This window comes from Phaeovulum sp. (genome assembly GCF_047638075.1).
Lineage (GTDB): Bacteria > Pseudomonadota > Alphaproteobacteria > Rhodobacterales > Rhodobacteraceae > UBA6197.
This window is the reverse complement of sequence record NZ_JBLJBV010000023.1, coordinates 1-56,414: the sequence shown is the minus strand read 5'-3', so window position 1 is coordinate 56,414 and position 56,414 is coordinate 1. Positions and strand designations below refer to the sequence as shown.

Here is a 56,414-nt window from a genome sequence, read left to right as displayed (position 1 = left end):
ATCCGAAGAATCGATCTGTGAAAACTCCTCGAAAACCTTATCCTTTCCTCCCTCGGGAATGCCGCGGCCGCAATCCCGCACCGAGATGCGGGCGCTCTCGTCCACTTTATCTAGGGCAACTTCAACAACGCCACCTTTATGCGAGAACTTGATCGCGTTCGAGAGAACGTTGGCCATGACCTGCATCAGCCTTTTCTCGTCACCCTGAACTATGATCGAATGTTCGAGGCCGACCTCCACCAAGGAAATCTCCTTGTCTCTAAGATAGCCACCAGTTGCCTCGATCGCGTCTCGAAGAAGCGTGGAGAGGTCGACATGTTCAAAATTCATTGCCAATTTTCCGGCGTCTAGCGCCTGAAGATCAAGCAGATCATCGATTAGGGTGGCAAGCCTGTTACTGTTCTTGTTCGCGACTAAAAGCATGCGTTGAATGTCGTCAGTCACCGTGCCGAGCACACCGCCACATATGAGATTAAGGGGCCCTTTGATTGACGTTATCGGCGTTCGCAGTTCATGGCTTACCACCGACAGGAACTCCGACTTAGCCCTATAAGCCGCCGTGGCGCGATCGCGTTCTTGACGGAGATTCTCGATCTGCGTGAGGTTTCGCTGATACATTTTAAGAAAAACCAACGAGCAATCTACGATAAAGTACATTACGAAAATTACCGTAAAAAAATGTAACCAATGGACCGAAGTCAACGGGGGCCTTGTTTCCATAATGTTTACAGTAGCTACGAACAGAAACAGGGCAGCAAAGATTACCAAACGCAAGATCAACACCTGAAAAACCTGGTGAGTGTTCATTGCCGCAAAAAGTGCCGCCGCAAAAAGGAAAAGCAAGGGCGTGAAGTGGGCTGAATTACCTTCCTTAATTGTTACAGCGACTACGAAAAGACCTATAGCGGAGCTGTTGAAAACGGTTCCGGCTGCTATCAGACGATAGAACTTTCTAGCCGATTTCGGATTATGGTTGCTCCATTTGGCGATTCGGTTGGCGACCCAGTGGTCGAACAACTCCGAAAGCAATATGACCCAATAGCAGACCAGTCCAATTGTGAAACTGTAGTAGGAGACGGCAAGTACGAAAGCACCGAAATACATTGCTTGACGATGCCAGAACAGGCGCAGGCTGCCCTCTATATAATCCTTTAGCCGCTGCTCCAGGTGGCTAATCGACCTGGGAGCGTATGTAGCGGAAATGCCCGATTTCCTAGCTAGCCACGACGTCGCAGTGGACCACATCATCAGGAGATTTCAAACCTCGATTGCTCCCAGATCAAATTCAACTTATTCGACAGCTCTATCGGATCAAACGGTTTAGCGATGACCCCCGCGGCGCCGATGGCATGGAGTTGTTGCACTGATTCTGCGTGAACTTTGGCTGTCGCAAAGACGATTGGTAGGGATGCCAAGGCTTCAACTTCCTTAAGCCTGTGAAAGGTCTGCACGCCATCGAGACCTGGCATCATGACATCAAGAAGTATGAGATCCGGCGCGAAGGATTCCGCCTGCTCGATCGCTTCCTGGCCAGATGCACACTGAAAAACCGTAAAGCCTCCGACTAGCTCAAGTGCTAGCCTTGTGACCGCTCGTATGTCGTCGTCGTCATCGACATGAAGTATTTTCTTGAGCACTCTCAACTCCCGCTTAGTCCTGTGCTCCGGCGCAGGTTGTTCTTATCTTCAGCACGAGCGCATCGAGAAGTCTGACGACTTCAGACGGATCGCTAACGCGTGGATGCAACTCGAGCGAGGCTATTGCCACTTCCAGGCTCTCTGCAGCGTCGCCCAAGCTCTGGAAGCCGAGTGTCTTCGCAAGTCCATTAATCTTATGCGCAATAAACTCGAGTTCTCTAAGGTCGTCATCGCAACCAGGTGTCACAATTTGTGCGCGGATCGACTGCAGTTGTCTGAGCTGGATTTTCAGACGTTGAACAAAATCGATCCTGACCTGCTCTAGCACTGCGTGCAGATCACGCCGACCAGACAACGAGACACTGTTGTCAGGCATGACCGAACCCCAATAGACGTTGCAAGACCGAAAGAAAGGTACCAGCCCGTCTTCTACCGTTGGGCCTTCCGTGCGTGACATTGCTGCCAGAAGTTGTGTTTTCCATATCCGAAATTGCTCTCAGCAAAAGACCAACCCTGCGGTCGAGGGTGAAAACGCCATTGGTTTGTCTCCGGCCAAACTCTACGGAGATGGCCTGTCGCCGGTCTGAGCCTCCTACCATTTCGATCTCAAAAATTTGGCTTTGCACTTCGTCGGCAATCTCTTCGAGCGGTAGATCACATGTCCATTGAGCCGCACAGACAAATACGCCTGAACCTGCATAGGCGACAAAGAAGCCCCGGCCGATCAGTTGTCTGGAAAGCGCCTTGGCCACCAACGTAAGCACTTCATAGATGGCCCCAGGCTCCAACTCGAGTGAGAGATGTAGCTTCTCAAATTCACGTATTTTTACAGCGAATGACGTCGCAGAGAATGTTCTCGAGAATGGAATTTGAAGCATAAAATTGCTTAGCACCATGTAGTCGATGACGTTTGGGACCCCAAATATCGTAGCCGGCGCGCCCGAAGTCGATCCGGCGATTTCGTACACCTGCCGCTGTAGCGCACTGAATGCCTTTTTTCTTCGATCGGCCTCATGTTTCGCCGAGGCAACCTGGCGGGCCACATTGATCCTTGTAAGCAGCTCTATCTTATCAAATGGCTTAGTGACGTAATCTACGGCGCCTGCTTCGAACGCGCGGTCCATGTGAGAACGTTCGGTCAGCGCGGTAATCATAATGACTGCTGCGTCCTCATAGCCTGGCATCGACCGAATTTGCTTGCACAGTTCAATTCCGTCCGTATTGGGCATCTTGATATCCAGAAGGAAAAGATCGAACGGCACCATCGACTCTTTGATTTCTTCAAGTGCGATTGCAGCCGAGGTTGCGATCCTTGCCGGCGGAAATCCCAGACTGCCCAGTGTTGCGGACAAAACGGTAAGCTGTAATTCATCGTCGTCGACAGCCAGGATATTCACGTAAATCTTCCTTAGTCAATTTCTCATGCCCGACGTGCCTTTGCGCCATAGATGCTCAACGGCGAATCAAGACATAAGCTGCTCGGTTCGGCGATGCACCTACTAATTGTGGAAATTGCGCGACCTTAACGCTAGGATAGATTGAGCCCAAAAGATTTTGGGGGGGATAATCCCAAACTCCGGGTTCAGCGCTCCAAACGGACCTTCGCGCCTCTCATCGTTTGAAAGCAAACGATTGTCGACCAATGGATCGCTGTATCGTTGCCCTGACTGCATGCGGGTCCTTGGCAATGCCATGACGGTTCGTGTCTCGAATCTGGTGGAAATTCTCTGGCGGCGTTCTCCGAGCCTGGGGCTTTGGGCCAGATCAGGCCGCGAGGTCAAGGCTGATTGGAGCGACGGGCTGAGCCAAGGTTTCCCTGCCGTCGACCTTTCGCATGTGGATCTGGCCTGATGCCATCAGCGCCCAAAGGAGCATCGGCACGGTTTCGGTGCAGGGCAGCACGGTCTGGATCTTGATGCGGCGGCGGAATTCCTCGTTCAGCCGCTCAATGGCGTTCGTCGTCCGTGCCGATTTGCACTGCGATGGGTCCAGCTGGGTGAAGGTAAATAGCCGGTCCCCGGCCTCCTCCAAGCTGTCCGCAACCGCGCGGCATTTCAGACACCATTTGCGCAGGAAGGCTTTCCGACGTTTTTCGACCTCAGCGGCCGTTTCGGCGCAAATCATGTCGCGATAATCGTTTCCCAGCTCGTCGAGCATATGTTTCGGCGCATGGGCCAGCAGAGTGCGGTGCTTATGAACGGTGCAGCGCTGGATCGGCAACTCGTCGCCCCAGATCGCGACGAGCGCCGCCTCCAGCCCGGGCGCGCCGTCAACGATGACAAATTCCGGCCGCTCAAGGCCGCGCGCATCGCGGTCTTCGAGAAACTGGCGCCAGGCTGCCGTGCGCTCGCCACCCATGTTTCTGATGGAAAGCAAGACCTTCTGCCCATCCCGACGTTTGCCACTGGCCGCCGGCACCGAGATGTTCGTCGCCTTTCCGTCGATCCGTGTCTTGATCACGGTGCCGTCGAGGATCAAGCGCACGATGTCCTCGTCAGCCAGGCTGCGGGCGCACCATGCTTCCCAATCCACCTTCACCTTGCGCCACGCCCGGCTGACCACGTCCTTACTCACCGCCCCCTTGAACAGGGCAAACAGCGCCCGCTTCACGCGCTGCGTGTTCGTGCCCGAGAGATAGACGGACGCGATCAGCGCCTCGGCCGTCTTTGTCAGCCGCTGATAGCGCGGCGAGGCCTGTGATCTCCACTCACCAATCTTGCCCTTGTCGTCTTCGGTCCGGGCGCGCGGAACGCTGATCGTCTCGGTGCCGAATGTTCCCGTGATCTGGCGATCCCGACCGCCGTGGCGATACCCCTTCACCGGTCCGGCCTCCCGGCCATAGTGCAAGCGACCGAGAAAGCCGTCCAGCTCTTCGTTGAAAACAGCCTCGATCATGCCGCGAACGTTTGCGCGAATCCAATCCTCGATCAGGTCGAAGCCTGCGTCAGAAGCCAATAGCGAAAGCGCGCTGGTGTCTGTAATCTGAGTCATGGCGTGATCTCCTGTGGCGGTACCAGCCGCCGGTTGGGTGGGTTTTGGTTCACCCGAAGATTACGCTACCTTCAAATTCCACCAATCTCGCGACACGACCCCATGACGAATTTATCCCACGGTGCTTCCTTCCATTCTGCCGGAATGAAGCACTCTCCAGCCACTGAATTAAGCACAAAACGGCTACTACCCTCCTACCGTCGCAGCATCGCACGAGTCGGAAAATACTCGCCACGGGTCTCAAAACTTCGCTCTGCAGCAGATTGAATTTTCCGCATCTTGTTCCGACCACAATCCGGCCTGAAACGTGCCAACCCAGTGGCATAGATCCGATCCTGCATCACAGAGAAGAAAGCCTAGGCAATGAATGTCAGCGCAGCATACGATCAGATTTTTGGGGCGTTACTCGACGCTGATATTGCTTTCGCTCGTCTCCGTGAAAAGGGGTTGGAGCGATCGGATCAGGATCTGTCACGAGACCAAGATTATCTTCGACTGCACAAATCGGGAATGCACATTGCCTTGATTGGCGGCCAAGCTGCGATTCACGGTGCGATCGTGTCGATCTGCAGGCTCGACGGTCCCGAGCCCGACTGCAGCCAAATAAAAATTGCGCTAGAGCGCTTTTGGGCCGGAATGGGGAATTGGAAACATTGATCAACCATCTAGAAGACCAGGCGCCTATCGCGTCTTGCACCCACCGGTTCACCCGTCACATCAAATAAGGATTTACAACCTCAGCGATCTTGAATACTGACATAGAACCGCCGTAGGCAGTATTTTTGAGCGCTTGGGGACGTAGGACGAGATATGATTCTGGGCATAGTGCTGAGTGCGGTATTTTTCGGATTGACATTCGCCGCCGGCGTGTTGATTGCGGGCTATCCGATTTGGCTGGCATTTCTGGTTTATACGGGAGTCGGCACGCTATGCGCATTTCTTCTCATTCTGTGGGTCGCGCTGAGACCAAGGTTGAGTGACGCTAGATCCGAAAGGTCAAGCCAGAGGCGCCCGCGTCGGACAGGAAATGATAATTGTTCACCCCGGCCAGCCAGATGCCCGGTCGAGCGGCTACCTGGACATCGCACATGATGATGACGCGTCAGCACCAAAGAACAGCAGACGCCGCAGGGAGCGCTTACGCATTTTTGTCAACGCGCTGAGGCATAGGCTGCCGCCCGTCGAAAGCATTCCGGGGAACAAGACCGCGCCAGCCGGCAAAGTCGTTTCCCCCGGCGGGGTCCCCAGCGGCCGCGCAAGAACCGCAATGGCCGTGGCGATCAGCGTCTTGGCAGTCGAGAATCGTGAGTGTAGCCGAAGTGCAGCAAGGCACCTTTTTGATTCGATCCGATCAGCTGCCCCGCCTATGGGGTTTGCACGGGCAGTTGGCACGCTCGCCCGCGCCCCTTCGGATCTCCGGCAAGAGGGCGACAATGAGAAAAGCGGATGGCCGGAAGTCGTGGCTCAGTCCATTGCCCGATCATCCTTGACCTCTCATGCTGATCGGGTCCAAATCCCTATGCTCGGCGCGCGACAGCGGAGAGCTTCGTCCAGGGCCGAGACGCAACCCAAAATTTGCTCGACGCCACTGCATGCAGCTTTGGGTTGTAACGCTCGAAGGCATTTACGGAGAAAATTACGATGAACGATTCGCCAATCATATATGCATTCAAGAACATGCAGGTCCCGCTGATGATTGTCGGATCAGAAGGCCAAATCTCACATTGCAATGGCGCGACCGGCGACCTGTTTGGCTATGGCAGCGAGGAATTGACCGGACGGCCTGTTTCTGACGTCTTGCCGATCGAGACATTGGCAGAGTTGAACGCGTTTATCGAACCTCCCGCGATCGATGCCATCGTGAAGGGAATGATTGGCCGCAGCAAAAGCGGCAGTCCGGTTGTGCTCGGGGTCCACATCACAGCCTGGACCGACCGAGAACAGGGCCTGCAACATGCGCTGGTCCTGCGCGACATTTCCGCTGAACTGGCTGCCGACCAGATCACAAAAAAAGAACTGAAGCTTGCGCATAATGCGATAAAAGGCGCCAGAATTGGTGTCTTCGAATATGATACCATTACCGATACGATGACAGTTTCCGAGATTTGGCGCGACTTGCTGGGGCTGGCGTCATCGGATAACGTGGATATTGCGTTGGAATGGCGCACACGCGTGCATCCCGACGACTTGGGCGCGGCGCTTGAACCGCTCCGGCTTTGCGTGGAAGGTCTCAGCGAACGTGCCAGTTGTGAATACCGTTTACAGTCCCGCAATAAATCGCGGTGGCACTGGATGCGCACGGATCTGGCCATCGCCAAAAAAGATACGGCCGGAAATGTGATCCGCTTGATCGGTTCACTGACCGACATTTCCGACCACAAAACGGTCGAGAACGCGCTTCGTATGAGTATGGATCAGTTCCGGTCCGCCTTCGAGAATGCGCCGATAGGAAAGGCGATCCTCAGTCTGGACGGATCTTGGCAGCGGGTAAACGCGGCGCTGTGCGATCTGCTCGGATACTCGGAAGGAGCGTTACTGGCGACCAATTTTCAATCGGTAACTTACCCGGAGGATCTGGATGCGGATCTGGAGCAATTTGGTCAATTGGCCAGCGGCCATATCCCATCCTATCAGATGGAGAAACGTTATGTCCGGGGAAATGGCGCCGTCATGTGGGGGCTGCTCACCGTTGGTATGGTAAAAGACGCTGAGAGTAATCAAGGCCACTTCATAGCGCAGATTGTCGATATTACAGAACAACGGCGCCTGGACGAACTGAAGGGGGAGTTCGTCGCAACCGTCAGCCACGAATTACGAACACCGTTGACATCGATACTCGGGTCGCTATCGCTTCTGTCGTCAATGGACACCCAGTCCCTGTCCGACGAGGCGCAGCGATTGATTTTCATCGCCCAGCAGAATGGAGAGCGCCTTAGCGCCCTCATTAATGACATTCTGGATTTTGAGAAGTTTTCAGCCCGGCAGATGCGGCTTGCGCCATCGCAACAGCCCATCGCGGCGTTGATCGAACAGGCGATTTTGACCAATTTGGCGTTCGCAGACAACTTCGGCGTTCACTTTAAAGCTGACGTTCAGGACCGGGATCTGAGCGGAACGGTCGATCCGAAGCGATTTCAACAAGTGATGGCCAATCTGCTGTCCAACGCCGCAAAATTTGCCGACGAAGGCAGCACAATAGACATCGTTGCCGAAAAGCAAAAGAACGCAGTCCGGATCTCTGTGAGCAATCAGGGTGGCGGGATACCGGACTCTTTTCGCGGGAAAGTTTTCCAGCCGTTCTCTCAAGCCGCCCCCACCGCGACCCGTAGTCGGGGGGGAACCGGTCTTGGCCTTAGCATCACCAAGCAAATCGTGGAACAGTCGGGTGGCAAGATCGGTTTTGACAGTGCTCCGGGCGATAAAACAACGTTCTGGTTTACCGTTCCGATTGACACACCACAGAAGGATCGGGCTGCCTAACTGTTCCATCCCGGATGATCACATAGACCCTCGGCGATCCGCTTTTTTCATGGCACGATCAGTTCTGAGGGACATTCGGGAGGGGATACGACTATGCTGATCCATCTTCACAAGCAGGCGACGACGACGCCGAAGGCAGCAACACACCCTTGCAAGCGATGAAAGGTTGGCACAAACTCAAGCCGGAGTTGTTCAAGAAACAGCCCTACTACCTTCTGGGATGTGACAGCTAACCACTGCTCAAAGGGGTAGGGAAATGCGGGAGATTAGGGAAAAGGGCGGGTCACCTTCCCTCACCGCTGTCAAAACGAAAACTTACCGGCCGCGGCTCGCTTTGCTTCTTGATCGCTCGCGTCTCCGCACGCGCGATGGCTCGCTCGAAGGTTTGGCGGTCACCCTGTGTCTCGCTGGAATTGGGTCTTATCGGGTTTCCGACGGAAACCTCTATATCAAGCGGATCGCCATTATCGTATTCAGAGCCTTTTTCATCGAGCAGGTTTTGAATCTCGATTTCCAGCCCAATTGACGGATCAACGCTTGGTTTGCCAGAAATAACCACGAACGCCCCGTTTCCTGCATAAGCCATCATGTAGCCGCTGGACCGGAGGACATCGCTAATAGCGTCGGCCACTTCGGTGAGCGCGTAAACAAATTCTTCAGCTGACGCCCGTGCGCCGATCGCTTCGATCTGGTCTATCTTGACCGCGATGACCTGCGACCCTGCCAACCCGGCGCGGGACAGTTGCATCAAATAGTTTCCCAAGGCCGTATAATCGATGATGTTCTTTATTCCATCGATCCGCACGTCATCAGACTGACCGGATTCTTGGCCGGGGTTAGCGGGCCCAGAAAGTTCTTTGCCCGCACCGCCCGTCACTGCCGCATCCCGTCGCGCATGGACCAGCTGCTGCGCCATCCGAAGGCGCGCGCCCAGTTCGACCATGTCGAAAGGTTTAGAGGCGTAATCGGTTGCGCCCGCCTTGAACGCACGGTCGATATAATCCTTTTCGGTCATCGCGGTCAGCATGATGATCGGTGTCTTGCGATAAGCTGATAACGCGCGGACGTGGCGACAAAGTTCAATACCGTCCATTCCTGGCATCTGAATGTCAACCAAGAGGCAGTCGAAAGCCACATCAGAGCTTTTCAATTCATCCAACGCCAGTTGTGCAGAACTTACGGCAGTGACGTCCGGAAACCCGACTTTCGCCGATATCATCGGTATCAACTCAAGAATGAAAGTGTCATCGTCGACAGCTAGGATCTTCATGGGCCCGATCTTCCAACACGCAGTGTAACGTGCAAATGTAGCAATAGGTTCCGTTGACCTTTATTCAGCTAGTACATGGCAATCTCTACTCTCACGCCCAAGAACGATCCCGCAGCAGATGCCGCTACTGGCCAGAGATCAAACAAATCAGTGGCCCATCTATCATGCAAGGTAATTTTGCCCGCGTATAGGTGGTCTGGAATCCAAATGAAATGACTTTTCCCGCCCCCGACAACTTTCAGCTCAAGTTCATCAGATCACAGCGAGAGCAAGCACCGCCCTGCATTCTATTGTTCGAGCTTTTTACAACTCTGAATCGAACGTGGCCGGTTTGACCCTAGCTTGGACTTTCGCCAGCTCATTAGCGAAAGCCGCCGGATCGACAAGATGAACCCACACCATAAAATCACCAGTCGATGGGTGGAAAAACACATTCAGGAACGGCCGGCAGCCACCCAAGTCGGCGTTCCGATTAAATGTGACTCGCGGCCACCTGTCTTGCGTATAGAATCGAAAACGTCCGCCTGCTCCTTGGCTGGCATACATCTCGGAATCTTTGAACGTGCGCGCGACGGCCTAGCTGTCCATTTCTTCGGATAGGAGATTGCCGGCGGCATTCGCGCCATACATCTCGATGAGATCGATACAAGCCGCGCCATCATCATTCTGGTTGCCGGCCAGCTCCCATCGCCAGTTCGCGCTGAAATTGCCTAGATCCTCGTCTGTAGCTGTCGGCTCGCCATAGGTACCGAAGAAAGCCTGGCGAATAGACTCGACGGGCACATTCTTAGCCACGGGAATATTGCGCGCGATGCCGATCACCGGCTTTTCCGGCCGATCCGCAACGTGCAGCGCGAAGGTCTCGCCGTTGTCCAGCGCGACCAGCGTATAACGTTGCTGGACGTTCTCGGGAGTTTCGGGCTCGATATCGGCACGGTAGATAATCTTGCCCTTGGTGACAACCCGGGCAATTGCGTCGTTCAGCGGCATCCCGAGTGTCACGCCGACGATGGCAAGCTTACTTGCATCCGCTTCGGGGACGGCCGGTTTCGGGTCGGGCGGCACAACCTGCTCGGGCTCGGTCTGTTCGGGGACCGCCAGCGGCAAATCCTCGGGCCGGATGGCCGCCAGTTGCACCCCCGTATCCGTCGTTAGAGCCATGCCAAGGAAAGTGCCCTCCATAACCACGCAGGCGAATTCGTCCGGTATCCTGCCAGTCGTCTTGTTTGACCGTCTCGTCCCACTTGGTCCAGTCGAGCGTGTTCAGGTGCAGGACGTTGGTTTCACCATCCCCTGCGATCAGGTTCAGGCAGCGCGAAACGCGAACGCTTTTCTCGTCGAAGTCGATGGCGAAGACGTTGTCGCGCACATAGTCGATGCAGCGCGGCGGCTTGGCCTCCATGGTGAAGAGGTGGCTCTCTTCCTTGCCCATCGCCCGCATGATCTGCCGCCAGACGTGGAACATGCTGTGCACGGTGAACCCTGCCGAGCCGCAAGCGGTGTCGATCACCGTCTCGCCCTCTTGCGGGTTCATCATCTTGACGCACATGTCGATCACCCACCGGGGGGTGAAATACTGGCCCTTTTCGCCCTTTGACGATTTCGAGACCAGGTATTCAAAGGCGTCGTCGATCACGTCGAGGTTGGAGTTGAACAGCTTCCATTCCTCCAGCGAGCCGACGCAGACTTGCAGGTGGTCGGGAGACAGGCGGATGCGTTCATCGTCAAGAAAGACGCCGGGCCATTTCTTTTTGGCCTCGTCGAACAGGTTCTGGATCGCCACCTTCAGTTGCGCCGCCGTGTTCTGGTTGCGGAACCTATTGCCCTGGCGGCCCACCGGACGAAAGATCGGGCCGTCATTGCTACCGCTTGTCTTACGCGACGTTGCAAGAGCGGCAGGCCTCATCGCGGTACCGCCTTGTCCGAGTTACTCGCCAAGGATGCGCCCGATTGGAGCGTCGCAACCAGAGGCTGGAGCAGGCCATGCCCTGAGAATTTCCGAAGCCAGTCGCAGCAGACGCAAACGCGACTCTGATCCAACCCAATATCAAAGGCGAAATTTTCTATATCTAAAACAGTGTACTACAGGAAATTCACCAGATCTGTGCAGTCATGAGGTCCGGAGAATATCGGCCATGAGAGACCGCTTTCGGGCCTCATGGCCGGGATGCCAGTGCTCAGCCCCTCTCACACAACCCCCGAAAACAACGGAAAAATCCGGCCGCAGCCGGATCGGGAGAATGCTTTCGTGAGGGCAATTGGCGGACAGAGAGGGATTCGAACCCTCGAGACGGTTCCCCGCCTACACACTTTCCAGGCGTGCGCCTTCGACCACTCGGCCACCTGTCCGTGGCGGGGGTTTAACCGCAAACCGGTTGTGCTTGCAAGAGGATGTGGACTGAAATCGTTATTCTGGATCGGGTACGCCTGGCTTGTGTTGTCGCGTTGCCCGCCTTACCCTTGATGTGGCATCAGTGCGGGGGCGGCAGGCCAAGACTTCGGATCACGGATGCAACCGGGCAAAGAGATGCGGGCAGAACACGACGGTATGGAACATCAGACGCAGCGACGTGACAGCACAAGATTGCAGACGGTTCTTTTGGGAATCATCGCCTTTGCCTTGGTGCTGTTCATGTTGGTGGCCGCGCGCTTTATTCTGATTTCGTTGGCAATTGCCATCATCCTTTTCTCTCTGACCTCCGAAGCGATCAACGCGATTGCACGTTTGCACATCGGGCCGATACGGGTGCCGAACTGGTTGGCCTCGATCGTTGCGCTGGCGCTGATTGCGTCGGGGTTGCTGACGTTGACTGCGGTGCTGGTGGCGCAGGCCAATGAGGTTGTCACGATGGCGATCAGCTATGCCGAGCCGGCCCAGAGTGCGATCGCCGAGCTTTTCGGCTGGATGGGCGCCGACGTCGAGGCGGCGGTGCTGAATTCAATGAGGACAATCGAGGTGCCGGGCTATCTGCGCGCGCTGGCTGGACAGGCGGGGAATTTGTTATCGGCTGTCGTGCTGATCATCCTGTTTGTCGGTTTTCTCTTTGCCGAGAGGGTGTGGTTTTCAGCAAAGTTGGAAAACCTGATCGGCAACCCGGCGCGCGCGGCACGGGCGGGCGATGTGATCGGATCAATCATGCGACGGGTCAATCACTATCTACTGGTCAAGACTGTCGTCAGTGCAACCACGGGGGCGGCGGTTTACGGCATCTTCAAACTGGCGGGGTTCGATTTGGCGTTGCCGGTGGCCATCATGACCTTCACGCTGAATTTCATTCCCAGCCTTGGGTCGATCATTGCAACGGGCCTCGCGGCGCTGGCGGTCTATGTACAGACTGGCGACCAGCAGGCGACGCTTGCCGTCTTTGTCGTGGTGGGGATGCTGCAGTTCGTTATCGGGAATGTCATAGATCCGATGCTCATGGGGCGGGCACTGCGGCTATCATCCTTTGGGATCATTATTTCTTTGGCGTTCTGGGGGGCGGTTTGGGGTTTGCCGGGGATGTTTCTGGCGGTTCCGATCATGGTGGCGGTGATGATCGTGTGCGCGCAATCACCAACGCTGCGCCCGTTAGCGGTGCTGTTGTCGCGCGAAGGACTGCCCGAAGCCGAGGATTGACGCCGTGCTCGGGGGCGCTGCCCCCATCCCTTCGGTCCCCCCCGGAGTATTTTCACCAAAAAAAGCCAAGCCAGCCAGAGGCGGAGGGTAACCGCGCCATTGCCGCCGGCTACCTGAATTTTGAGCGCGGGGTGGGCCGGTTTTCGCGGGCCCACCTAGCGGAATGACGACCGACAAACGGCACAGTGCAGTGTCGACGATGTTGTGGCGGTGGCGGCGATCCCTATCTGGTTGCGTGATGCCGCAGTTGGGGGAGTGGGGGCGGCGCGGTGGGGCGATCAGATCAGGCTCATAGGGGGGGCTTGGGGGTTTCCGTATCCTTTCCAGCAGTAGTTTGGTCGCGCTGCGGCGCGGCGCTTGGGGTGCGCAGGGTTTCGGGGTTGCGCAGCCAGATGTCTTGTTGCGGGAAGGGGATCTCGATCCCTTCTTCGGCAAAGCGGCGCGCGATTTCATGGTTCATTTCCGATAGGACCGACATGATGAAATTCACATCCGACAGGATCGCCCGAATTTCAAAGTTGACGCTGTTAGCCCCGAAACTGACCAGATAGGCCCGCGGCTCGGGGTTCATCATCACCAACGGATGGTCGTGGGCTATTTCAAGCAGGATTTTTTCCACCCGCTTTGTGTCCACGCCATACGCAACGCCGATTGGCACCGTCACCCGGCCCGTCAGGTTGCCCCGCGTCCAGTTTGTCACCACGCCCGACACAAGGTCGGCGTTGGGCACGATCACGTCGGTGCGGTTGAAGGTCTCGATCCGGGTTGAGCGCACCGAGATTGCGCGCACGATGCCCTGCTGCCCGCCAACCTCGATCCAGTCGCCTTCTGAAATCGGCCGCTCAATCAGCAAAATGATCCCCGAGACGAAGTTCGATACGATGTTTTGCAGGCCAAAGCCGATACCGACCGATAGCGCGCCTGCGACGATTGCCAGTGAACTGAGATCAATTCCCGCAGACGATATTGCCAGGACCGCGGCCAGAAAAATCCCGATATACCCCAGCCCCGATATGATGGCGTTCTGCCCACCCTTGTCGATCTTGGTCTTGGGCAGGATCGAGTTGCGCAGCGCGCCCTGCACCATCCGGGTAATCATGTAGCCGATAGCAAAAACCACCGCGAAGGTCAAAAACACCGCAGGCGAGATATGCACCCCGCCCCATGAAATTCCGTTGCGGAAGGTGGTCCACAGATCGGCCAGATCCTCGGTTCGCATACCCCAGATCAGCGCCAGAAACGGCAATGAGGCCAAGGACATCATCAGCCCCAGCAAGACTGGTATCAGCCCTTCACGCCGACTTTCGTCGCCGCGACATATCAAGACATAAAGATCGGTCACAAAATCCTGAACCACCGCCAGCAGCGCCAAAAGTCCCAGCGACAGCAGCGCCGGCCAGATCAGCGCATTGGCGGCACTGATATAGCCGATCACCCCCAGAACAGGGGTGATGACCGAGATAACGATGACGGCATTTCCAAGCCAGAACAGCAGGTTGTAACGGAAAGCTGCATCAGCGTCCTGCGTGTTGCCAAGCCGTTTTTGCCGGCGCAATATCTGCCCCATGCGAAATAAAACCAGCGCGGCAAAGATCTGTAACGGCACCTCCAGCACAGAGATTGCAGCATCGGCCCGCAAGGCAACCTCTTGCGCCTTTTCCGCGCCAACATTTCCCGACCCACCCAGATAGTCCTGCGCACGCGGAATGATCCATTCCGACATCAGATGCTGAAGCCCCAGGGCAAGCCCCATCATCAGCGCATGTAGTCGCCCTTCGGTGCGGCGGTCTACGACAAGGCCCAGCGCACTTTCCGCACCCGACCGCGGTGGAAATATACGCGTGCCCAGCCACCGCGCAGCAAGCGCCATGAATAAGACCCACGGTAACAGATCGAACAGTTTCATCAGGATCGGCCCGAAAAAGGCCGTACTGGCAAAGGCTTTGGCCAATAGCATCGCGCCCAGCACCGGCAGCATCACCTGCCCCAGCGAAACGATCCCCGAGATCAGCCCGCGCCCGCGCATCGCGGTTTTATCAAGCAGCCATTTGGTCAGCCGCTCCATCCAGTGTCCACCGCGCAGCAGCAGCAGCAGGGCAACCACAACCAGCCCCGCAATCAACGGTGCATTGTTGCGCAGCGTGTCATAGTTGATCGGTCGCGTGAAACGCCAGACGGTTTCCTCATAGATCCACGCGCCCATCCACCGAAACAGCGACACTGCCGCAGGCCAATTGATCGGGTTCGCCGCCGAGGGTGACAGCCGCAGCAGCTTGTCTGCCTGGCGGTCGCGCATGATCCGGTCGATGTTGCGGATCAGCCCGTCCGCGCGGCTGGCGGCCTCGTCTGCGGTAATGCCGGGCGCCTGCAACTTGGCCAGCCGAGCGTTCAGTTCGACGCGGCGGGCGGCAATGGTGGGGTCTTCGGTCTCGCCCTCGGCGGGGGCGGGCCCCAGCGCGGCGATCTGTTTTTTCAGGGTATCGATCTGGTCGTTATTGGCACTTTGTGCCTCGATGAACTGATTGCGCGCCTTGACGATGTCCGCGCGAAGCTGGGAAAGGCTCTCATCCGTGGCGGTGGCTTTGGTGACGACAGCCTCAGCCGCCTTGGCGTTGACATCCCAGCTTTTGTAGTCTGGGCCGGGTGCCTCTTGTGCCGCCACCGGCAGCGCCAGAACCATTGCAATCAGGCAAAAGCGAAGAAACCTGATCATCCTGCAAACACCTCAGGAACATCACGGCCCCGACCATCAAGCCATGTTGGCACCGGCAGGCCCTTGGCGTGCAGGAATTCAGGGTTGAACAGTTTGGATTGGTAGCGTGTGCCATAGTCACACAGAATGGTGACGATGGTATGGCCGGGCCCCATGTCACGCGCCATACGCATGGCGCCCGCAATGTTGATCCCCGAAGATCCCCCAAGGCAAAGACCCTCTTCAGAGAGCAGATCAAACACGATCGGCAGCGCCTCGCTATCTGCGATGCGGCAGCTGAAGTCAGGGGTTATGCCCTCAAGGTTGGCGGTGATGCGGCCCTGCCCGATGCCCTCGGTGATGGAGCTGCCTTCGGATTTCAGCACGCCTTCGGTGTAGAATGAATGCAGCGCCGCCCCCTCGGGGTCGGCCAGCCCGACCTTTACGCCCTTGGGCTGAAGCGCCATTGCCAGACCCGCCAGCGTGCCGCCCGATCCCACAGCGCAGATCACGCCGTCGACCTTGCCGCCGGTTTGTTCCCAAATTTCGGGGCCGGTGGTTTCCACATGGGCCTGCCGGTTGGCGGTATTGTCGAACTGGTTGGCCCAGACCACCCCGTTGGGGTCGGTCCTGGCCAGCGCCTCGGCCAGACGGCCCGAATAGCGGACATAGTTGTTGGGGTTGGAATAGGGGGCGGCGGGCACCTGCACCAGCTCGGCGCCGGCCAGCCGCAACATGTCTTTCTTTTCCTGACTTTGGGTTTCAGGGATCACAATCACCGTGCGAAAGCCCATGCTGGCCCCGACCAGCGCCAGCCCGATACCGGTATTGCCCGCGGTGCCCTCGACAATGGTGCCGCCGGGCTTCAGCTGCCCCTTCGCCACCGCGTCGCGGATGATGTATAGCGCGGCCCGGTCCTTGACCGATTGGCCGGGGTTCATGAATTCGGCTTTGCCCAGAATGTCGCACCCCGTAGCGGCGCTGGCCTTTTTCAGCCGGATCAACGGTGTATTGCCAATCGTCGCTGCCAGATCGGTGCAGATGCGCATGCCGTCTCTCCCCGGTGTTGCAATGTTTGTTGGCCCAGACCTAAGGCCAAGCCGGCCCGGCCTCAACCCCCGCCAATAGCTTGTGACACGGCCCCTGCCCGCAACTCGGCGCGCTTTCGTGCTAGCCACAGTGCCAAAACCAACAGTGGCCCATTGTCAGCCTCGCCGCTAGTGACAAGATCCATCAGCGCCTCGAACGAAATCAGATGCGAGCGGATATCCTCGCCCTCGTCAGCCAGCCCACCGGGCTTTGCCGCGCTATCAGGAAGGTCTGCCAAGGCGATGAAACAATAGATATATTCAGACTTTGCCCCCGGCGACGGGTAAAACGAAGGTGCAGCATACATGCGGCCCACGGTCAGCCCCGCCTCTTCCACGGCCTCGCGGCGGGCGGCGGCCTCGGGGGTTTCCAGCGGGTCGACGCGCCCGGCGATGGGTTCAATCAGCCAAGGGTTCAGATCGCCACGCGCAAAGGCGCCGACCCGGAACTGTTCGATTACCAACACCCGGTCGCGGACCGGGTCATAGGGCAGAACCACAGACGCATCGCACGACACAAAGGCCGCACGGTCCAGCACCGGGCTATACCCCCCGGCAAACAACCGGTGAGACAGGTCATATTCCTCGACCGTGAAGAAATGCGCGTAAGCGGGTTCCGTGCGCTGGACGGTCACATCCCTTGGCGCGGCGCGGCGGCGCAGGCGCGCCGGTTTCTCGGCCCGCGCCCGCAACCGCGAGGCGGCGCGTGCCAACACCATCGGATAGCGCCACCGCGCAACCTCGGGGGGGATCCGGCCAAACCCGGCCATGAAATCGACCGCGGCCTCGGTTGCGATATCCCCCCAATGCGCCACCCAATCGGGCAGACGCCACAAGGCGGCGGGTTGCCATGCCCCCGGATCGCCAAAATAAACGCGTGCCGGATGTGGCCCGTCAACGGTGTTGACCAGAACTTCGCGGATATGAAAGGCAAAACCGGCCTCGTAATAATCCAGCCGCGCAGCCTCCGCATCACTGACATCGGTGACCAGCAGCCCCATCGCGCCCGCGCCGCCGGGGCAAAGCAGCGGGAACGTGCCATCGTCGCCAACCGCGCGCACCTCATGGTCGGGCAGCGTTGCAGGGGTCAGGCGCGGCAGGCGCCCCAATACCTGCACCAACAGGGGTGCGTGGCGCAAGGTGCCGTAAAAGAAATAACTTTTCATCCTAGCGCCACCGACGACCGGCCCATTCTGCGGCCATACCCGATAGGGCCCCCCCGACAATCAGCACGCCCAACACATCAGCTTGCAACACCAGTTTTCCAAATTCCAACCCCTGCCCCACCACATCAACGAGCGCATCGGTCGGGGCGTCATAGCGTTTGCGCAGCGCAAGTTTGATCATCTGCGCAAACCCCGAAACAACCAGCACCCCGATCACCATGAACAAGGCTCCGCGCATGCCTGTCTGCATACTGATCATGTTCCCCTTGCCCGTGCGCATCCCCACCACGAACCAACCGGCAGAAAAGCCGATGATACCGCCCACAACCGGCAAAAAATCGGCCTTGGCACCATAGGGAATATCAGGCAGCACCAGTGCGGCGGCAAGCACCCCGGTCGCGGCTAGAACAAGGGCGGCAAATAATTTGGCGGCTGTTGGCATCTAAGTGTTGGGCCTCGAATAAATAAATTGTGTTACATCGCAGTTTTGCCCGTGAAACGCGCCCGCGCAAGAGGCCAGATAGAAATTCCACATTCGGCGGAATCGCTCATCAAACCCGAGCGCGCGGATTTCATCCCAGCGGGCGTTGAACTGGTCAGCCCAAATCCGCAGCGTATGCGCGTAACCGTCGCCAAAGGATCGCCCCCCCAAGGGCTGCAACCCAGCCAGTTGTGGCAATTCCTGCATTACCGAAGGCGCCGGAAGCATCCCGCCAGGAAAGATGTATTTCTGAATGAAATCAGGTGCTTTTCGATATATGTTAAAGCGCCTTTCCTGAACGGTGATCGCTTGGATACAGGCCCGTGCGCCAGGTTTCAGCGCATCTGCCAGCACCGCAAAGTAAGTGGGCCACCACGCCTCCCCGACGGCCTCGAACATCTCGATACTGGCAACGGCGTCAAACTGGCCGGAAAAATCACGGTAATCTTGCAACCGAATACTGACCCGATCTGACAGGCCGGCCGCGCTAATGCGGGCCAAGGCATAGTCATATTGCGCACGACTGAGGGTCAACCCGGTCACCAGCAGGCCCCGTTCTGCAGCTGCGTATTCAGCAAATCCGCCCCAGCCGCAGCCTATCTCAAGCACATGATCCCCCGGCCTTACCGCCAGCGCATCCACTATTGCCGCGTATTTGGCGCGCTGCGCCTCGGCCAGCGTTTCGCCTTTGAGAGTGAAAAGGGCGGCGGAATAGGTCATCGACGGGTCCAGCCAAAGCGCGTAGAAATCATTTCCCAGATCATAATGTGCGGCAATGTTGCGGCGGGCCTGGGTGCGGGTATTGCCGCGCAGCCAGTGGCGAAACTGCTCTGCCGCGCGCACCACAGCCATGCCCGGAAACCCGTCATAAAGCGCATCATTGCCCGCGTGGACCAGTTCCATGAAAGCCATCAGATCGGGGGTGGACCATCCTTCATCCAGATAGGCCTCGCAAAAACCCAGATCGCCTTCTCGGATCAGGCGGGCGAACAGGTCCGGGTCATGGATGTGGATCTCGGCTTTCGCGCCCGGCCCCCCCTCGGCCCGAAAGCGGCGCCCATCGGGCAGGACAAAGTCGAGACGCCCCCGGTTCAGCCCTTTGACCACCGCAAACACCCGCGCGAAATAGCGTGGAAGGCCGCCGTGGCCCTCGGTCCCGGTAAGGGGCGTTTGGGTGACATCCGCCATCGTTTTTCTCTTTGCCTTTGACCGCAGAGGATAGCAGCGCAAGGATCACTTTTCGCGCGCCTCATAGGCCAACAAAGCGCGCGCGCGCCCGTCTTCAAGGGTAATTCGCGGTTCGGGGTAGGGTTGGCGGGCGTTCATGCCCCAGCTTTCGGGGATGGCGGCAAAGAATTCAGAGGCCGTCTGTGGCGGATCGCGCTGCCCCTCTGCAATAAAGCGGTTGCGGTATGTGCCCTCACGGTCAAACTTTTCTGCCTGACCTGCCGGGTTGAAGACGCGAAAATAGGGGGAAGCATCTGGCCCTGATCCCGCCATCCATTGCCAGCCCATCGCATTGGCGGCCGGATCCCAGTCGATCAGGGTATCTTCGAACCATTTCAATCCGATACGCCAATCAGTTAAGAGGTGCTTGGTCAGATATGAGGCCGCAATCATCCGGGCGCGGTTATGCATCGTTCCGGTCACATAAAGTTCGCGCATGGCCGCGTCTACGAAAGGCACACCGGTCATGCCGCGCCGCCAGGCCTCGGCGTCGGGGTTGTCACCGCGCCAGGGAAACGCGTCCCAGCCTTCACGCCAGTTCGCCTGCGAAAGCGCGGGATAATGATGGTAAAGATGCCAGGCAAACTCGCGCCAGACCAGTTCTTTCAAAAAGTGTTCGGCACCTGCGGCACCCTCGTATAATGCACGCCGCCCCGCATGCCACACGACCAATGGCGAAATTTCACCATAGGTCAGGTTTTCCGACAGGCCCGAAGTCGCGTCCTGGGCGGGAAAATCGCGCCGTTCCTTATAGGTCTGGATGCGCGTTTGCACAAAATTCGCAAGCCGCGCCTGTGCTGCCGCCTCGCCTATCTGGGCATGGCGGGCAAGCACCGCCGCCCCACGCCGCATCTGCGCCCCCATCGCCCAATCGGCCAAAGCGTCAGACGGGGGCCACAGCTCTGGCGCACGGATTGTGTGCGGCGCGGCCTGCGGCTGTGCCAGATCACGCCGCCGCACCGAATTCCAATAGGGCGTATAAACACGGTAGGGGCCACCCTGCCCCGTTGTCACGTCCCAAGGTTCAAAGAGTAGCGCCCCTTCAAAACTGCGCGCTTCGGTTCCCGCAGCTTGCAAGCCAGCCTTCAGCGCTGTGTCACGCGGCCGCCACGCCGGGTCATAGCTGCGCGACCAGTATACCGAGACTGCGCCAACCTGCTTCACCAGTTCGCGCAAAACCGCGCCCGCCGGTCCGCGCCGCAAGATCAGGCGGCTGCCAGCGCGGGCCAGCGTTTCGGCAAACCGCGCCACGCCCTGCCCCATCCGCCACCGCGCGGCCGCCCCCAGTGCGGCCACCGCTTCATCATGAATGAATACCGGTATCACCGGCCGCCCCGAGGCCACCGCCGCCGCCAATGCCGGGTGATCCAACAGCCGCAGGTCGCGCCGCAGCCACAATATGATCGGACGTTGGGGCATGCCGTCTCCTTTTTGACAGGGTTACGCGGCAAAGGCAGTATCGGATCATCTTTTGGTGCGCCCCAGGTGCTGCGCCCGTCCAAACCTGATGCCACCTCAAAGGGTAGCGTCCAGCCCCTCTATCAGGCGTGCCACATCATCAAAGCTGGTATAATGCACGAAAGACAGCCGCAAAACGCCCTGCGCTGGGTCAATGCCCATCGCCTCCAGCGGGCGGCGGGCGTAGAAATCGCCAGCGCCACAGTTGATGCCGCGCGCGGCCAGCGCTGCGGCCACGCCATCAGGTGCGCGGTCCAGCGCAACGGCAACAGTCGGCGCGCGCCGGGCCGCATCGCGCGGCCCCAGCAGCCGCAAATCATTACGGGCCGCCAGATGATCCAGCAGCGGTTGCAACAACGCCGCCTCATGCGCGCGCATCAGATCATGGACCCGGGCGCCGCGCGTGCGGGCATCGGGCTCGGCGCCAAAGTGGTGATCATGGAGCGCGTCGATATAGTCAGCGATACCGGCCGAGGCCGCAACCTGCGCGTGATCCGGCCCCGCGGGGGTAAAGCGTTTGTAAAGCGTATCAGCGTTGAACCAATGCCCCTGCGCGGGCAGTTTTTGCGCCAGTTCGCGCCGTATCACCATGATGCCCTGATGCGGGCCATACACCTTGTAAGCCGAGAAAAGGTAGATATCGGCCCCCAGCGCCCCCACGTCCGGCAGGCCGTGCGGCGCATAGCTGACCCCATCAACGCAGGCAAAGGCCCCAGCCTCGTGAACCATTTCGACGATCTCGGCCACCGGGTTGATTTCACCCACCACATTCGAGCAATGCGGAAAGCACACCAGCCGCACCCGGCCATCGGCCAGAAGATCGGCCAGCCGCGCCGGGTCCAGATGCCCTGTCGCCGGGTCAACGCGCCATTCGCGCACATCGACCCCGTCCTGTTCCAACCGCCGCCACGGGCCGGAATTGGCCTCATGGTCCTGGTTCGTCACGATAATCGCGGCCCCCGGCTCCAACCCGCGCAAAAACGCCTGCGCCAGCACATAGGTATTGGCGCTGGTCGAGGGGCCAAAGCTGACCTCGTCCGTTTCCACCCCCATCAAGGCCGCCAGGCGGGTGCGGGCCTCGTCCATCTCGTCGCCGCCCAGACGCGAAGCCTCATAGGGGCCGTAGGGTTGAACCTTGCGGTTGATATAGAACCGCGTCAGCCGATCAATCACCGGCGCGCAGGCATAACTGCCCCCGGCATTCTCGAAAAATACCTGATCGCGTAGTTCAGGCGATTGAAAGGCGGGAAACTGGCTGCGCACATAACGCAGATCAAGGGAGGGCATGGGCATCAGGCGGGGCTTTCATCGGCGGTGCAACAGCGCACGCGCAAAGAAGGCCCGATCCGCCCGCAGGCGTCAAGACCCCGCCCGATTGGGTGTCACGACGCGATGTGTAGACGAGTTTTGACTTGTCGGGGCCATTTTCACGGACTAGCGTTATACAAAACATCTCTAAAACAACAGGAAGATCATGAAACTCCACTCTATGCTGCTGACGACCGCTGCGACACTTGCCATCGCGCTTCCCTCATTGCCTGCCTTTGCGGCTGATCCTGATTTGCTGGTCTTTGACTGGGCCGGTTTTGAAGAGCCGGGGCTTTTTGCCACCTACACGGAAAAATACGGCACCGGGCCAAGCTATGCTTTCTACGGCGACGATGACGAAGCCTATCAAAAGATCGCCTCGGGGTTTAAGGCTGATGTGGCGCACCCCTGTTCGCAGATGGTATCGAAATACCGCGACGCGGGCCTGATCGAGCCTTGGGATGTATCAAAAATTCCTGAATTTGCCAATATCGACCCGATTTTCCTGAACAGCCCGATTTTCAAGGATGAAAGCGGCGTCTGGTATATCCCGGCCGACTGGGGCGTGACTGCGGTTGCGTATAACCCCGACCAGGTCCCCGCCGAAGACGTCGCCACGCTTGATGTGTTCCTGAACCCCAAATATGCTGGGCGCACCTCGATGCCCGACAGCTCGGATGACGTTTGGGCGCTGGCCTATCTGGCCACCGGTGTGACCGACTGGACCAATATCAGCGATGAGCAGTTCACCGCCGCTGCCGATTGGCTGCGCAAGGCCCATGCCAACATTCGGTCTTACTGGTCCGATCCGGCAGAGATGTCGCAGATCATGGCCTCGGGCGAGGTGCTGGTTGCCTGGTCCTGGAATGATGGCGTCACCTTTCTGCGGCAAGACAATTACCCCGTTGCCTACCAGCGGGAGGCCAAAGAAGGGTCATCCACTTGGTTTTGTGGTTTCGTAAATCTCAAAAACGGGCCGGGATCCGAGGAAAAAGCCTATGATTTCATCAATTCGTGGCTGCGCCCCGAAGCTGGCCCCGAACTTATGAAGGCGATCGGCTACGGGCACTCCAACACCAGAGCAATGGACCTGATTTCAGACGAAGAGCGCGAGAACGCCGGTCTGGCCGAAATATCGGCGCCGATCCTTTCACAGGTTCCAAACGATCCTGGCCTGCGCGAGCGTCAGTTGGCCGAGTTCGAAAAGATCAAAGCCGGGTTCTGACGCCCCGCAGCGCAAAATGGTGACGCCGCCACAGGGCGTCACCAACCGCTAAGGGCGCTTTTTGGGGCGCCCTTGTCCGTTTGGGGGTAGCCCATGGGCGCTGTGCCACGTCTTTCATTTTACTTGCTGGCACGCCGCCGGTCATTTATTTTTGACGCATGAGCACGCCCGGCCCCATTCCCTCACGGGCGGCGGCCCAAGGTTCCGTCGCCGCGCCGTGGCCCGCCCCGACGGTTTTCGGGACGCGGTGCTTTAGCTGTGCTCACACCGGGGCTTTGCCCATAGGGCCGGCCTGCAGATGGCGCGAAAGGACACGGGATGAGCAGCCTGCGCGATATGTTTCTGGCGATGATTGCCGCCGTGATCCCCGGCTTTGGCGTCGATACTGCCCCGGTTTATAACGGCTATCTGGAGGCGGACTATGTGCATGTCGCCCCCTTGGGCGCAGGCCGGATCCTGACCATTGACACGGCCGAGGGTGACAGCGTCACCGAAGGTCAGGTGCTGGTCACGCTGGATGACACCAGCCAGACCGCCCAAGCCCGCGCCGCCAAGGCCGGGGTCGCGCTGGCACAGGCCAATCTTGAGAACCTGCAAACCGGCAGCCGCGATGCCGAAATCGCGGTGATCCGCGCCTCTATCCGCAAGGCCGAGGCTGACCGGACCCTGGCGCAAAGCACGCTGGGGCGGTCCTCGCAATTGCTGACGCAAGGGCGCGTGCCCCCCGCGCAGGTTGACCACGACCGCGCCGCCCTGGCCAGCGCCGACGCACAGATCGACCAGTTGACCGCCCAGTTGAAGGTCGCGCAACTGCCCGCCCGCGCAGCCCAGCGTGTCGCCGCCGAGGCCGCGCTTGAACGCGCCCGCGCCGAGGCGGATCTGGCGCTCTCGGGCTTGCGCGACCGCACCCTGCTGGCCCCGGTATCTGGCCGGGTCGAACGGATCTATTATGAGCCGGGCGAGGTCGCCGCCAGCGGCGCGCCGGTTCTGTCGATTCTGCCGCCGGGGCAGATCAAGGCGATTTTCTTTCTGCCCGAGGGGGCGCGATCAAGCTTTTCGGTTGGCGACCGGCTGGGGTTAAGCTGCGATGGCTGCCCAGACGGCATCCGCGCCACCATCACGCGGCTGGCCTCGGACCCGCAATACACCCCACCGATCCTTTATTCCCGCGACGAACGCGCCCGGCTGGTCTTTCGCGCCGAAGCGGCACTGACCCCCACCGACGGGCTGCTGCCCGGCCAGCCCATCACCCTGGCGCCCGCACCATGAGCGAGGATCTGGCCATTTCCGTGCGCGGGCTGACCAAGATATTCGGCACCCGCCGCGTTGTCGACGATTTCGACATGGATGTGCCTCGCGGCGCGATCTACGGCTTTTTGGGGCCAAACGGTAGCGGCAAGACCACCACCATCCGCATGATGTGCGGCCTGCTGATACCTGACGGCGGCACCGGCCAATGCCTTGGGTTCGACATTCTGCGCGAGGCGCAGGCGATCAAGGAACAGGTCGGCTACATGACGCAGAAATTCTCGCTTTATGAGGATCTGACGATCCGCGAAAATCTGGATTTCATCGCCCGGATGTTTCAGATGACCGACCGCCGCACCAAGGTTGCGCAAGCGCTGCGCGATCTGGGGCTGGCCGACCGCGCGGGGCAACTGGCCGGCACGCTGTCGGGCGGGTGGAAACAGCGACTGGCGCTGGCGGCCTGCATGCTGCACGATCCGCAGCTGCTGCTTTTGGACGAACCAACCGCCGGCGTGGACCCAAAGGCCCGGCGCGATTTTTGGGACGAAATTCACCGCCTTTCGGCGCGGGGTGTCACGGTTCTGGTTTCGACCCATTACATGGATGAGGCGGTGCAATGTGATTTCATCGCCTATATCGCCTACGGCAAAAAGCTGATCTCGGGTCCGGCGCAGGATATTCCGGCAATGGTCGGGTTGACCACATGGCGCGTTGAGGGCCCGGCCATTTCTGCACTGGAGGACCGTTTGCGCGCCACCCCCGGCGTTGATCAGGTGGCGCGCTTTGGCGCGATGCTGCACGTTTCAGGCAAAGACAAGGCCGCCTTGGCCCGGGTGGCAACGGCTGAACGCGCGCGCGGCCAACACCAATGGCACGAACAGTCGGCTGGGCTGGAAGAGGCGTTCATCTATCTGATGGCCGGGGCTACCGACAATTTCATCGGCGCCCCCGCGGCGGCGGGCGAATGATGGGCTTTTCGCTGGCCCGGTTTGGCGCGGTGCTGGTCAAGGAGTTCATCCAGATGCGGCGTGACCGCATCACCTTTGGCATGATGATCGGCATCCCGATCATGCAACTTTTTCTGTTCGGGTTTGCGATCAACTCTGACCCGAAACATCTGCCCACGCTGGTTGAGATGGCCGATCAGGGGCCGGTCACGCGGGCGGTGCTGATGGCGATGAAAACCTCGGATTATTTTGACTTTGAGGGGATCGTCACCGACCGCGAGGCGGGCGACCGGGCGCTGCGCGACGGTAGCGCCAATTTTGTCGTGGTGATCCCGCCGGGGTTTGAACGCGATGTGATGCGCGGCCTCTCGCCGCAGATCCTGCTGTCTGCGGATGCGTCGGACCCGTCAGCGGCGGGTAGCGCCGTGGCCGCCATTTCCGGCATCGTCGCCACCGCAATGGCGCAGACCCTGACCGGGCCGTTACGCGCCGCGGCGGCCACGCCTGCGCCGTTTTCCGTCACCGTTCACAAGCAATTCAACCCCGAGGGACGCACCGCCACCAATATCGTGCCGGGCCTGCTGGCGATTATCCTGTCGATGACCATGGTGATGATCACCGCCGTCGGCATCGTACGCGAATCCGAAAAAGGCACGATGGAGACGCTGATCGCCACCCCCGTGCGCCCCGCTGAGGTGATGCTGGGCAAGATTATCCCCTATATTCTGGTCGGTTATGTGCAAACATTGGTGTTCCTACTGGCCGCGAGGGTCATTTTCGATGTGCCGTTCCTTGGATCAAGACTCGCATTTTTCATCGGCTTCAACCTTTATATCGTGGTCAACCTGGCGCTGGGGTTTCTGATTTCGACCGTGGCGCGATCACAGATGCAGGCGATGCAGATCTCGTTTTTTCTGTTGTTGCCAACGGTCCTTTTGTCGGGGTTCATGTTTCCATTCGCGGGAATGCCCGCTTGGGCGCAGGCGATCGGAAACGCGATTCCGGCCACGCATTTCCTGCGCCTGACCCGCAAGGTGATGCTGAAAGGGGCCGGGCTGGGCGATATCGGTTTCGATCTGGCGGCGATTGCGGCGATCATGCTGGTGATCGTCGCGGTGGCGCTGAAACGCTATCGTCAGACGCTGGATTAAGCGGTCCTTGCAGTGCGCCCCCGGCCCCCCTATATTGAGGGTGTTCGGGGCTTGCTTCGGACTATGGACATAAACGCGCTCGTAATAAGCGGATCGGACCCGGGGGCGGTACCCGGCGGCTCCACCAACAGTCCCTCATTGGGGGCGGAGGGGGCCGAAATAGGATCGACGAACGTCTAAAGGGGTTATGCTTTGTCTCGGTGAGCTACTACCGTTATCGGTGCAAAATGTACAGTTGCCAATGACAACCGTGCTCCGGCAATGGCTCTTGCTGCGTAAGCAGTTCGGGTCGCCGAAACTAAGCCCTTGCGCCTAGCCGCGTAAGGCGGGGTTCGCAGGTACCTGGCAACAGAAACCTGCACTTTTCTTCCTTGTTCACGGCCGGGTGCCTGGTTTCATCACCGCGCCTGCCGTAACGTCAACTTATTCCGCGAAACACCGCCGCCGCCTCTTTCCTTCGAAAACGAATCCCCTATGCTGGCGCGGCCAACAGACACATAACAAAGGCCGGTTCATGACGCGCAGCATTGACTACGGAAACCTGATGCATCGCGCGATGCGCGGACTTATCCAGACGGTTCTGACGGATGTTTCCGAAAGCGGGCTACCCGGAGAGCACCACTTTTTCATTACCTTCGATACCCGTCACCCCGATGCCGAACTGGCAAACTGGCTGCGCGAACGCTATCCCGAAGAAATGACGATCGTCATTCAGCACTGGTTTGACAACCTGACAGTGACCAACGACGGCTTCACGGTCACACTGAATTTTGGCGACAACCCCGAACCTTTGTATGTTCCGTTCGATGCCGTGCGCACATTTGTCGATCCATCGGTGGAATTCGGCCTGCGGTTCGAGACACAGGATTATGATGACGAAGACGGGGATGAGGCTGAGGAAAGCCCCGATGACACCCCCAAAGACCGCGCCCCGCGAAGCGACGCAGAAGTGGTCAGTCTTGACAAATGGCGTAAATAACCCATACCGAGTGTGATCGGCACCCGATCACGGGTGGCGTCAGGGCCCTGGAGGGCTGATGAACGATCTAACAGTGTTTTTGGGCCAGATGATCCGCCGACCCGGTCAGGTTTCGGCCCTTGCGCCCTCGTCCAAACGTTTGGCGCGGGCGATGGCGGCGGGGCTTGGCCCGCAGAGCGGCCTTGTGGCCGAACTGGGCCCCGGCACAGGCAAGATCACTCGTGCGATCCTGGAAACCGGCCTGCCATGCGAAAACCTGACAGTATTTGAGTTGAACCAGGTCTTTTGCCGCAGACTGGCTGCTACCTTTCCGGGTCTTCGAATTGAAAACAACCCCGCGCAGGACATGCAGGCATTGGGGCTGAATGGGCTGGATGCGGTAATTTCGGGCTTGCCGCTGTTGTCGATGTCGCCGTGGTTGCAACACTCGATCGTGGATGCGGCCTTTGCGTCGCTGAAACCGGATGGCGTTTTCGTGCAATTCACCTATGGCCCGCGCCCCCCGCTTGACCCCGGGGTGCAACGGGATCTGCACCTGAAGGTTGATCGCGGCCCGCATGTACTGGTCAACATACCGCCGGCACGCGTTTATCACTATAGACGTAGCTGATAGCGGTATACCGCCGCATACCGATTGCAAAAACCAACCGTTCCACTTATGAAGCCCATGACATTCTCAGGAGGCTTGCCCATGACCGCCACCCGCACCGAAACCGACAGCTTTGGCCCATTAGACGTACCCGCCGATAAGTACTGGGGCGCGCAGACACAGCGCTCGATCATCAACTTTCCGATCGGTTGGGAACGCCAGCCCGTGGCCATCGTGCGCGCGCTGGGGGTGATCAAGAAAGCCTGTGCCGAGGTGAACATGGCCACCGGCGCCATCAGCGCCGATCTGGGCAAGGCGATTTCGGCAGCGGCGTCCGAGGTGATTGAGGGGAAGTTCGATGACAACTTCCCGCTGGTCGTCTGGCAAACCGGGTCCGGCACGCAAAGCAACATGAACGCCAACGAAGTCATTTCAAACCGCGCGATTGAAATGATGGGCGGCGTGATGGGTAGCAAAAAGCCGGTTCACCCGAATGATCATGTGAATAAGGGGCAATCTTCCAACGACACATTCCCCACCGCGATGCATGTTGCTATCGGGATGATGGCGCGCGATGTGCTCTTGCCGGGTTTGGAAAAACTTCATGCAGCTTTGGCCGCCAAAGCATTGGAATTCAAGGATATCATCAAGATCGGCCGGACCCACACCCAGGACGCCACACCATTGACGCTGGGTCAGGAATTCAGCGGCTATGCGCATCAGGTGGCACAAGGGATCATGCGGGTAAAGAAGATCCTGCCCGAGATTTATGAGTTGGCCCAGGGCGGCACTGCCGTTGGCACCGGATTGAACACCAAAAAGGGCTGGGATACCGCCGTTGCGGCAAAGATCGCAGAAATCACCGGCCTGCCCTTTGTCACCGCCCCCAACAAGTTTGAGGCACTGGCTGCGCATGACGCCATGGTGATGTTTTCGGGCGCACTGAAAACCGTGGCGGCCAGCCTGTTCAAGATTGCCAATGACCTGCGGTTGCTGGGCTCTGGCCCGCGTTCAGGTCTGGGCGAACTGATCCTGCCGGAAAATGAGCCGGGATCGTCGATCATGCCGGGCAAGGTCAACCCGACCCAGGCTGAGGCGCTGACAATGGTCTGCGCCCATGTGATGGGCAATGATGCGGCTGTAGGCTTTGCCGGGTCGCAGGGCCATTTCGAATTGAACGTCTACAACCCGATGATGTCTTATAACGTCTTGCAATCCATGCAACTTTTGGGTGATGCGGCGGGATCATTCACCGATAACATGGTCGTCGGCACACAGGCCAATATCGCGCGAATTGAACGCCTGATGAAAGAAAGCCTGATGCTGGTCACGGCCCTGGCCCCCACCATCGGCTATGACGCGGCAACCAAAGTAGCCAAGACCGCCCATAAGAACGGCACCACATTGCGCGAAGAGGCGATCGCGCTAGGCTATGTCGATGGCGAAACCTTTGACCGCGTTGTGCGCCCGGAACTGATGGTGGGCCCCGAGGCTTGATGCCCAAGGTTGTCAACCTGAGGCAAGCGAAGAAGGCCCTTGCACGACTTAAAAAAGGCGCGCAAGGGTCTGAAAATGCATCTAAGTTTGGTAGAACCAAGGCGCAGAAGCTATTAGAGAAAGCCACAGCAGACCGCGCCCACACCACCCTTGATGCCCATAAGCGGGAAGACCCATGAACCGCCCGGTCAAACACTCTTTGACTTTGGGCGGTCATCGCACCAGCGTTTCTCTGGAAGATGAGTTTTGGGCAGCCTTTCGCGCAATAGCCGCCGCGAACAACAAAGGTATCAATGAGTTAGCGGCCGAAATTGATGCAGAACGCGGCATGGATATGGGCCTTGCCACGGCAATCAGGCTGTTCGTGCTGCGCTGGTATCGGCAGCGCGCCGATCAAACGTTCAGCGGACTGTAAAGCGCCTGGCGTAGCCGTGTGGCCTCTTCTTGCGCGGCAATCTCGGTTTCGGTCAGCACTGCGGCATTTGGTTGCGTCAGATCGTTTGAAAAAAGCGATTGAAGTTCCTCACGCGTCAGACGCTTTGCCTCGGCCGCAGATGTTTTGGCGCTACGGATTCCAACGAAACGCCACGCGGGAAACGCGATACGAAACCATGTAATACGGCGGGCCCGCTGGTCAGACGGGTAATTGGCAGAGCTGATTTGACGAACCATCGACATCCCCCAAGATGCAATACGCTGGCAGGCGCAGATCCTAACGACTCTTTTATAACCGAGCCTTGAAGATCAGTCTCATGGGAAATCGGCGAAAATCTGCCGAGATGCCGATCCTATCTGAGGATAATCAGATAGCGCATTGATATATATAAAAACTATAAATCTAATGACGTTGCGTCATACGGTAAGGCGGCGCGCACCTGCGCCTCACAATACGCGGTCAGATCCTTGCGAGAGAGAAAATCGCGCACCAAAACCGGTGCATGAAAGACAACCTCGACCGAACCCTGGCGCGGTGTGACCAGGACTTTCATGAAATGTGACCCGAACGCCATATCGCCCCACCATCCATAAAACCGCGCATCCGCCCCTTCTGGCGCGCGGTAAATGACGGTGATGGGTTGGATGCGAAAATCCTGCGCCACCCCCTGGTCATAAAACGGCGCGAAAAGTGTGGACTTGAACGGCTGCACCCTAAGCCCGTCGGTCGAGGTGCCCTCGGGAAAGAACAAAAGCCGATGTCCGGCACGGATCCGGGTTCCCAGCAACGCCTGTTGCGCCTTGGCATCGTTGCGATTTCGGCGGATAAAGACGGTCCCGGTCGCACGGGCCAGCCAGCCAATTACCGGCCAATCCGCCACCTCGGCCTTGGAAACAAAGTAGACGCGCTGGCAGGCATTGAGCGCAAAAATATCCAACCAGGAACCATGATTGGCAACCACCGCCCCGATATTGTCGATAGGTTGCCCGATGATGTGGTACCCGATCCCCATGATCCGAAAGGACGTGCGGCACACGGCTTGGGTGATGTGCGGCGTCCACGGGCGGTTATCGCCATGCACCGGACGTTCTACCAGACGCAGCGCCAGCAACGCCAAAAGCCCGCCGTAGGTAACACAAAGAAGTGCGCCCCCACGCAATACCCCCAGCCCAACCCCCAGTGGCCCCGGCCGTGGGCCTGGGGCGGGTTCACCGTCACGCCACGTCGTCATACCCCGTCTCCGTGGCGGCGAGTGTAAAACCTATGGTGGCGTTCGCTCATTGCCGCCGTGTCCATCATCACCAATACATCGGTGGTGTTGAACGGCAAATCAAGATACGCCCCCTCGCCCACCGTGCCCCCCAGTCGCAGATAGGCTTTGATCAGCGCGGGCATTTGCACCATCGCGGCGCGCCGGTCCAGATCGGCGGCGGGGACAAGGTCCATGCGCTGAAAATGCGCCGCGCGGGCCCGGACCCGCAAGGCAGGGGGCGCAAGGTGATGATGATGCAGCCAGGCCAACGGCAGCTTGAGCGCCTCGATCTGGGTGCCGTGAAAGCTGGCGACGCCAAACAGGATTTCAATGTTGTGATCCAGCACATAGCCGGCAAGCGCGTTCCACAACAAGAACATCCCCGCCCCCCCCCGATAATCGGGATGCACGCAGGATCGCCCCAATTCCAAAAGGCGGCGGCCGGAAGCCCGCAAAAGGCTCAGATCATATTCACTGTCGCAATAGAAACGCCCGAATTCCCTGGCACGCGCCCCGGTCAGCAGCCGATAAACACCCACCACATGATCCAATGTCGCCGCATCCCGCCGGGTGTCCACAAGGATCAAATGGTCATAAACCGGGTCGAATTCGTCCTTTTCCAACCGGTCTTGATGATCAACCCAAGGGCCATCCCCCCCCAGCTCCTCAACAAAAACCATGTAGCGCAACCTTTGGGCGGCCAAAAGGTCGCGCGATTCTGTCGCGACGCGGATTTCGAAGTAGGAGGTGTCGGGTGTCATCTGCCTATGCCTTCGCGGCCTGCCGGGCGGTCTGATCTGGTTTTAGGCATCCCGAGGTGGCTTTGCAACCGGATGCCGCGAGGGTGTCTGACCTGCCACAGGTGCGGAAATATGAATAGGTTTTGGGTTGAGATGCAATTTATAGGTGTATAGTAGGCGGTGTTTCAAGCCAAGATTGTTAAGGGGTTATTAACTTTGATCCGCGATGACAAGGATGAGGGCAACACGTCGCCCGTCAATGACCTTTTTGCCGGCATGTTCAAAATTGACCGTAATCCTGTCGCCAACGCGCGACTGCACCTGCCCGAGGCCCCAGTCCGGCGCAGCGGGGTTTTGAACGATCATGCCGGGTTCGAGAATGCCGTTCAGGCCCATAGGATTTGGATCATTCAATGACATTCAATGCTGCTCCTTCGATGTGTTCCGACCAACTGATCCCAAACTCCACGGATGTGGTGGCGCTTGTCGGATCCCGGCTTTGCCACGACCTTATCAGCCCATTGGGGGCAATCGGCAATGGGGTGGAGCTATTGACGATGTCGGGCACGGAAATGAGCCCGGAACTACAACTGATCGCGCAAAGCGTGGCCAGCGCCAATGCCAGGCTTAAGTTCTTTCGGGTGGCCTTTGGGCAGGCAGCGGTGGACCAACGCCTGGGACGCCCCGAGATCGTTGCCGTGCTGGCCGGTCTGGCCAAGGGGGGTCGCCTGGATTTTGACTGGCAAGCCGAGGGCGATCAGGCACGGCGCGACGTGAAACTTTGTTTTTTGGGGGTCTTGTGCCTGGAGGCGGCCCTGCCGTGGGGCGGGCTAGTGACGATCTGCAGCACTGGCGGCAACTGGCGTTTGACCGCCGAGGCCCGCAAGACCAAGCCTGATCCCGCGCTATGGCAGCGCCTGGATGGCGGTGAAGGGCCCATTGGCCCTGCGCAGGTCCAGTTTGCGCTGCTGCCAGCCGAGGCCGCACAGCAAAGACGCCAGATTGCCTGGGAGGTTGGCGAGACATCGGCGCAGATCACGTTCTGAAACGCCAGGCCCGCGGGGGGCGCTGCCCCCCGCACCCCCCGGAGTATTTTAACCAAACAAAAGCAGCTATTTGCGCACGGTTCCGTCGCCGGTGACAAGATATTTGAACGAGGTCAGCTGTTCGGCCCCGACAGGCCCGCGCGCATGCAACTTGCCCGTGGCAATCCCCAATTCCGCGCCCATGCCGAATTCTCCGCCGTCAGCAAATTGGGTTGACGCGTTGCGCATCAAAATGGCCGAATCGAGCCGCGCGAAGAAGCGTTCGGCCGTGGTGTCATCTTCGGTCAGGATCGATTCTGTGTGGTTGGAGCCGTATTTGCGGATATGCGCGATTGCGCCATCGACCCCATCCACCAGTTTGGCCGCGATGATCATGCCCAGGAATTCGCGTCCGAAATCATCTTCTTGCGCCAGGGTCGTGCCGGGAATCTGTGCCAGATCGCCGGCGGCGCGGACTTCAACCCCGGCGGCCAGAAGATCGGTGATCAGAATCGGGCCGTAAGCTTCATGAAACCTGCGGTCTATCAGCAGGCATTCGGCTGCGCCGCAGATGCCGGGGCGGCGGGTCTTGGCGTTCAGGACGACACGGCGGGCTTTTTCAAGATTGGCGGCGGCATCGGCGTAGATGTGGCAGACACCCTCCAGATGGGCGAAGACCGGCACGCGGGCTTCGGCCTGGACCAGTCCGACCAGCCCCTTGCCGCCGCGCGGTACGATCACGTCGATATAGGCGGTTGCGCGCAGCATTTGGGTAACGGCTGCGCGGTCGCGCGTGGGAATCAACTGGATCGCCGTTTCGGGGAGGCCGGCGGCGGCAAGCCCCTTGATCAGGCAGGCATGAATGGCGACGGAAGAGTGAAACGACTCGGATCCGCCGCGCAGGATGACGGCATTGCCTGATTTGAGGCATAGCGCGCCCGCATCAGCGGTAACATTGGGGCGCGATTCGTAGATCACGCCAATCACCCCCAGGGGGGTGCGGACGCGACGAATGTGAAGCCCGCTGGGCATGTCCCATTCTGCCGTGACGGCGCCAAGCGGATCGGCTTGTGCGGCGACGGCGCGCAGGCCGTCGACGATGCCCTGAAGCCGTGGCTCATCCAGTGTCAGCCGGTCTATCATCGCGGCTGACAGGCCCTTGTCATGGCCATAGGCAAGATCGCGTGCGTTGGCCTTGATGATTGCGGCGCGCTGGGCCCAGACGGTATCGGCCGCGATGGCCAGTGCTTTTGCACGCTGTGCAGCGGGGGCGATGGCCAATTCAGTTGCCGCGGCACGGGCAGCGGCCCCGATAGCGTTGATCAGGGCGGGAATGTCATCTGGATTGGTCATCGTCTACTCCGGCTTTTTACTGCTATAGCGGGGTGAGCGAGGCCGGGGCAAGGACATGCAGGCATAACCGCGTTTTTTGCGCGGGTTCAGGCAAAGCAGCATTCAAACCTGCTGTTGACGCGTGACGAACGACGGGCGCGGGATGCGTGCCAAGATTTCTACATCCAAGATCGGAAAATAATGGCGCGGTTGACGGGACTCGAACCCGCGACCCCCGGCGTGACAGGCCGGTACTCTAACCAACTGAGCTACAACCGCGCATACGCGCGGGCGGCGATCGGGTGGTGGCGCGGTTGACGGGGCTCGAACCCGCGACCCCCGGCGTGACAGGCCGGTACTCTAACCAACTGAGCTACAACCGCAACTCCACCCGCCCGGATCGCCGTCCGTGCGTGGGATGGGTATTACGCACCCCCGACGGCGGCGTCAATGGGGCGTGACCAAAATTTGCACCGTTGGCGCATTGCCTGTTGCAGGGAGCGGCGGCGCGGCCCGGACAGTCAAAATGGCCGATCATCGCGCGGGCGCGGGAATGAATTCGGCGTTATCATCGGGGGGTAAGCGAAATCGCCCATGTGCCCAGTCCCCTGCGCGCCACGCCTCGCGGGCGGCGTCAATCCTGTCACGCGATGACGCCACGAAATTCCGCCAGATGTAGCGCGGACATTCTAGCGTTGCGCCGCCCAGCAGCATCAACCGTGCACCCTGCAGCCCTGCCTGAATGCTTATCCGGTCACCAGGGCGAAACACGAGCATTCGCCCGGCCTCGTGATATTGACCGGCATTGGAGACGCCGCCTTGCAGCACATAGACGCCCCTATCTTCGTGATTGTCGGGTAATGGCAAGGCGGCGTTGGGTGCGACGGTGGCATCGGCGTAAAACATCTCGGAAGGTAGCGGCATTGGCGCCGTTTCGCCCCAGGCCGACCCCAGGACCAGGCGCACTGTCTTACCCTCGGCCTCAAGCACCGGCAGATGGGGTGCAGGTTGATGGGTGAAACTGGCCGCAGCGTCTTCGGCGTCTTTTGGCAAGGCGACCCAGGTTTGGATCCCTAGCAGGGTCTGGCCGCTTTCGCGGACCTGCCCGTCGGTGCGTTCGGAATGGGTAATGCCGTGCCCCGTCACCATCCAGTTCACCGCCCCCGGTGTTATCCATTGGTCCGTGCCGAGCGAATCGCGGTGATGCATTTTACCTTGCAAAAGATATGTCACCGTCGCCAAGCCGATATGCGGATGCGGGCGCACATCGATTCCCTGCCCTTTCAGAAACTCGATCGGGCCAAACTGGTCGAAAAAGATAAACGGCCCCACCATTTGTCGCGCAACCGATGGCAGCACACGGCGCACCTCAAATCCGCCCAGATCGCGTGCGCGCGGCACGATCACGGTTTCAATGGCGTCGACGGCATCGCCCTTGGGCAGATCGGGGTCAAGCGCGGGATTCCAGCTCATCTCTCCTCCTTCATCCAGCGGTTTGGGCGGCCGGGAAAGGGATAGGACATATTGAGAAAAGGGCCAGCCGACCTGTCTGCCATTGCCGCATATCACAGGCAATACCCGCCCATGATTAATGCCCGCCCATGATGCGGTGCCGCGCTGGCGAAGGCCATACAGGATTAGTCCGGGGCGATGGTGGGTGATGAGGGACTCGAACCCCCGACATCTTCGGTGTAAACGAAGCGCTCTACCAACTGAGCTAATCACCCGACATGGCTACTTTTATCGTGCAGACCGGGGGGCGCGCAAGCCCCGCCCAAGGTTTTGGCGCAAACTATGTTGCCGCAGCCGAACGCGCCTGCCAAAATACCCATTTTTCGCTGAAATCATTGTGAAAAATTTGTGGCGCCATGGTCAGAAATGCCTGATGACCTGCGCTAAACCGGCGGATGCGGGGCCGGACCATCGACATTTCCGTTAAAAACCCGATCCGGGCGAACGCGGGTTTCTTGATCTTTCCAACCCTATGGACCTTGCCGTCGCATTGCGGCAAGAGAGGCCAATGACCGACCCCAAACACCATTCCCTAACCGAAGACGCACAGGCGATCGCCTATGGAAGTGTCATGGCAGCGTTCGCGATTGTGATCCTGACACAATTGGGGTTTGTGACCGGCCAGACGGCAGGGCTTGCGGTGCTGATTTCTTACGCAACGGGCTGGGGCTTTGGGCCGGTTTTCTTTGTCATCAACGTGCCTTTTTACATTCTGGGCTATGTGCGACTGGGTTTGGCCTTTACGGTAAAAACCTTCATCTCGGTGGCGCTGGTTTCGGGTTTGTCGGTGGTGATGCCGGGTTGGATCAGCTTTGCCACGTTGAACCCTGCCCTGGGGGCGGTGCTGATCGGCATGATAACCGGCTCTGCGCTGCTGGCGTTGTTTCGCCATGGCGCGAGCCTTGGCGGTGTCGGCATCGTGGCCCTTTACCTGCAAGACAAGACCGGTTTTCGGGCGGGTTATACGCAGCTGATCTTTGACGCGTTGCTGTTTTCCGTGGCGCTTTTGCTGCGCGATGTGCAGACTGTGGCCTGGTCCTTCCTGGGCGCGCTGGTGTTGAACATGGTGATTGCCATGAATCACCGTCGCGACCGTTACATTGCGGCGTAATGAAATGCACACCTATGCTTTGTTGTTCATCGCGGTCCTGTTTGAAACGTTCGGGTCGTCCTGCCTGCAAGCCAGCCAGCAATTCAGCCGGATATGGCCATCGCTGGGGGCAATCTTTGGCTTTGCCGGGGCCTTTTGGTTTTTCACACTGGTGTTGAAATCGCTTCCTTTGGGGATTACCTATGCCCTCTGGTCAGGGATCGGCATTATCCTTATCGCGCTGTCGGGGCGGGTGTTTTTCGGGCAAAAGCTGGATACACCTGCGCTGTTGGGGCTTGGATTGATCATCGCCGGTATTCTTGTGATCAATCTCTTTTCACGAACCGCCACGCATTAGACTGGTCAATCGTCGGCTTTTCGACTATGCGCGGCGGCGCAGCACAAAACGGCGGACAAAATGGAAATTCGCAATATCGCGATTATCGCACACGTTGACCATGGCAAGACCACGATGGTGGACGAGCTTTTGAAGCAATCGGGCACTTATCGGGAAAATCAGGCCACGACCGAACGGGCGATGGACAGCAACGATATTGAGCGCGAACGCGGGATCACCATCCTTGCCAAGGCGACTTCGGTTGAATGGAAGGGCGTGCGGATCAATATCGTCGACACCCCCGGCCACGCCGATTTCGGCGGCGAGGTGGAACGGATCCTGTCGATGGTCGATGGTGTGTGCCTTTTGGTGGATGCCGCCGAAGGGCCGATGCCGCAGACGAAATTCGTGACCTCAAAGGCGCTGGCGCTTGGGCTTCGCCCCATCGTCGTGCTGAACAAGGTCGACAAGCCCGCCGCTGAACCCGACCGTGCGCTGGATGAGGTGTTCGACCTTTTCGCAAACCTTGGCGCGAGTGATGAACAACTGGACTTTCCGCATATCTATGCCTCGGGAATCGGTGGCTGGGCGGATGAAACGCTGGACGGCCCGCGCAAGGATCTTTCGGCGCTTTTCGATTTGATCGTGCGCCACGTCGAGGCCCCCAAACAAACCGCCCGCGTGGATGAGCCTTTCACGATGCTCGCCACCACACTGGGGGCGGATCCCTTCATTGGCCGTATCTTGACCGGGCGGGTTGAAACCGGCCATCTGAAGGTGGGCGACACCCTGAAGGCGCTGTCGCGCACCGGTGAGCGGATCGAGCAGTTCCGCGCGACCAAGATCATGGCTTTCCGCGGCCTTGGCCAACAGCCCATCGACGAGGCCGTTGCGGGTGACATCGTCACCATCGCCGGAATGACCAAGGCGACCGTGGCCGACACGCTGTGCGATCCGTCGGTTGACATTCCCCTGCCCTCGCAACCAATTGATCCGCCAACCATTTCGGTTACTTTCGGCATCAACGACAGCCCGCTGGCAGGCCGTGACGGCTCCAAGGTGCAAAGCCGGGTGATCCGCGAACGGCTGATGAAAGAGGCTGAATCCAACGTCGCCATCAAGGTCGAAGACACGCCGGGCGGTGATGCCTTTGTCGTTTCGGGGCGCGGCGAATTGCAGATGGGTGTGCTGATCGAAAACATGCGCCGCGAGGGCTTTGAGCTTTCCATCTCGCGGCCGCGCGTGATCTACCGCGAAATTGACGGCGTGCGCCATGAGCCGATCGAAGAGGTCATCATTGATGTCGATGACGAATACTCAGGCGTGGTCATTGAAAAGCTGACCTCGACCCGCAAGGGCGAACTGGCCGAAATGCGCCCCGCCGGTCATGGCAAAACCCGCATCATCGCCTATGTGCCCTCGCGCGGGCTGATCGGGTATCAGGGCGAATTCATGACCGATACGCGCGGCAATGGCGTCTTGAACCGCATCTTTCATGACTGGGCACCTTACAAAGGCCCGATCCAGGGCCGTCGCCAGGGTGTTTTGGTGTCGATGGAAACCGGGGTGTCGGTTGCCTATGCGCTTTGGAATCTGGAAGAGCGTGGCAAGATGTTCATCGGCGCGCAGGAACAGATCTATGAGGGCATGATCATTGGCGAACACAGCCGCGACAATGACCTTGAGGTGAATCCCCTGAAAGGCAAGAAACTGACCAACGTTCGCGCCTCGGGCACGGATGAGGCGGTGCGCCTGACCACGCCGGTCCGCCTTAGCCTTGAGGAATCCATCTCTTATATCGACGATGATGAGCTGGTCGAAGTAACACCGAAAAACATTCGGCTGCGCAAACGGTTTCTTGATCCGCACGAACGCAAACGCCAGGCCAAATCCGCCTGATTTCAGCAACGACCCCCCGCCGCAGCCCTGCGGCAGGGGGCGCTTTTATAATCAATTACGGCAAAACCTCTTCGACGATCACCAGATCGCGCTCGGCGGCATCTTTGGCGTGCGCCAGTGCAGCCTGATACTCGGCGCTGCGATAGCACGCTTGCGCCGCCTCAAGGCTGGGAAAACGCACAACAACATTGCGCGCCCGGTCCTGCCCTTCAAGTTGAACGTAACGCGCGCCGCGGGCCAGAAACACACCGCCATGCGCGGCAAGCGCTGCCGTGGCAAGGTTGGCATACCGGCCATAGGCCTCTGCGTCGGTCACATGCACATGGGCGATCCAAAGGGCAGTTGGTGTTGTCATTTCAGGGCTCCTATCAGGGCTTCAACGGCGGCTATTGCTTGAGGTGATTTGCTGGCGTCCGCGCCACCGGCCTGCGCCATGTCGGGGCGGCCACCGCCGCCTTTACCGCCAAGCGCCTCGGCAGCCGCTTTGACCAGATCCACAGCAGACAACCGCGCCACCAGATCAGGGGTGACCCCGGCCGCCGCCGCCGCCTTGCCGCCGGTATCGGCAACAACCAGCACCGCCCCGGAACCAACACGCGTCTTCAGGTCATCCACGATACCGGGAAGTTCCTTGCCCGTGACCCCGGAAAGCACTTGCGCTATGAACTTCAACCCATTGATTTCGCGAACTTCTGGGCCACCGGCACCGTTGCCGCCCATCGCCAGTTCCCGGCGCGCCTGCGCCAGCTCATTGGAAAGCGTGCGGCGTTCGTCAATCAATGCGCGAACGCGCCCCGTTGCGTCTGCGGGCGTGGTTTTCAAAAGCGCCGCGACCTCGGCCAGACGTGCGGCCTGGGTGCCAAGATAGTCAAGCGCCACCTGCCCCGTCAGCGCCTCGAATCGGCGCACCCCGGCCGAGGACGCACTGTCCCCCAGTGCCACGAACGCCCCGATATCGCCGGTGCGCGCCACATGGGTGCCACCGCAAAGCTCAAGACTATAGGTCGCGCCATTGGCGCCCTTACCCGAGCCAAGCTGGCGGCCCATCGAAACCACCCGCACCTCATCGCCGTATTTCTCGCCAAACAGCGCCTGCGCGCCAAGCGCGCGGGCGTCATCGGGGGTCATGATCCGGGTTTCCACCGATGTATTCTGGCGGATGTAGTCGTTCACCTCTGCCTCGACTGCCGCCAGTTCGTCGGCGGTCAGCCCCTTGGAATGGGAAAAGTCAAAGCGCAGCCGGTCTTCGGCATTAAGGCTACCCTTTTGCGCAACGTGGTCCCCCAGCGCGCGGCGCAACGCCTCGTGCAGAAGGTGCGTGGCCGAGTGGTTTGCCCTGATCGCTGCGCGGCGGCTGTGCGAAACCTCAAGCTTCGCGGCCTGACCCTGTGCAATCTCGCCCTCGGTCACAGTAGCGATATGAATAAAGACTCCCGCCACCTTTTTGGTGTCGGTGATCCGGGCAAAACCGGTTTCCGTGCGCAGCGTGCCCGTATCGCCCACCTGACCGCCGCTTTCCGCATAAAACGGAGATTGGTTGGCGACGATCTGCACGGCGCCGTTGGCGGTGGCAACTTCGGCGCCGTCGATGATCAGCGCGGTGATCTGGCCTTCGGCGGTTTCGGTATCATAGCCCAGAAATTCCGTCGGACCGTGTTTTTCGGCCAACTCGAACCAGATGGTTGCATCCTGCGCCTCGCCAGAGCCGGACCAGCTGGCCCGCGCCTTGGCCTTTTGCTCGGCCATGGCGGCGTCGAACCCTTCGGTTTCAACGGCGCGGCCCTTTTCGCGCAGCGCATCCTGCGTCAGATCCAGCGGAAAGCCATAAGTATCGTAAAGCTTGAAGGCCGCAGCGCCCGGCAGTGCGGCACCCGCCGGCAGATGCAACAATTCGTCATCCAGCAGTTTCAGCCCACGGTCCAGTGTCTGCTTGAAACGGGTTTCCTCCAGCTTCAGCGTCTCTTCGATCAGCGCCTGCGCGCGGGTCAGTTCGGGGTAGGCCCCGCCCATCTGCCGCACCAGCGCCGTGACCAGTTTGAACATCACCGGATCCTGGGTGCCCAGCATATGCGCATGGCGCATGGCGCGGCGCATGATCCGGCGCAGCACATAACCGCGCCCCTCATTGCTGGGCATGACCCCATCCGCAATCAGGAACGAGGTTGACCGCAGATGGTCGGCAATAACGCGGTGATGCACCTTGCCGGGGCCATCGGGGTCTGTTGAGGTCGCCTGCGCGCTGGCCTCGATCAGGCTGCGCATCAGGTCCGTGTCGTAGTTGTCATGCTTGCCTTGCAGCAGCGCGCCGATCCGCTCCAACCCCATACCGGTGTCGATCGACTGCATCTCAAGCGGGCGTTTGCTGCCGTCTTCAAACTGCTCATACTGCATGAAGACGAGGTTCCAGATTTCGATGAAACGGTCGCCGTCCTCGTCTTTGCTGCCCGGCAGACCGCCCCAGATATGATCCCCGTGGTCATAAAAAATTTCCGTACAGGGGCCACAGGGGCCGGTCGGTCCCATCATCCAGAAATTGTCATTGGTAGGAATGCGGATGATCCGGTCATCCGATAGCCCCGCGACCTTTTTCCAGATCGTCGCGGCCTCATCATCGGTGTGATAGACGGTGACCAAAAGCCGGTCTTTGTTGATACCGAATTCCTTGGTCAGCAATTCCCAGGCGAAGGGAATCGCATCGGCCTTGAAGTAATCGCCAAAGCTGAAATTGCCCAGCATCTCAAAAAAGGTGTGGTGGCGCGCGGTATAGCCAACATTATCAAGGTCATTGTGTTTTCCACCCGCGCGGACACATTTCTGCGCGGTTGTGGCGCGTTTGTAATCGCGCTGCTCGACCCCGGTGAAACAGTTCTTGAACTGCACCATGCCAGAGTTGGCAAACATCAAGGTCGGGTCATTGCGTGGCACCAGCGGGCTGCTGTCCACAACGCGGTGGCCGTTGCGTTCAAAATAGCCAAGGAAGGTCGCGCGGATATCGTTCAGGCTGGGCATATGATTGGGCCTTTATGGGCGGGTTTGATCCCGTTTAACGCCCGGTCCCCAGCCTGTCCAGAACCGGTAACGTTCCCTCAGCAAAACGGCCGGGGATCAGCCCGGCCGCGTCCGTATCGTGAAAGCCGACGGATCACTCCTCCGTCAGACTGTCGTCTGTCTCGGCTGCGGTGAAATCAAGCCCGTGCCCGGCGCGGATCTTGTCTTCGATCGACAGCGCCATTGCCGGGTTATCGCGCAAAAATTGTTTTGCGTTTTCGCGCCCTTGGCCAATTCTCTCATCGCCGTAGGAATACCACGCGCCCGATTTGTCAACCACGCCGGCCTTGACCCCCAGATCAACCAGTTCGCCCACCTTCGAGATACCCTCGCCATACATGATATCGAATTCGACCTGTTTGAACGGCGGCGCCACCTTGTTTTTCACCACCTTGACGCGGGTCGAGTTGCCTACAACCTCATCGCGGTCCTTGATCGCCCCGATCCGGCGGATATCCAGCCGCACGCTCGCGTAGAATTTCAGCGCATTGCCGCCGGTGGTGGTTTCGGGGCTGCCAAACATCACGCCGATCTTCATCCGGATCTGGTTGATAAAAATCACCATGCAGTTGCTGCGCCCGATACTGGCGGTCAGCTTGCGCATCGCCTGGCTCATCAGACGGGCCTGGCTGCCCATCTGCATGTCCCCCATATCGCCCTCGATCTCTGATTTCGGCACCAACGCCGCGACCGAGTCGACAACCACAAGGCTGACCGCGCCTGAACGCACCAGCGTGTCCACAATTTCCAGCGCCTGTTCACCGGTATCGGGCTGGCTGATCAGCAGCTCATCAAGATCCACACCCAGCTTTTTGGCGTATTGCGGGTCAAGCGCGTGTTCCGCGTCGACAAAGGCGCAAACCCCGCCTTTTTTCTGTTCTTCCGCCACCACATGCAGCGTCAGCGTTGTCTTGCCGGAACTTTCGGGCCCATAAATCTCAATGATCCGGCCTTTTGGCAAGCCGCCTATTCCCAGCGCAATGTCCAACCCCAGTGACCCCGTCGAGGTCGCCTCGATATCCATCACGGCGTTATCGGCCCCGAGCTTCATGATCGAGCCCTTGCCGAACTGCCGCTCGATTTGCGCCAGCGCCGAGTCGAGCGCCTTTTGCTTATCCGCGTTTTTCTTGTCATTCATGTCAAAAAGGCTCGTTGTTGCCACGTTTGTGCTTCCTTATCTCACAGCCCGGGGCCAGCAGCAATCAATGCCTTCCCGCGCGATTTGTTCCCGTCTTGTTCTCACTCGTATGAAGCCCTGAACAGAACATTTCAACATAATTTTTCTCTAAGCCAATCTTTGTCAAACTGGTTAAGGAGTGGTTTACGTTTATGTCGAATTCTCTATAGGCAAACCAAACAACCAGCGCGCAAAGGGCATCATGCTGATATTTTGGGAACAAAGGCTGGTCTTTCTGGCAACCCCCAAGGCCGGATCCACAGCGATCGAGGCCGCACTGGAATCATTGGCCAGCGTTGCGATACAGCGCCCCGAGGCCCTCAAACATGTCAGTGCGGCAAATTATCAGCACCATCTGGCCCCCCTTTTGGCCGCCTCAGCCGGTGGTGGTTTCACCACAGTGGCCCTGATGCGCGAGCCCGTAGAATGGTTGCGCAGTTGGTTTCGCTTTCGCCAGCGGGACGATATCGACGACCCGGAACATTCGATGCGCGGGCGCAGCTTTGAAAACTTTGCGGCAGACTATATGCAAATGCCACCCCCACCGCATGCCTCTATTGGCAGCCAGTCCGCCTATCTTTGCGACTCAGACGGCACCGCACTGGTCGACCGGATTTTTCGCTACGAAGAGATGGATACCTTCGTGACCTTTCTGGAGGACGCGCTTGATTGCGCGATCACCCTGCCCCGCGTCAATGTGCCCCCAGCGGTGGATGTGGAACTGTCAGAGGCCATGCGCACGCGTCTACGCACCCATATGTCGCCGGATTGCCGGCTTTACGACACCTTGGGCTAAGCCGGACCTGCCATAAACGCCCGTTCAAAGCGCCCAGTATGTCACGCCGCACCCCGATGACCCGCAGCTTGGCGTCAGGCGCCGCCTTGGCCCGGTTAGGTCGGCTGCGCGGGCATAGCCCGATCAATTACACCCCGATCCTGACGGTAACCGATAGCCCCCTTCAGCCGGGTTTCAACATCCAAAACACGGGTTGGCGACACGGATAAGGCCCGCGCGCCCAGAAAAAACGACTCTGATGGCGTGGCGGGAAATTGGCGCGATGTCACTAACGCGCAATCGGGGGCATCAAAGCCTGACGCGAGGCTCTGCACGACCGGCAACGGGTGCTTTCAGCGAAAACACGCAGCCTTGGGCGGCATCGGGTGTGGAAATGCCTTCTTGTGCCGTGGTCACGAAAAGCTGGCGCAGATCGGGGCCACCGAACGCGGGGCATGAACTGTGCCGCCCCGCAACCCCAAGCGCATAGTCAAAGCGGCCATCGGGCAGGTAGCGCGCAACGCGTCCGGCCCCCCATTGCGCATTCCACACCGCGCCTTCGGCATCGGTCACCGCCCCGTCGGGGTTCAATCCCTCGGGCGCGAGATCAACAAAGACCTCTGGCGTGCCCTCGGGCCAGCCCTGTGCATCCAGCGCAAGTGTCATGATCTTGCCCGTTGGCGTATCGGTGAAATAGGTGCGCCGACCATCGGGGGCAAAACAGATCGCATTCGGGATCGTAAGATCGCGCAACAGGGGTTCGACCGCGCCGTTGAAATAGCGATAGATCGTACCGCTTTCAGGGGCAGCCGTCTTGCCCATGGTGGACGCCCAAAACCCCCCCATCGGATCAGCACGCCCGTCATTGCAGCGGGTATCGGTGCGCTCGGCCTCAATCGCGGCGACGGGTTCATGCGCGCCGCTTTCGATGTGAAACCGGCGCAGGCCGGTCTCGGTCGAGATCAGCAATGTGTCGCGATCAATCCAACCCGCCGCCGAGGCCACCTGCCCGATCTGCCATTCAAGCGCCTGATCGCCCACGCGGCTTAGCAACCGCCCGCGCAGGACGTCAAACCAGAATAGCTGGCCGCGCGCCGGGTGCCAGAACGCCCCCTCACCCAGAAAACAGGCGCGGTCATCGTAGATTTTTGCGCTCATTGTGTGAACACTTCGTCAAAGCGGGCGGCCAGGGCGCGCGCTTTTTGCGCGACAACCTTGGCGCTGTCGCCGGGGCGGTAAATCGCGCCGCCAATGCCAAACCCCGCAGCCCCCGCGTGCTGCCAGTCCGCCATGTTCTCAAGCGAGACCCCACCAACAGCAAACAGCTTAATGTCGCGCGGCAAAACGGCCGCCATCGCCCGCAACCCCACCGGCCCGATCAGTTCCCCCGGAAACAGCTTTAGCGCGTCGGCCCCTGCGGCAATCGCGCTGAAAGCCTCGGTCGGGGTCATCACGCCGGGATAGCTTTGCAGCCCCGCGCGCTTGGTTTCGGCAATCACCGACGGGTTGCAATTGGGCGACACGATCAGCCGCGCGCCAGTGGCCGCAACGTCACGCACCTGTTCAGGGGTCAGCACGGTACCGGCACCGATGTCGGCTTGCGTGCCAAAGCGATCAACCATCGCCCTGATGCTGACCAGCGGATCGGGCGAATTAAGCGGCACCTCAATGCGGGCGATTCCTGCCGCAATCAAGGCTTCGGTAACAGGCAGCGCGTCGGTTGGGGTGATCCCGCGCAGGATGGCAATCAGGGGACGGCTCATGAACAGGCTCCGATGGTTTGCCAGGCGGCATGCAGCCCGGCCAGGGTTATGGGTTCGGTGGGGTAATCTTGCGTCGCTACGCCATTGGCGCCCAGCACACGGCCATATAACGCGGCAAGTTTCGGGCTGCCGATCAGGGCGACAGTCCGCCCCGCCCACAAATCGCGTACCGCCGCCAGTTCCCAGCCGATCAACAGGCCAGAAAGACGCGAGCCGGCGCTGGTCGGGTCAAGGTTGTCCAGCAATGCAGCCGCGCGCAACTGAAAAAGCCCGCCATAGGCGCGCGCAGGATCGGCCAAAGCCTCGGCGCAGGCCGCATCAAAAGCGGCCAGATCCAGGCCGTCCGTATCTAGCGTGTGGCGCAGCACCGACTGCTTTGCAAGCAGCTCAAACAGCTCACCCGTCATGCAGCTTTGAAACCGCTCGATCTGGTCGGCGCGCAGCCGCACCCATTTCGTATGCGTGCCTGGCAGGCAGACGACCCCATCAAAATCAGGCGTCTGGGCAAGCAAGCCTGCGATCTGGGTCTCTTCGCCGCGCATCACATCAGGCGGGGCATCCTGGCGAATGCCGCAAGCGATATAAACCGGGCGCGCGGCATGATTTGCCACTTGGATCAGCTTTGTGCGCGGATCGGTCGGGGTGGCGCGATAGGGCGCCTCTGCCCAGCCCTGACGCGAGCCCACCATCCCACAGGCGATAACGGGAATGCCCGCCAGATCCATGCCAAATTGTGCGATCTCGGCTTCCAGAACGGGGCCGAATTGCGCAGGGGTCAGTCGCCCCATGCCCTGATCGCAACTGCGTTTCAAGGCAACTTCACCACCGCGCATCGCCCAAAGGCGCAGATGCGTCGTGCCCCAATCGGCGGCGATCCAGTCAGGGGGGGCGTCGGTGTTCAGTGCAGTCATAGCTTTTCCCCTTCGATCACCCACATCGTTTGCGCAAAACCCCAAGGCAAATTCACGCCATGCCCCATAAGGGCCTGCCCGCTAAGCGCCAGCACGCCCGCCTTTAGCGCAGGGGCCCCGCGCGATAGTGCCGGCGCTTGGGCGCCGTTGCGCAAGCGCAGCCGATAGCGCGCCTGCGGGTCCAACCCGGTCAGACGCAGCGGCCGTGGCAAGATCTGCGCCGAGGTTTCGCCCTGCCCGGCAAACACCACAAAGCGCAGGCCATCTTCTGCCAGTTGCAGCTCTGCTATCACCGCAGGGTCGCCAGTCTCAAGGCGCAGGATATCGGCGCGCGCACGCCAGCCACGGTTGGCTTTCCACCATGTCGTGACCTCGCTCAGGGCTTGCGCCTCATCTTCTGTCAATTCGCGCGGGTCCATCTCAAAACCCATATGGCGCTGGGCCGCGACCCAAGCGCGCATCCTGATGTCGATCACCCGCCCAGACGTGTGACAGTGCCGCGGCCCGACATGGCTACCCGTCACCACCATCGGCAAGAACAGCGCCGCATCATGCTGAATACGCAGCCGTTCAAGCGCGTCATTGCTGTCTGACAGCCACACCCGCGTCGTGCGTTCCAGAACCCCGAAATCAATCCGCCCGCCGCCCGAAGCGCAGCTTTCAAATTCCACCCCCGGATGGGCCGCGCGCAGCCGATCGAGCAGCGCGTAAATGCCGCGCGTCTGTGCCGCGTCCGCGTGTGGCAGAACCCGGTTATGATCCCATTTCACATATTCGATCGGATGGGCGGAAAGGATCGCATCAATCGCCGCAAAGAGATGGTCGCGCACGTCCTGGCGCGCGATATCCAAGACACGTTGCTGGCGCCCCTCGATCTGGTCTTTCGGCCCAAGCAGCCAATCGGGATGGGTCCGCGCCAGATCGCTGTCCAGATTGACCATCTCGGGTTCGAACCATAGCCCAAACCCCATGCCAAGCGCGTTTACATGCGCAATCAGCGGGGCCAGACCCTCGGGGTATTTGCGAGGGTCGATCTGCCAATCTCCAAGACTGGTAGTGTCATCGTCGCGCCGCCCGAACCAGCCATCATCCAGCACGAAGCGTTCGGCCCCCAGTTTGGCGGCGCGATCTGCAATGTCGCATAGCGCGGTCAGATCATGGTCGAAATAGACGGCCTCCCAGCAGTTGTAATGCACCGGGCGCGGCATTGCGGCTGCGGGAAACTGCACGATCCGATCACGCAGATGGCGCTGAAAGATCACCGCGCAACCGTTTGATCCGGCATCGGAATACGCTGCGTAAAGGGGGGCTGTTTCATACCGCGTCCCCAGTGTCAGCTCGCTGCCCGAGGCATGGCCGAACTGGATTTGACGCCGCCCGTCCGGCAATTCCTCTGCCACCATCCGGTGCCCGCCTGACCAGCCGTAATGAAAGGCGCGGGTTTCCCCGCCGGTTTTGCTGGCCCCGCGCGTGGGCAAAATGAGGCCGGGGAAATGTTCGTGCCCGCTGCGCCCGGTGTGATTGTCACGCACCCGCTGACCGGGGCCCCAAGGGGTGGCGGTGATCTGGAATTCGCCGCACCAGCGGCCGGAAAATTCAAGCATCTCATCGCAAAGCTGCGGCGCGGGAAAGACGGGGGCGGCCAGCCAATGCAGCGCGATCGGCGTCTGACTATCCAGCGTGGCGCGAGCGGTAATCATTCCAGTAGTCGCGTCCAGCGCGAAATCGGCCCGGTATGTCACCCCCAACGCCGCATCGCGGTAGACCAGCACCAACCGGTCCGCGCCAACCTCTTGCGAGGCAAAGCGAAAGGCCGGGCGCAGCGGCGCCCCTGCCCCGTCGCGCGCGATCAACCCCGGCTCTCCGGGGAAAGTCTGCGAAGCCTCGGGGCTGATCGAAAGTTCGGGATTACGATCCAGCATCCCACCCGTCACATCCATCTCTGAACTGGCGACCAGTTGTGACAGATCTTCGCCCTCGGGCAGGACCGCCCCCCAGTAAATCACCTCGGGCAGCCGATTCTCATGGCTGGCCAGAACAAGGCTTTGGCGCGCATCGCGCAATTGCCATGTTCGGATCATTTCACCGCCCCAAGCGTCAGCCCCGCAATGAAGTGCTTTTGCATCAAAAAGAACATCGCCACCGGCGGCAATGCGGCCAGGATAGAGCCCGCCGAAACCAGCTGCCACGCCGCAACCCATTGCCCATTAAGCGAATTCAGGCCTGCGGTGATTGGCTGCGTATCCGCCCCCGTGGTCAGCACCATGGCCCAGAAATAATCATTCCAGATGAAGGTAAAGATCAGCACCGATAGCGCCGCAATCGCCGGGCGCACCAATGGCATCACGACATACCAGAAGATCTGCCATTCGCCCACACCCTCGACCCGCGCCGCCTCGATCAGCTCGCGCGGCAAGGCCTTGATGAAATTTCGCATGAACAGCGTGCAAAACCCCGTCTGGAAGGCGACATGAAACAGCGCAAGCCCCGTGATCGTGTCATAAAGCCCCATCTGCACCGTCAAATCGCGCACCGGCACCATCAAGATCTGGAAGGGCACGAAATTGCCCGCCACGAAGCAAAAGAAGATCAGCAGGTTGCCCTTGAACTTGAAAACCGCCAGCGCATAGCCCGTCAGGCACGACAGCGCCACCGCCCCGATCATCGTCGGGATTGTGACGCGAAACGAGTTCAGCATGTAGCTGGCAAAGGGCGAATTGCGAAACACGTCAAGATAGTTCGAAAACGCCAGATAAGACGGCACCCCGAAATAATTACCCTGCGCAAGATCACTGGCGGGGCGCAGCGATGTCGCCGCCACCCCCAAAAGTGGCAGCAACCACAGGATCAACATTACCGGCAGCGCCATCTTGTAGGCGGTGCGGGCGGCAGGGCTCATGGATTGGACTGGACGCGGAAACATATCAAAGCCCCCTTTCGTCGCGCCACATCTTCCAGATGAAGCCCGAGATAAAAATCATCATGATGGCGAACAGCACCACCGCAATCGCAGCGCCGTACCCCATGCGGTAGCCGTATTCCGACAACGCCTGTTCATACATGTAATAAGACAGCACGCGCGACGACCCGTATGGCCCGCCCGAGGTCATGATCGACACCAGATCAAAGCTGCGCAGCGCCCCGATCACCGTCACCACCAACGCGATGAATGTCGCAGGGCGCAGTTGCGGCAACACGACATACCAAAGCATCTTGATGCCTTTTGCCCCGTCCAGCCGTGCCGCCTCGATCTGCTCGGGCGCAACCGAGTTCAAGCCCGTCAGATACAAGATCATGCAATAGGCGATTTGCGGCCAAAGCCCGGCGGCAATAATCCCGTAGGTCACAAGGTTTTCATCGGCCAGCACCGCAATGCCACGACCGCTGAACCATTCCAATATCTCGTAAAACAACCCAAAGCCGGGTGCGTAGAACCATGAGAAAATCAAACCGACGACGACCTGACTGATTACGAAAGGAAAGAAGAACAGCGATTTATAAATCCGGATGCCCCGAACCGTCTGGTTAAGAAATAGCGCGATAAACAGCCCCAGCGGAATCGCCAGCATATAAAGCACCAGCCAGATCACGTTATTCTTGAGACTGGTATAAAATGCGTCGTCATCCAGCAACTCGACGTAATTCGCAAACCCGACCCAATGCGCCGGGCTTAGCCCGTCCCATTGGTAGAACGAGATCCACATTGAACGCCCGATCGGCATAAGCACATAGATCAGGAACATGAACATGCCCGGCGCGAGAAACAGCCAAGGCGCAAGTTTGCGGCTTAGTCGGCGGCGTTTGCGCGGCAGGGGCTGGCCTGCAGAGCCATGCAGAGTGGCGGGTGCGACGGTCATCGTTGCATTCCTTGATCTGTTCGATGAAATGGAAACGGCGCCCCGTTACGAGGCGCCGCCAAAAGATCGCTGATCAGTTTTCATAAGCGCGCTGACGCGCCTTTTCCAGCCGATCCAGGATTGCATCCAGACGGTCGGGCTTTGCCATGAACTCCTGAAAACCCTCCATGCCGGCCTTGGCCATTGCAGCGGGCGCATCGCGGTCAAAGAACTGTGCAATGCCACCCTCAGCGGTGGACAGGACCTCAAAGCCTGCCTGCAAATAGGGATCATCCCCCACCGAGGCATTCTTGTTGATCGGCAGCTGGCCCAAGACCTCGTTCATCTGGGTTTGCACGTCAGCACGCGCCAGATAAGCGAGGAATTTCTTGGCATCCGCGACGTTCTTGGCACCCGCCGGGATGTGGATCGTGTCGGTTGGGGCCTCTTCGGCGCGCGGTATGCCGGGGGTGATTTCCGGGAAATCCATAAAGCCGAGTGTGTCATCCGTCATGCCGCCGTCCTTGAAGGCGGCCACAGCGAAATTGCCCATCACAAAGTTCGCAGCCTTGCCCTGAACGATGTTAGACACCGCATCCTGCCAGTCGATCGCGGCGGTATTGGGCGTGGTATAAGGCACGACCTTGGCCCATTCGGCAAAGACATTGCGCACGCGATCATCCGTCCAGGGGATCTCGCCGTTGGTCAGCTCCATATGGAAATCATAGCCGTTGGTGCGCAGATCAAGATAATCGAAGATCCCCGCAGCAGGCCAGAGCGACTTGGTGCCGGTGGTCAGACAATCAATGCCCGCCGCCTTGAACTTTTCGCAATTGCTGATGAATTCATCCCAGGTCTTGGGAACCTCGACGCCCACTTTCTTATAGACGTCCTTGCTGAAGTAAATGCCCCACTGGTAGTAGGTATAGGGCACACCCCATTGCTTGCCGTCGATCGTCATCGAGGACAGCGCGGGCGACAGGCTGTCTTTCAGACCGTTCTCTTCCCAGACATCCGAGACATCCAGAAACTGCCCGGATTTGACAAAGGGCGCCATCCGGTTGCCGGCATACCAATTCGCCAGATCCGGGCTGTCAGCGGTCAAAAAGTTGCGAATCGCGGTCTTGTAACCCTCGTGATCAAAGATGTTCACGGTGACATGAACATCCGGATTCTCGGCCTCAAAGCCTTTGATCAGCTGATCAAAGGCGGCTTTAGGGGCCGGATCGGATGCGTCGGTATTCAATGTCAGCGTGCGCTGCTGTGCCAGTGCAGGCAGGGCCAACCCGGCCAAAAATGTCGCAACAGCCACGGTTTTCATAAGTTTCATCGGTACTCCTCCCGGTTTTTGCAAAGCAAGGTTTCCGTTTTGGTTCCATCTAATGAAACCTTGTTTTACATATTGAAATGCTGCCGTGAATCGCGCATCCTGTCAACAGCCATGTGGAGGAGGCCCATGACAAAACACGACCTCAAACCGATGAAGACGGACGGTACGGTCGGTCGCACCTTGGCGGTGCTGGACCTGGTCGCAGGGTTCGGACGCGCGGTGCGCTTTGGCGAGCTGCTGCCGGTTTCGGGGCTGCCCAAGGCCACGCTTTATCGCTTTTTGCAAACGCTCACCAATCAGGGCATGCTGGCCTATGATGACGAACGCCAAAGCTATATGCCGGGGCTGCGACTGGTGCGGCTGGCCCATGCGGCCTGGGCGCAAAGTTCGCTGGCGCCGGTTGCTGCGCCCTATCTGGATGCGCTATCGCGCAAGACCGGCCAGACGCTGCATCTTGCGCAGCTGGATCAGGGCATGGTGCTTTATGTCGACAAGCGCAACGCCGCGCGCCCGATTGAAATGTTTTCACATTCGGGCAAGGTCGGACCGGCCTTTTGCACGGGCGTCGGCAAGGCAATGTTGGCCTATCTTGACCCTGAACCGCTAGAGGCTGCGATTGCGCGCCAAAGTTTTCACCGCTTCACCAAAACCACGCTGACCAATGCGGCCGATCTGCGCGCCGAACTGGTCACAATCCGCGCGCGTGGCTTTGCCTGGGATAACGAAGAACACGAGCCGGGCATCCGCTGTATCGCAGCCCCGATCCTGTCGGCAAGCGGTCGCGTCCTTGGGGCGCTGTCGATTACGGCGGGCCACGGCGCGGAGCATGAAGCCCTTGAAACTTATGCACCGCTGATCGTCGAGACAGCGGACCAGATCGCGAAAGCTGCCGCAACATGGCGCTTTCCCGAACAAATCAGGGAGGAGACCCGGTGAGCGGAGTTGAACTGCAGAAAATCGTCAAGCGGTTTGACGATCTTGAGGTGATCCACGGCGTCGACCTGACGGTCGAGCACGGCGAATTTTGTGTTTTCGTCGGGCCGTCGGGGTGTGGAAAATCCACGCTTTTGCGCATGATCGCAGGGCTGGAAGCGACCACATCGGGCGTGGTGCGCATCGGGGATATAGATGTTACCCACGCTGAACCCGCCGAGCGTGGCATCGCAATGGTGTTTCAGACCTACGCGCTTTATCCCCATATGACGGTCGCGGAAAATATGGGTTTTGGATTGAAGATGAACGGCCAACCCAAGGCCGAAATCACCGCAAAAGTGCGCGAAGCGGCAGATATTCTTAAACTGGAACCGCTGCTAAAGCGCAAACCTGCCGCTCTTTCGGGGGGGCAGCGCCAGCGCGTTGCCATCGGGCGTGCGATCACGCGTGGCCCGCAGGTATTCTTGTTTGATGAACCCCTTTCCAACCTTGACGCCGAGCTGCGCGTTGAGATGCGCGCCGAAATTGCCCGACTGCATCGCGAAATCGGGGCGACGATGATTTACGTCACCCACGATCAGGTCGAAGCGATGACGATGGCGGACAAGATCGTGGTGCTGCGTGCTGGCCATATTGAGCAGGTCGGCGCGCCGATGGATCTTTATGATGATCCTGACAATCGCTTTGTGGCAGGCTTTATCGGCTCGCCCTCGATGAATTTCCTTACCGGTCATGTCAAAGGCAGGGCGGTTGAAGTGCCCGGTCTGGAAAGCACGATCAATCTGGCGCTGGCCCTGCCACCCGAGGGCACGCAAGTCGAGGTTGGCCTGCGCCCCAACGCGCTCCGGATCGTTGCGGACAAGGGAGCGTTCAGCGTCGATATGGCGGAAAATCTGGGCGGGGTCAGCTACGCCCATCTGCGCGCCCCCACGGGTGAACGCATCGTGATCGAAACCGACCAGCGCCTTTCGACCGCGGGTGGCGGCACGGTCGGGCTGCAATTTGATCCCAGCGACGTTTATGTGTTTCGTGCCGATGACGGTGCGCGGGTGCGCGCATGAGCCTTGGCATCGGCCTTGTCGGATTGGGCGCAATTGCGCGCGCGCAGCATCTGCCAGCGCTGGACCGGGTTACAGGGGTGCATCTGGCCGCTCTGGCCAGCCGCAACGCAACGCTACCCGGCCTGCCCTGCTACCCCGATGTCGACGCGCTTTTGGCCGCGCAACCCGATGTCGGCGCAATTTCGCTGTGCACGCCACCACAGGGGCGGTTTGAACAGGCAATGGCGGTGCTGCGCGCGGGGCGTCACCTGATGCTTGAAAAGCCCCCCGGCGCCACCTTGTCCGAGGTTGAAACCCTGCGCGCAGAGGCCGCGCACCGTGGCCTGACACTGTTTGCGACATGGCATTCCCGCGCAGCCGCCGGGGTTGATGCCGCGCGTAACTGGCTGACGGGGCAAAGCCTGCGCAAAGTGATGATCGACTGGCGCGAAGACGTGCGCAAATGGCACCCCGGTCAAGACTGGATCTGGCAAGCCGGCGGCTTGGGGGTCTTTGATCCGGGTATCAATGCGCTGTCGATCTTGACGGCGGTTCTGCACGACCCGGTGCGCATCATCCGCGCCGACCTGCAGGTGCCAAAGGGGCGCCAGACACCAATTGCCGCCCAACTGGAGATGCGCGCAGCAGACGTAGCGATCCATGCTGATTTTGACTGGCGCAAAACCGGCGAGGAGCTGTGGCGCATACGTTTTGAAACGGCGGACGGCAGCGCAACGCTTGATCAGGGCGGCGCACGCTTTGCGATTGACGGGCAGGTGCAGCCGATTGCCGAAAGCGCAGAATATGCGCGCCTTTATGAGCGCTTCCGCGATCTGGTTGCGCGGGGCGAAAGCGACGCCGATTTCACACCTTTGCGGCTTGTGGCGGATGCGTTCATGAACGGGCGCCTGCATCAGGTCGCCCCGTTCGATGAGGCCGCGGATGGCTGAAACGGTGTGCGAGATCGCCCTGCCTTCGGGGATGCGCGCCAGTATCGTGCCATTTGGCGCGGTGCTGCATTCGCTGCGCGTGCCCGACCGCAACGGACAGTTGGGCGAGGTATTGATGGGCCTGCCCCGCCCGCACGATCATCGCCAAACCCGTAGCTATCGCGGCGCGACCGTGGGGCGATTCGCCAATCGCATCGCGCGCGCACGCTTCAGGCTGGACGGCGCGACCTATACGCTTGGCGCGAACGAAGGCGCGACCTGTCTGCACGGCGGCGCCGAGGGGTTCGACCGGCGCGACTGGCAGATCAAGGATCATCGCGCCGACCGTCTAACGCTGACGTTACACAGCCCCGACGGCGATCAGGGATTTCCCGGCGATCTCGATGTCGAGGCCAGTTTTACCCTGTCCGCGCCCAATACACTAAGCATCACTTACCGCGCGCGGGTGACACGGGCCTGTCCGGTCTCGGTCACTTCACACGGGTTTTTCAACCTTGCGGGGGGCGGGCCTGTGATTGATCACCTGCTCAGCATCAATGCGGCGCGGTACCTGCCCGTTGACAGCGCGAACATCCCTCTTGATGCAGCGCAACCTGTGGCCGGCACCGCCTTTGATTACCGCGCGCCGCGGCCGGTTCTGCGCGACGGTGATCCTGGTATTGATCACTGCTATTGCCTCAATATCCATTCCGGCCAGCCTGCCGCGACGCTTTGCGATCCGGTTTCGGGGCGCGTGATGCAGCTTTGCACCAACCAGCCGGGATTGCAGCTTTATACGGTCAACACCCCCACGGGCGATTTGCCCGCGCATCACGCGCTTTGTCTTGAGCCGCAAGCCTGGCCCGACGCCCCCAACCACCCCGATTTCCCCGATGCAACCCTGCGTCCGGGCGAAACCTATCATCATCAAACACAACTGGCATTCACCACGAGGTCAAAATGAAAATCACCGCTATCGAAACTTTCATCGTTCCG

General features: G+C 59.5%; 53 protein-coding genes, 4 tRNA genes and 1 other RNA gene (1 of these 58 running past the window's edge). 23 read left to right on the top strand and 35 right to left on the bottom strand.

Going from position 1 to position 56,414, the window contains the following annotated elements:
* The 5 genes from ACM62R_RS03515 to ACM62R_RS03495 form a co-directional block, all read right to left on the bottom strand.
* Nucleotides 1-1,248, bottom strand: partial view of a sensor histidine kinase gene (locus ACM62R_RS03515; protein ID WP_415182683.1) — the 5' portion only. 150 nt of this gene lie to the left of the window's left edge; the window shows 1,248 of its 1,398 coding nt (coding positions 1-1,248); the start codon lies at nt 1,246-1,248; its stop codon lies off the left edge, out of view.
* On the bottom strand, nt 1,248-1,637 hold the full coding sequence (locus ACM62R_RS03510; RefSeq protein ID WP_415182682.1) for a response regulator: 390 nt from the start codon (nt 1,635-1,637) through the stop codon (nt 1,248-1,250). Before ACM62R_RS03510 ends, ACM62R_RS03515 begins: the two co-directional genes overlap by 1 nt.
* A 13-nt stretch (nt 1,638-1,650) precedes the next feature.
* Nucleotides 1,651-2,013 (bottom strand): Hpt domain-containing protein, encoded by a 363-nt coding sequence (locus tag ACM62R_RS03505; RefSeq protein WP_415182681.1) that lies wholly within the window; start codon nt 2,011-2,013, stop codon nt 1,651-1,653.
* A complete protein-coding gene (locus ACM62R_RS03500; protein ID WP_415182680.1) occupies nt 2,006-3,034 on the bottom strand; it encodes a response regulator in 1,029 nt (342 codons plus the stop codon). The genes ACM62R_RS03505 and ACM62R_RS03500 overlap by 8 nt, the downstream gene beginning before the upstream one ends.
* 367 nt (nt 3,035-3,401) lie before the next feature.
* Nucleotides 3,402-4,628, bottom strand: a complete 1,227-nt coding sequence (locus ACM62R_RS03495) for an IS256 family transposase (RefSeq protein WP_415182679.1) — start codon at nt 4,626-4,628, stop codon at nt 3,402-3,404.
* Between the two features lie 363 nt (nt 4,629-4,991).
* On the opposite strand from ACM62R_RS03495, the gene ACM62R_RS03490 reads away from it, so the two are divergent.
* Both ACM62R_RS03490 and ACM62R_RS03485 read left to right on the top strand, forming a co-directional pair.
* Complete coding sequence (locus ACM62R_RS03490) at nt 4,992-5,285, top strand: hypothetical protein (protein WP_415182678.1); 294 nt, start codon at nt 4,992-4,994, stop codon at nt 5,283-5,285.
* Nucleotides 5,286-6,269: 984 nt separating this feature from the next.
* Complete coding sequence (locus ACM62R_RS03485; RefSeq protein ID WP_415182677.1) at nt 6,270-8,108, top strand: PAS domain S-box protein; 1,839 nt, start codon at nt 6,270-6,272, stop codon at nt 8,106-8,108.
* A 283-nt stretch (nt 8,109-8,391) separates the two neighbouring features.
* Here the strand turns inward: ACM62R_RS03485 and ACM62R_RS03480 are convergent, their stop codons facing one another.
* The 4 genes from ACM62R_RS03480 to ACM62R_RS03465 all read right to left on the bottom strand — a co-directional run bounded on the left by ACM62R_RS03480 (nt 8,392) and on the right by ACM62R_RS03465 (nt 11,727).
* Complete coding sequence (locus ACM62R_RS03480; protein ID WP_415182676.1) at nt 8,392-9,378, bottom strand: response regulator; 987 nt, start codon at nt 9,376-9,378, stop codon at nt 8,392-8,394.
* A 576-nt stretch (nt 9,379-9,954) separates the two neighbouring features.
* Nucleotides 9,955-10,443 carry a hypothetical protein gene (locus ACM62R_RS03475; RefSeq protein ID WP_415182675.1) on the bottom strand — a complete coding sequence of 163 codons (489 nt, stop codon included), beginning with the start codon at nt 10,441-10,443 and terminating at the stop codon, nt 9,955-9,957.
* Nucleotides 10,397-11,284: an HsdM family class I SAM-dependent methyltransferase gene (locus ACM62R_RS03470; protein WP_415182674.1), complete on the bottom strand. Its 888-nt coding sequence runs from the start codon at nt 11,282-11,284 to the stop codon at nt 10,397-10,399. The genes ACM62R_RS03475 and ACM62R_RS03470 overlap by 47 nt, the downstream gene beginning before the upstream one ends.
* Nucleotides 11,285-11,637: 353 nt before the next feature.
* Nucleotides 11,638-11,727: transfer RNA gene (locus ACM62R_RS03465), tRNA-Ser, on the bottom strand.
* Nucleotides 11,728-11,926: 199 nt separating this feature from the next.
* Here ACM62R_RS03465 and ACM62R_RS03460 point away from each other — a divergent pair.
* A complete protein-coding gene (locus ACM62R_RS03460; protein ID WP_415182733.1) occupies nt 11,927-12,997 on the top strand; it encodes an AI-2E family transporter in 1,071 nt (356 codons plus the stop codon).
* Nucleotides 12,998-13,286: 289 nt separating this feature from the next.
* Here the strand turns inward: ACM62R_RS03460 and ACM62R_RS03455 are convergent, their stop codons facing one another.
* The 7 genes from ACM62R_RS03455 to ACM62R_RS03425 form a co-directional block, all read right to left on the bottom strand.
* Complete coding sequence (locus ACM62R_RS03455) at nt 13,287-15,710, bottom strand: DUF3772 domain-containing protein (RefSeq protein WP_415182673.1); 2,424 nt, start codon at nt 15,708-15,710, stop codon at nt 13,287-13,289.
* Nucleotides 15,707-16,738: a cysteine synthase A gene (locus ACM62R_RS03450; protein WP_415182672.1), complete on the bottom strand. Its 1,032-nt coding sequence runs from the start codon at nt 16,736-16,738 to the stop codon at nt 15,707-15,709. Before ACM62R_RS03450 ends, ACM62R_RS03455 begins: the two co-directional genes overlap by 4 nt.
* Nucleotides 16,739-16,800: 62 nt before the next feature.
* Nucleotides 16,801-17,943 (bottom strand): NUDIX domain-containing protein, encoded by a 1,143-nt coding sequence (locus tag ACM62R_RS03445; RefSeq protein ID WP_415182671.1) that lies wholly within the window; start codon nt 17,941-17,943, stop codon nt 16,801-16,803.
* Between the two features lies 1 nt (nt 17,944).
* On the bottom strand, nt 17,945-18,385 hold the full coding sequence (locus ACM62R_RS03440) for a TrgA family protein (protein WP_415182670.1): 441 nt from the start codon (nt 18,383-18,385) through the stop codon (nt 17,945-17,947).
* Nucleotides 18,386-19,612: a class I SAM-dependent methyltransferase gene (locus tag ACM62R_RS03435; protein ID WP_415182669.1), complete on the bottom strand. Its 1,227-nt coding sequence runs from the start codon at nt 19,610-19,612 to the stop codon at nt 18,386-18,388.
* Between the two features lie 45 nt (nt 19,613-19,657).
* Nucleotides 19,658-21,070: a cryptochrome/photolyase family protein gene (locus ACM62R_RS03430; protein ID WP_415182668.1), complete on the bottom strand. Its 1,413-nt coding sequence runs from the start codon at nt 21,068-21,070 to the stop codon at nt 19,658-19,660.
* Nucleotides 21,071-21,166: 96 nt separating this feature from the next.
* Nucleotides 21,167-22,396: an aminotransferase class V-fold PLP-dependent enzyme gene (locus ACM62R_RS03425; protein ID WP_415182732.1), complete on the bottom strand. Its 1,230-nt coding sequence runs from the start codon at nt 22,394-22,396 to the stop codon at nt 21,167-21,169.
* Between the two features lie 187 nt (nt 22,397-22,583).
* Between ACM62R_RS03425 and ACM62R_RS03420 the strand changes: the two genes are divergently transcribed.
* The 10 genes from ACM62R_RS03420 (at nt 22,584) to ACM62R_RS03375 (ending at nt 30,468) form a co-directional block, all read left to right on the top strand.
* On the top strand, nt 22,584-23,642 hold the full coding sequence (locus tag ACM62R_RS03420; RefSeq protein ID WP_415182667.1) for an ABC transporter substrate-binding protein: 1,059 nt from the start codon (nt 22,584-22,586) through the stop codon (nt 23,640-23,642).
* 318 nt (nt 23,643-23,960) lie between these two features.
* Complete coding sequence (locus ACM62R_RS03415) at nt 23,961-24,911, top strand: HlyD family secretion protein (protein WP_415182666.1); 951 nt, start codon at nt 23,961-23,963, stop codon at nt 24,909-24,911.
* On the top strand, nt 24,908-25,858 hold the full coding sequence (locus ACM62R_RS03410) for an ABC transporter ATP-binding protein (protein ID WP_415182665.1): 951 nt from the start codon (nt 24,908-24,910) through the stop codon (nt 25,856-25,858). The genes ACM62R_RS03415 and ACM62R_RS03410 overlap by 4 nt, the downstream gene beginning before the upstream one ends.
* Nucleotides 25,855-26,988 (top strand): ABC transporter permease, encoded by a 1,134-nt coding sequence (locus tag ACM62R_RS03405; RefSeq protein ID WP_415182664.1) that lies wholly within the window; start codon nt 25,855-25,857, stop codon nt 26,986-26,988. The genes ACM62R_RS03410 and ACM62R_RS03405 overlap by 4 nt, the downstream gene beginning before the upstream one ends.
* 3 nt (nt 26,989-26,991) lie before the next feature.
* Nucleotides 26,992-27,351, top strand: a transfer-messenger RNA (tmRNA) gene (gene ssrA / locus ACM62R_RS03400).
* A 151-nt stretch (nt 27,352-27,502) separates the two neighbouring features.
* Nucleotides 27,503-27,967, top strand: coding sequence for an SspB family protein (locus ACM62R_RS03395; RefSeq protein WP_415182663.1), 465 nt, complete (start codon nt 27,503-27,505; stop codon nt 27,965-27,967).
* A 58-nt stretch (nt 27,968-28,025) separates the two neighbouring features.
* Nucleotides 28,026-28,577, top strand: a complete 552-nt coding sequence (locus tag ACM62R_RS03390) for a class I SAM-dependent methyltransferase (RefSeq protein ID WP_415182662.1) — start codon at nt 28,026-28,028, stop codon at nt 28,575-28,577.
* 81 nt (nt 28,578-28,658) lie between these two features.
* A complete protein-coding gene (fumC, locus tag ACM62R_RS03385) occupies nt 28,659-30,053 on the top strand; it encodes a class II fumarate hydratase (protein WP_415182661.1) in 1,395 nt (464 codons plus the stop codon).
* Nucleotides 30,053-30,232 carry a DUF4169 family protein gene (locus tag ACM62R_RS03380; protein ID WP_415182660.1) on the top strand — a complete coding sequence of 60 codons (180 nt, stop codon included), beginning with the start codon at nt 30,053-30,055 and terminating at the stop codon, nt 30,230-30,232. The genes fumC and ACM62R_RS03380 overlap by 1 nt, the downstream gene beginning before the upstream one ends.
* Nucleotides 30,229-30,468, top strand: coding sequence for a ribbon-helix-helix domain-containing protein (locus ACM62R_RS03375; protein WP_415182659.1), 240 nt, complete (start codon nt 30,229-30,231; stop codon nt 30,466-30,468). Before ACM62R_RS03380 ends, ACM62R_RS03375 begins: the two co-directional genes overlap by 4 nt.
* On the opposite strand, the gene ACM62R_RS03370 is transcribed toward ACM62R_RS03375, so the two are convergent.
* The 4 genes from ACM62R_RS03370 to ACM62R_RS03355 form a co-directional block, all read right to left on the bottom strand.
* On the bottom strand, nt 30,447-30,725 hold the full coding sequence (locus ACM62R_RS03370) for a hypothetical protein (RefSeq protein WP_415182658.1): 279 nt from the start codon (nt 30,723-30,725) through the stop codon (nt 30,447-30,449). The genes ACM62R_RS03375 and ACM62R_RS03370 overlap by 22 nt on opposite strands.
* 158 nt (nt 30,726-30,883) lie before the next feature.
* On the bottom strand, nt 30,884-31,720 hold the full coding sequence (locus ACM62R_RS03365) for a lysophospholipid acyltransferase family protein (RefSeq protein WP_415182657.1): 837 nt from the start codon (nt 31,718-31,720) through the stop codon (nt 30,884-30,886).
* Nucleotides 31,717-32,502: a GNAT family N-acetyltransferase gene (locus ACM62R_RS03360; RefSeq protein ID WP_415182656.1), complete on the bottom strand. Its 786-nt coding sequence runs from the start codon at nt 32,500-32,502 to the stop codon at nt 31,717-31,719. Before ACM62R_RS03360 ends, ACM62R_RS03365 begins: the two co-directional genes overlap by 4 nt.
* Before the next feature lie 189 nt (nt 32,503-32,691).
* Nucleotides 32,692-32,901: a DUF3553 domain-containing protein gene (locus ACM62R_RS03355; protein WP_415182655.1), complete on the bottom strand. Its 210-nt coding sequence runs from the start codon at nt 32,899-32,901 to the stop codon at nt 32,692-32,694.
* A gap of 17 nt (nt 32,902-32,918) precedes the next feature.
* On the opposite strand from ACM62R_RS03355, the gene ACM62R_RS03350 reads away from it, so the two are divergent.
* Entirely contained in the window at nt 32,919-33,527 is a 609-nt protein-coding gene (locus ACM62R_RS03350; RefSeq protein ID WP_415182654.1) for a histidine phosphotransferase family protein, read from the top strand.
* A 66-nt stretch (nt 33,528-33,593) separates the two neighbouring features.
* On the opposite strand, the gene ACM62R_RS03345 is transcribed toward ACM62R_RS03350, so the two are convergent.
* The 5 genes from ACM62R_RS03345 to ACM62R_RS03325 all read right to left on the bottom strand — a co-directional run bounded on the left by ACM62R_RS03345 (nt 33,594) and on the right by ACM62R_RS03325 (nt 36,565).
* Nucleotides 33,594-34,859, bottom strand: a complete 1,266-nt coding sequence (locus tag ACM62R_RS03345; protein WP_415182653.1) for a glutamate-5-semialdehyde dehydrogenase — start codon at nt 34,857-34,859, stop codon at nt 33,594-33,596.
* Between the two features lie 181 nt (nt 34,860-35,040).
* Nucleotides 35,041-35,117: transfer RNA gene (locus ACM62R_RS03340), tRNA-Asp, on the bottom strand.
* Between the two features lie 27 nt (nt 35,118-35,144).
* Nucleotides 35,145-35,221 (bottom strand) — tRNA-Asp (locus tag ACM62R_RS03335).
* A gap of 151 nt (nt 35,222-35,372) precedes the next feature.
* On the bottom strand, nt 35,373-36,311 hold the full coding sequence (locus tag ACM62R_RS03330; RefSeq protein ID WP_415182652.1) for a pirin family protein: 939 nt from the start codon (nt 36,309-36,311) through the stop codon (nt 35,373-35,375).
* Nucleotides 36,312-36,489: 178 nt separating this feature from the next.
* Nucleotides 36,490-36,565, bottom strand: a tRNA-Val gene (locus ACM62R_RS03325).
* Nucleotides 36,566-36,858: 293 nt separating this feature from the next.
* Between ACM62R_RS03325 and ACM62R_RS03320 the strand changes: the two genes are divergently transcribed.
* The 3 genes from ACM62R_RS03320 to typA are packed head-to-tail and all read left to right on the top strand — an operon-like array spanning nt 36,859 to nt 39,676.
* A complete protein-coding gene (locus tag ACM62R_RS03320) occupies nt 36,859-37,461 on the top strand; it encodes a YitT family protein (RefSeq protein WP_415182651.1) in 603 nt (200 codons plus the stop codon).
* 4 nt (nt 37,462-37,465) lie between these two features.
* A complete protein-coding gene (locus tag ACM62R_RS03315) occupies nt 37,466-37,798 on the top strand; it encodes an SMR family transporter (RefSeq protein ID WP_415182650.1) in 333 nt (110 codons plus the stop codon).
* Between the two features lie 60 nt (nt 37,799-37,858).
* Nucleotides 37,859-39,676, top strand: a complete 1,818-nt coding sequence (gene typA / locus ACM62R_RS03310) for a translational GTPase TypA (RefSeq protein ID WP_415182649.1) — start codon at nt 37,859-37,861, stop codon at nt 39,674-39,676.
* A 55-nt stretch (nt 39,677-39,731) separates the two neighbouring features.
* Here typA and ACM62R_RS03305 read toward each other — a convergent pair whose 3' ends face one another.
* The 3 genes from ACM62R_RS03305 to recA form a co-directional block, all read right to left on the bottom strand.
* Entirely contained in the window at nt 39,732-40,031 is a 300-nt protein-coding gene (locus ACM62R_RS03305) for a DUF1330 domain-containing protein (RefSeq protein WP_415182648.1), read from the bottom strand.
* Nucleotides 40,028-42,685 (bottom strand): alanine--tRNA ligase, encoded by a 2,658-nt coding sequence (gene alaS / locus ACM62R_RS03300; protein ID WP_415182647.1) that lies wholly within the window; start codon nt 42,683-42,685, stop codon nt 40,028-40,030. Before alaS ends, ACM62R_RS03305 begins: the two co-directional genes overlap by 4 nt.
* Before the next feature lie 133 nt (nt 42,686-42,818).
* Nucleotides 42,819-43,886, bottom strand: a complete 1,068-nt coding sequence (gene recA / locus ACM62R_RS03295; protein ID WP_415182646.1) for a recombinase RecA — start codon at nt 43,884-43,886, stop codon at nt 42,819-42,821.
* A gap of 217 nt (nt 43,887-44,103) precedes the next feature.
* Here recA and ACM62R_RS03290 point away from each other — a divergent pair, with 217 nt between their 5' ends.
* Both ACM62R_RS03290 and ACM62R_RS03285 read left to right on the top strand, forming a co-directional pair.
* Entirely contained in the window at nt 44,104-44,697 is a 594-nt protein-coding gene (locus ACM62R_RS03290) for a hypothetical protein (RefSeq protein ID WP_415182645.1), read from the top strand.
* Nucleotides 44,698-44,735: 38 nt separating this feature from the next.
* The gene (locus tag ACM62R_RS03285; RefSeq protein WP_415182644.1) at nt 44,736-44,906 is read left to right on the top strand and encodes a hypothetical protein; all 171 of its coding nucleotides are present in this window, start codon (nt 44,736-44,738) and stop codon (nt 44,904-44,906) included.
* 79 nt (nt 44,907-44,985) lie between these two features.
* On the opposite strand, the gene ACM62R_RS03280 is transcribed toward ACM62R_RS03285, so the two are convergent.
* From ACM62R_RS03280 to ACM62R_RS03250, 7 genes are all read right to left on the bottom strand, one after another.
* Nucleotides 44,986-45,834 (bottom strand): SMP-30/gluconolactonase/LRE family protein, encoded by an 849-nt coding sequence (locus tag ACM62R_RS03280; RefSeq protein ID WP_415182643.1) that lies wholly within the window; start codon nt 45,832-45,834, stop codon nt 44,986-44,988.
* Nucleotides 45,831-46,439, bottom strand: coding sequence for a 2-dehydro-3-deoxy-6-phosphogalactonate aldolase (locus ACM62R_RS03275; RefSeq protein WP_415182642.1), 609 nt, complete (start codon nt 46,437-46,439; stop codon nt 45,831-45,833). Before ACM62R_RS03275 ends, ACM62R_RS03280 begins: the two co-directional genes overlap by 4 nt.
* A complete protein-coding gene (locus tag ACM62R_RS03270) occupies nt 46,436-47,350 on the bottom strand; it encodes a 2-dehydro-3-deoxygalactonokinase (protein ID WP_415182641.1) in 915 nt (304 codons plus the stop codon). Before ACM62R_RS03270 ends, ACM62R_RS03275 begins: the two co-directional genes overlap by 4 nt.
* A complete protein-coding gene (locus ACM62R_RS03265; RefSeq protein WP_415182640.1) occupies nt 47,347-49,431 on the bottom strand; it encodes an alpha-galactosidase in 2,085 nt (694 codons plus the stop codon). Before ACM62R_RS03265 ends, ACM62R_RS03270 begins: the two co-directional genes overlap by 4 nt.
* On the bottom strand, nt 49,428-50,273 hold the full coding sequence (locus ACM62R_RS03260; RefSeq protein WP_415182639.1) for a carbohydrate ABC transporter permease: 846 nt from the start codon (nt 50,271-50,273) through the stop codon (nt 49,428-49,430). The genes ACM62R_RS03265 and ACM62R_RS03260 overlap by 4 nt, the downstream gene beginning before the upstream one ends.
* A gap of 1 nt (nt 50,274) precedes the next feature.
* Nucleotides 50,275-51,207: a carbohydrate ABC transporter permease gene (locus tag ACM62R_RS03255; RefSeq protein ID WP_415182638.1), complete on the bottom strand. Its 933-nt coding sequence runs from the start codon at nt 51,205-51,207 to the stop codon at nt 50,275-50,277.
* A gap of 73 nt (nt 51,208-51,280) precedes the next feature.
* Entirely contained in the window at nt 51,281-52,516 is a 1,236-nt protein-coding gene (locus ACM62R_RS03250) for an ABC transporter substrate-binding protein (protein WP_415182637.1), read from the bottom strand.
* 150 nt (nt 52,517-52,666) lie between these two features.
* On the opposite strand from ACM62R_RS03250, the gene ACM62R_RS03245 reads away from it, so the two are divergent.
* Genes ACM62R_RS03245 through ACM62R_RS03230 form a run of 4 tightly spaced genes read left to right on the top strand, consistent with a single transcriptional unit; the run spans nt 52,667 to nt 56,382 of the window.
* Nucleotides 52,667-53,452 (top strand): IclR family transcriptional regulator, encoded by a 786-nt coding sequence (locus tag ACM62R_RS03245; RefSeq protein WP_415182731.1) that lies wholly within the window; start codon nt 52,667-52,669, stop codon nt 53,450-53,452.
* A complete protein-coding gene (locus tag ACM62R_RS03240) occupies nt 53,449-54,510 on the top strand; it encodes an ABC transporter ATP-binding protein (RefSeq protein WP_415182636.1) in 1,062 nt (353 codons plus the stop codon). Before ACM62R_RS03245 ends, ACM62R_RS03240 begins: the two co-directional genes overlap by 4 nt.
* Nucleotides 54,507-55,439, top strand: a complete 933-nt coding sequence (locus ACM62R_RS03235) for a Gfo/Idh/MocA family protein (protein WP_415182635.1) — start codon at nt 54,507-54,509, stop codon at nt 55,437-55,439. The genes ACM62R_RS03240 and ACM62R_RS03235 overlap by 4 nt, the downstream gene beginning before the upstream one ends.
* Complete coding sequence (locus tag ACM62R_RS03230; protein ID WP_415182634.1) at nt 55,432-56,382, top strand: aldose epimerase family protein; 951 nt, start codon at nt 55,432-55,434, stop codon at nt 56,380-56,382. Before ACM62R_RS03235 ends, ACM62R_RS03230 begins: the two co-directional genes overlap by 8 nt.
* Nucleotides 56,383-56,414: the final 32 nt, after the last annotated feature.

Excerpts from the sequence above, each read along its gene's own strand:
- alaS (WP_415182647.1), bottom strand. The coding sequence starts at position 42,685 with ATGCCCAGCCTGAACGATATCCGCGCGACCTTCCTTGGCTATTTTGAA.
- ACM62R_RS03405 (WP_415182664.1), top strand. The coding sequence starts at position 25,855 with ATGATGGGCTTTTCGCTGGCCCGGTTTGGCGCGGTGCTGGTCAAGGAG.
- ACM62R_RS03380 (WP_415182660.1), top strand. The coding sequence starts at position 30,053 with ATGCCCAAGGTTGTCAACCTGAGGCAAGCGAAGAAGGCCCTTGCACGA.
- ACM62R_RS03455 (WP_415182673.1), bottom strand. The coding sequence starts at position 15,710 with ATGATCAGGTTTCTTCGCTTTTGCCTGATTGCAATGGTTCTGGCGCTG.
- ACM62R_RS03450 (WP_415182672.1), bottom strand. The coding sequence starts at position 16,738 with ATGCGCATCTGCACCGATCTGGCAGCGACGATTGGCAATACACCGTTG.
- ACM62R_RS03320 (WP_415182651.1), top strand. The coding sequence starts at position 36,859 with ATGACCGACCCCAAACACCATTCCCTAACCGAAGACGCACAGGCGATC.
- ACM62R_RS03315 (WP_415182650.1), top strand. The coding sequence starts at position 37,466 with ATGCACACCTATGCTTTGTTGTTCATCGCGGTCCTGTTTGAAACGTTC.
- ACM62R_RS03430 (WP_415182668.1), bottom strand. The coding sequence starts at position 21,070 with ATGCCCCAACGTCCGATCATATTGTGGCTGCGGCGCGACCTGCGGCTG.
- ACM62R_RS03420 (WP_415182667.1), top strand. The coding sequence starts at position 22,584 with ATGAAACTCCACTCTATGCTGCTGACGACCGCTGCGACACTTGCCATC.
- ACM62R_RS03245 (WP_415182731.1), top strand. The coding sequence starts at position 52,667 with ATGAAGACGGACGGTACGGTCGGTCGCACCTTGGCGGTGCTGGACCTG.
- ACM62R_RS03435 (WP_415182669.1), bottom strand. The coding sequence starts at position 19,612 with ATGGCGGATGTCACCCAAACGCCCCTTACCGGGACCGAGGGCCACGGC.
- ACM62R_RS03360 (WP_415182656.1), bottom strand. The coding sequence starts at position 32,502 with ATGACACCCGACACCTCCTACTTCGAAATCCGCGTCGCGACAGAATCG.
- ACM62R_RS03470 (WP_415182674.1), bottom strand. The coding sequence starts at position 11,284 with ATGAGGCCTGCCGCTCTTGCAACGTCGCGTAAGACAAGCGGTAGCAAT.
- ACM62R_RS03275 (WP_415182642.1), bottom strand. The coding sequence starts at position 46,439 with ATGAGCCGTCCCCTGATTGCCATCCTGCGCGGGATCACCCCAACCGAC.
- ACM62R_RS03235 (WP_415182635.1), top strand. The coding sequence starts at position 54,507 with ATGAGCCTTGGCATCGGCCTTGTCGGATTGGGCGCAATTGCGCGCGCG.
- ACM62R_RS03365 (WP_415182657.1), bottom strand. The coding sequence starts at position 31,720 with ATGACGACGTGGCGTGACGGTGAACCCGCCCCAGGCCCACGGCCGGGG.
- ACM62R_RS03410 (WP_415182665.1), top strand. The coding sequence starts at position 24,908 with ATGAGCGAGGATCTGGCCATTTCCGTGCGCGGGCTGACCAAGATATTC.
- ACM62R_RS03330 (WP_415182652.1), bottom strand. The coding sequence starts at position 36,311 with ATGAGCTGGAATCCCGCGCTTGACCCCGATCTGCCCAAGGGCGATGCC.
- ACM62R_RS03285 (WP_415182644.1), top strand. The coding sequence starts at position 44,736 with ATGTCACGCCGCACCCCGATGACCCGCAGCTTGGCGTCAGGCGCCGCC.
- ACM62R_RS03495 (WP_415182679.1), bottom strand. The coding sequence starts at position 4,628 with ATGACTCAGATTACAGACACCAGCGCGCTTTCGCTATTGGCTTCTGAC.
- ACM62R_RS03425 (WP_415182732.1), bottom strand. The coding sequence starts at position 22,396 with ATGCCCTCCCTTGATCTGCGTTATGTGCGCAGCCAGTTTCCCGCCTTT.
- ACM62R_RS03270 (WP_415182641.1), bottom strand. The coding sequence starts at position 47,350 with ATGACTGCACTGAACACCGACGCCCCCCCTGACTGGATCGCCGCCGAT.
- ACM62R_RS03290 (WP_415182645.1), top strand. The coding sequence starts at position 44,104 with ATGCTGATATTTTGGGAACAAAGGCTGGTCTTTCTGGCAACCCCCAAG.
- ACM62R_RS03460 (WP_415182733.1), top strand. The coding sequence starts at position 11,927 with ATGGAACATCAGACGCAGCGACGTGACAGCACAAGATTGCAGACGGTT.
- ACM62R_RS03230 (WP_415182634.1), top strand. The coding sequence starts at position 55,432 with ATGGCTGAAACGGTGTGCGAGATCGCCCTGCCTTCGGGGATGCGCGCC.
- ACM62R_RS03440 (WP_415182670.1), bottom strand. The coding sequence starts at position 18,385 with ATGCCAACAGCCGCCAAATTATTTGCCGCCCTTGTTCTAGCCGCGACC.
- ACM62R_RS03250 (WP_415182637.1), bottom strand. The coding sequence starts at position 52,516 with ATGAAACTTATGAAAACCGTGGCTGTTGCGACATTTTTGGCCGGGTTG.
- ACM62R_RS03490 (WP_415182678.1), top strand. The coding sequence starts at position 4,992 with ATGAATGTCAGCGCAGCATACGATCAGATTTTTGGGGCGTTACTCGAC.
- fumC (WP_415182661.1), top strand. The coding sequence starts at position 28,659 with ATGACCGCCACCCGCACCGAAACCGACAGCTTTGGCCCATTAGACGTA.
- ACM62R_RS03265 (WP_415182640.1), bottom strand. The coding sequence starts at position 49,431 with ATGATCCGAACATGGCAATTGCGCGATGCGCGCCAAAGCCTTGTTCTG.
- ACM62R_RS03395 (WP_415182663.1), top strand. The coding sequence starts at position 27,503 with ATGACGCGCAGCATTGACTACGGAAACCTGATGCATCGCGCGATGCGC.
- ACM62R_RS03345 (WP_415182653.1), bottom strand. The coding sequence starts at position 34,859 with ATGACCAATCCAGATGACATTCCCGCCCTGATCAACGCTATCGGGGCC.
- ACM62R_RS03485 (WP_415182677.1), top strand. The coding sequence starts at position 6,270 with ATGAACGATTCGCCAATCATATATGCATTCAAGAACATGCAGGTCCCG.
- ACM62R_RS03280 (WP_415182643.1), bottom strand. The coding sequence starts at position 45,834 with ATGAGCGCAAAAATCTACGATGACCGCGCCTGTTTTCTGGGTGAGGGG.
- ACM62R_RS03390 (WP_415182662.1), top strand. The coding sequence starts at position 28,026 with ATGAACGATCTAACAGTGTTTTTGGGCCAGATGATCCGCCGACCCGGT.
- ACM62R_RS03505 (WP_415182681.1), bottom strand. The coding sequence starts at position 2,013 with ATGCCTGACAACAGTGTCTCGTTGTCTGGTCGGCGTGATCTGCACGCA.
- typA (WP_415182649.1), top strand. The coding sequence starts at position 37,859 with ATGGAAATTCGCAATATCGCGATTATCGCACACGTTGACCATGGCAAG.
- ACM62R_RS03260 (WP_415182639.1), bottom strand. The coding sequence starts at position 50,273 with ATGTTTCCGCGTCCAGTCCAATCCATGAGCCCTGCCGCCCGCACCGCC.
- ACM62R_RS03255 (WP_415182638.1), bottom strand. The coding sequence starts at position 51,207 with ATGACCGTCGCACCCGCCACTCTGCATGGCTCTGCAGGCCAGCCCCTG.
- ACM62R_RS03355 (WP_415182655.1), bottom strand. The coding sequence starts at position 32,901 with ATGTCATTGAATGATCCAAATCCTATGGGCCTGAACGGCATTCTCGAA.
- ACM62R_RS03480 (WP_415182676.1), bottom strand. The coding sequence starts at position 9,378 with ATGAAGATCCTAGCTGTCGACGATGACACTTTCATTCTTGAGTTGATA.
- ACM62R_RS03415 (WP_415182666.1), top strand. The coding sequence starts at position 23,961 with ATGAGCAGCCTGCGCGATATGTTTCTGGCGATGATTGCCGCCGTGATC.
- ACM62R_RS03375 (WP_415182659.1), top strand. The coding sequence starts at position 30,229 with ATGAACCGCCCGGTCAAACACTCTTTGACTTTGGGCGGTCATCGCACC.
- ACM62R_RS03445 (WP_415182671.1), bottom strand. The coding sequence starts at position 17,943 with ATGAAAAGTTATTTCTTTTACGGCACCTTGCGCCACGCACCCCTGTTG.
- ACM62R_RS03370 (WP_415182658.1), bottom strand. The coding sequence starts at position 30,725 with ATGGTTCGTCAAATCAGCTCTGCCAATTACCCGTCTGACCAGCGGGCC.
- ACM62R_RS03305 (WP_415182648.1), bottom strand. The coding sequence starts at position 40,031 with ATGACAACACCAACTGCCCTTTGGATCGCCCATGTGCATGTGACCGAC.
- ACM62R_RS03350 (WP_415182654.1), top strand. The coding sequence starts at position 32,919 with ATGTGTTCCGACCAACTGATCCCAAACTCCACGGATGTGGTGGCGCTT.